Origin of the sequence: Pseudoalteromonas sp. Angola-7 (genome assembly GCF_028599255.1) — a bacterium.
In the GTDB taxonomy this organism is placed as follows: Bacteria; Pseudomonadota; Gammaproteobacteria; order Enterobacterales; family Alteromonadaceae; genus Pseudoalteromonas; species Pseudoalteromonas atlantica.
Genome location: NZ_JAQREL010000023.1, coordinates 1 through 44,847, shown reverse-complemented (window position 1 = coordinate 44,847; position 44,847 = coordinate 1). Strand labels below are relative to the sequence as shown.

Below are 44,847 nucleotides of genomic sequence, written 5' to 3'. Positions count from 1 at the left end.
GTTGCGATTAAAGCGTTAAACTTTATCTCGCTAGGGCTGCGCATCTTACGCTTTCCTATTTTTTTGTCAACACTTAATTTTGTTAAACTTGAAAGTTTTTAAAACTAAGTTTTACTCAACTCACTGATTGACTCTTGCCTCGCTAAGCGTTGCTGTCTGCCGTCTCAGTGGGGTCGCATTATAGGGAGATCCGAAAACAGATCAACCCTTTTTTGAAGAAAACTTGAAATAAATGACTGTTCGCTGATTATTTGAGCCAAATGCGCTAAAAACACAACATAACTAGCACTTTATTAACATTTTAGGTGTATTAATTGGTTTATATAGAGGGTTTACTGAAATAACTTTATATACAAACTAGCACCCCACACGATCGTAAGGATCATTAATGAGAGTGTTACCGCTGCAGATCCCATATCTTTCGCACGCCCCGATAATACATGGCGCTCTGTACTTACGCGATCAGTGAGCGCTTCTATTGCTGAATTAAGTAATTCCACAATCAATATGATCAGTAATGTACTTACTAACAATGCCCAATGTAATACCGATGAGGCTAGCCAAAAAGAAATGGGTAGCAAAATAATGCTAAGTAGCAACTCTTGCCTAAAAGCCGCTTCTTCTATAAAGGCCGCTTTAAAACCAAGGTACGAACAATACGTTGCTTTAAATATACGCTTTATACCAAGGCCGTTAGGTTTAAATACATCTCTCATTATTAGCTCTATTTACTGTGGTCAAAATAAAGCCCCGCAATTGCGAGGCTTTTTTTAGTTAGGCAATACCGTATTGATCTCGGTATGCTTTAACTGATGCTAAATGCTCGTCCATTGTACCTTGGCTCTCAAGGTAGCTAATAAGATCAGCTAATTTTACAATAGAGATCACTTTGGTATTAAAGTCGCGCTCAACCTCTTGAATAGCTGAAAGCTCAGCTTTGCCTTTTTCTTGGCGATCAAGTGCTATTAGTACACCACTTAGGTCTGCGCCGTTATCGGCAATGATTTCCATTGATTCACGAATCGCAGTGCCTGCAGTGATCACATCATCCACCAGCATAATTTTACCCGTTAATGCAGAACCTACTAATGTACCACCTTCACCATGTGCTTTTTTCTCTTTACGGTTAAAGCAATAAGGTACATCTTTATCATGGTGATCTGCCAGCGCTACTGCGGTAGTGGTTGCAATAGGAATGCCTTTATAAGCTGGGCCAAATAAAACGTCGTATTCTATTGCGGCGTCTTCAAGGGCTGATGCATAAAAACGACCCAAACGTGCTAAATCACGTCCTGTATTAAAAAGGCCAGCATTAAAAAAGTATGGGCTTGTACGACCTGATTTAAGGGTAAACTCGCCAAATTTTAACACCTGCTTTTCTAAAGCAAATTCAATAAACTCTTTTTGATAATCTTTCATTGAGGTACTCGCTTATGCTAACGCTTGTTTTTGAACGTCAATAATTTCACGGATTGAATGTTTAGCCAGTGTAAGTAGCTCATCTAATTCGTCGAACGAGAATGGTTCGCCCTCTGCGGTACCTTGTACTTCAATAATTTTACCTGTTTCAGTTAAAATTACGTTCATATCGGTTTCGGCTTCAGAATCTTCAAGGTACTCTAAATCACTAATTGGTTGGCCTTTATAAATACCTACCGAAATAGCAGCAATCATATGCTTAAGTGGGTTTGAGTTGATCATTCCTTTAGCGCGCATGTGAGTAAGTGCATCAACTAAAGCAACGCATGCACCACTGATAGATGCAGTACGTGTTCCGCCATCAGCTTGAATCACATCACAGTCAATTGTAATGGTGTTTTCGCCAAGCGCTTTTAAATCTACTGCAGCTCTTAATGCGCGAGCAATTAAACGTTGAATTTCCATAGTACGACCGCCTTGTTTACCACGTGCTGCTTCACGTGCGTTACGTGTATGCGTTGAGCGCGGTAGCATACCGTATTCAGCGTTGATCCAACCTTTACCTTGGCCTTTCATAAAACGTGGTACACCTGCTTCAACCGTAGCAGTACAAAGTACTTTGGTATTACCAAACTCAACAAGTACTGAGCCTTCAGCGTGTAATGTGTAATTACGTGTAAATGATACCGGTCTAATTTGGTTAGGTGTTCTTTCGCTTGGACGCATTGACGATCCCCTTAATTCTGAATTTGCGACATTATAAGTGCATGTGCAGGTAGATGCCATGCTGATTGTAAAATATTCAGCGTAATAAATTTTCTCTAGAGGTTAAGCAGTGTTACGGTATAATCATCGCAATATTGTATTAATAAATTTTAGGAACTTATCCATGATCCACAGTATGACTGCTTATGCGCGTCGCGAAATTAAAGGCGATTGGGGCACTGGCACCTGGGAAATTCGTTCAGTAAACCAGCGCTACCTTGAAACGTTTATTCGCGCACCAGAGCAATTTCGTGGCATGGAGCCGGTAATTCGTGAGCGTTTACGTAAAAATTTGCAACGCGGTAAAGTTGAAGTATTTTTAAAGTTTGTTGCAAATCCAGCACACGTGGGTGAGCTATCAATTAATGAGTCACTTGCTGAGCAACTAATAAATAGTGTTAAATGGGTGCAGCAACAAAGCAGTGGCGACATTAACCCAGTTGATATACTGCGCTGGCCTGGCGTAATGGAAGCACAGGAGCTCGATTTAGATACCGTTAATAAAGCACTTATAGCGGGCTTTGACCAAGTAGTTGAAGATTTTAAATCAGCCCGTGGCGATGAAGGCGCAAATTTAGAAGAAATGATTGCCACTCGCCTTGATGCCATACTTGAGCAAGTTACTGTAGTAGAAAGTCACTTACCAGAAATAGCAAAGTGGCAGCGTGAAAAGCTTAATCAAAAGCTTGAAGACTTAAAAACCGACATTGACGAATCTCGCCTTGAACAAGAGCTTATTTACCTTGCGCAAAAGCAAGATGTTGCCGAAGAACTCGACCGCTTAAAGTCGCACGTAAAAGAAACTAAAAAAATTCTTAATAAAGGTGGCGCATGTGGCCGCCGTTTAGATTTTATGATGCAAGAGTTTAACCGCGAAGCAAACACCCTAGCCTCTAAGTCTATTAATAGCGATATTACTAATGCAGCTGTGGAGCTAAAAGTGCTTATTGAGCAGATGAGAGAGCAAATTCAGAACATAGAATAATGTTTTAGCCTGTTTCAACTTGTATACAAACAATTAAAAAGCCTAGATTTTTCTAGGTTTTTTGTTTTTCATGGTTCATACTAGTTTCTTATTGTTTATGTCTAAGTGGTTACCAAATAGGTTACAATCCAATTTAGTAACCACATACAAAAAACTTCTAGTAGCCACTTTACGGTGAGAAAATGAACCAAAAAGAGTTAAAATCAGTTATCAAAGAAACAACATCTGCCAGAGTGCGTGTTGTTAAAGGGTTGTATATAAAACCTAACAAAGGAAGAACTGGTGGAGCATGGGAAGTTAGGTACACAATAAATAAAAGACGCTCATTTATGACGTTAACTGGAGGTCACTTTCCAGAGCTATCGCTGTCAGATGCCAAACTTATCGCAAACAATGTTTTCCAAATGGTCAAACAAGGCAAAGACCCTTTGCAAAAACGTATTGAAAGCAGTAAGAAAACTATTATCACTGTTAGTGATTTATTTGATAACTGGTTTGAAGGTGTTAGGAAAAGGCTAAAACATCCCAATGTAGCTTTAAGATATTTCACTAACGATATTAAACCTTCAATAGGCCGTCTTAAAGTTGAAGATGTAAAAGCTAAACACATACATGATCTAATTAATGATATATCCAATAGTGGACGTCCATCTATTGCCAATAAAGTCCTACTTCAATGCAAACAGCTTTTCAAACATGCCCAAAAGTTAGATTGCACTGATAAGAACCCAGCAGCTGCTTTCGATGCAAAAGATGCTGGTGGTGTAGGAAAAAGCCGCACCCGAATATTAAGTAGTGATGAAGTAAAAACTATATTTAGATCTTTTGAAGAGAATAGCCATATTTTTACTAAAGATAATTACATAGCATCAGTTTTACTACTTACTTTAGGGGTTCGAAAAGGTGAGCTCATAGCTGCAAAATGGAGTGAATTCGATTTTACAGAAAATTGTTGGTTTTTGCCCGAGTCAAGAAGTAAAACAAATGTAGCTATAAAAATACCTATAGCACCCGCATTAGTACCATTATTTGAAGAATTAAAAGTACGTTCTTGTGGATCTGATTACCTATTCCCGTCGAGGCGAACAAGTAAAAGAAGAGCATATATATCTGATGATACTCTTAATCATGCTTTAGCCAAAATGTTTGGCCGGAAAGTCGACAGCAAGAAAAAGCCATACCCAAATATTTTAGGTAGTGAAGGTATTGAATACTTTGTAATTCACGATCTAAGGCGGTCATGCCGTAGTCTTTTGGCGCAATTAGGAGTTCCTGATAATGTAGCCGAGCGCTGTTTGAATCATAAGATTAAAGGGGTTGAAGGGGTATATAACCGATACGATTACTTTGATGAGCGACAAAAAGCGCTAAATGAATTAGCAAACCTTGTTATACCTTTAATACAAGATAATTGAGCTTATTATGACTGCTTCAAAAACAGCTCCTATCACTGGCGTTACAAATAATGGTAAAAAGCAGCAGATTGAAAATCTAAAGAATATGGTTTTTCCTGAAATGCTTTTTAACCAGTTAAACAGTGACACCCTAAAACAAGATAATCATTTAAAAGTGGCCTTAGAATCTTTGTACTCAGGCATTGAGCTTCTTAAGTTAATCAAGTACCGAGTTGAAAAGCTAAAGACTAATAAAGAGCTATTACCTAAAGATGAGCACACAATGCTTAGAGAAGTTGATAACGAGCTGAAAAATATTTCTAATACTCTGAGTTCATCTTACAACTCTAGCGAACATCAGCTAAGTGATGCTTTAACCAGTGCGCTTCTTATCGGCTATCATGCTGGCGCTCATGATATGAGAGTTAATTTGGAAAAACATGCTGAGAGAGGTTTTCAAAAAGGTGTACTTGATACGCAAGCTGGTGGAATAAAAACAGCAGCAAAGACTGACTCACTCAAATCGCTTATATTGGAAATGGCTAATTACCTAGATTCAGTCGGAGATTACGGTAAACTATCTAAAAAGATTCTAGCTCAAGCGATACATCCTCTTATTTACGATTTCTATATTAAAAATAAGGAACTGGAGTGCTTTCATATATTCAAAAGATGTGAAGACACTGAAGCATATATCAAAAATCACTTACATAAGCCAAAGCTGATAAGTGCAAAGGGTAAGGCATATCCCATAAAGCTCAGCCAGTTGCTAAAGAAAAAATACAGCACTGCGGAAATTAGAAATAAATTAAAATAATTTATTCTTAAATTTCAGTTAATAACAGTAAAAAAAAGCCCTACCCACTTAGTGAGTAGGGCTTTCCTATCCCTATATTCTTTCATAATTCTCCCCATCAACAATGATGAACCGGAGAAACCAATTTGAACCAACTAACAACACCAACAACTCAATTTACTGACCGCCTAGTCAGAGAAGCAGAAAGAGCCAAAATAACGGCTGTCTCTCGAACCAGCGCTTGGGCTTTAGAAAAAAAAGGCCTCTTTCCGAAAAGAAGAAAGCTTCATGCCGATAGCGACAGAGTTTGTTGGTTATTAAGCGAGCTTTTAGACTTTGTAAAATCTCGCGAAGTTATAAATATGGAGCGACCTCAATGAGCGAGAAAAAGCTACCAGATCTTGCTATGTATATTGACGATGCTCGAATGATTAAAAAGCCTGAACTGCAAAAGCTTCTTAACATCAGTAGGTCAACACTTGGAAGATGGATAAAGGCTGGCCATTTCCCCCCACCAGCTCATGTAATAAATGGGCGGTCCATGTGGCATTTTCAAGATTATAAAAATTGGCTAGCTAATAAACACTCAAAAGCAGGTAAATAAACTGCTTTTTTTTGGCCTACTGATGACGCACTTTGAAACAAAATGATCAGTAAAAACACGCTATTCAACAAACTAAAAACATATCTTAGTTATTATTTTAAAAGGGCTTTTATCTGTAAAGCGCATATCCACTAATAGCGGATATTAAATAATATAAGAAAGATACCAATTAATAACTAAAGCAAATAGATAGAACAATGACCTTTAAAATATCAACAACTAACTCAGTAAACTTTATATACAAAGACCATAGCTACAGAGTATTCAAACCAAAGACAAAAGGCCAAGATCTAAAAGCATTAACTAAAGTGTTTAGGCATTGTGAATGTATGCTTTCTCACTACTCTAAAGTACTCGTAGCAAGAATAGACCTAAGTACTAAATCTTATTCTATTAATAATCAGGCGTTCTTAAAATTTATTAAAAAACAGCTGTCGATACTTACAAAACAATATAACTGCAAAGTAAGTTACATATGCGCTAGAGAGAGAAATACATCTTCAAATCATCATTATCATTTAGCTGTGTTGTTAAGCGGGCATAAAATAAATCATAGCAGTAAGTTAACCTACCAATTAAAGCATGCTTGGGAATCTGAAGGCCTAGGCTCAGCCTCACTGGTCAAGCACCCATACTACCTAATGCACAGGGGTAATAAATTCAGTATAGAACCAGCTCTATACCGCTTAAGTTATTTTACTAAACGTGCCACAAAAGAAGCTAGCATTAAGGCTCATAGCTACTTATTTAGTAAACTTGAATACTCAACAGAGCACGTTGATAAACGCTTTAACGATATGCTACTCGTAAATTCAGCTATTACATACCAGCAAAATAAAGAAGCGGCTCTAATAAACCTAGATAACTCAGAGGCTGGTGGTATCAAGTTACTAAAAAGGTTATCAGCTATAAGCAGTACACAGCTAATACAATCTAAACTTCATCGCTCATTGCAGTACAGCGATCACCTTAATCAAGTTAATAACGCTGAAGTACCTTTGCAGCACTCTAAGAACCGAAGTATACACATGCAAAGTGATCGATCACCTTACGTGCACAGACAACATAAAGCACTATTAAGTGTTCGCTTTACGCGGCATTAAAATATCATAACCCATTGATTTATATATTTACTCTATGATGGTAAGCATATAAACATTCGATTTTAAAAACTTTAAAGAAAATAGATTTTCAAAAAACAAACCCTATGAACCGAAAGTTCACCGAGCATGATCGATCATAAAAAGGCAAAAAATGAGTAAGTTTGATTTAGACAGTCTACCCAAGTGCGGGGCCAAAACACGTTCAGGTAATCCCTGCAAGCGCCTAGGCAACAAGCGAAATGGTCGATGTAAATTTCATGGAGGTCGCTCTACAGGTGCAAAAACAACCGAGGGTAAACTTGCTGTACGAACCAATCCTGTTAAAAATGGTTTTGGATGGAACCTAATGAAAGGCTATGACCCCGTATTAATAGAAGACTCACTTAAAGCATACATTCAATTGTGCGATATAGTTGGGCAGAAAAGTATTAACAACTCCGAGGTGAACAAGCTAGTATCACAATACAGGGTAGCGTTAGAATGCTTTAAATATCGTATTTGTGAATACTATGGCGCAGAGGCCTTTATTATTGTTCAATCAGCACTTGATGCATATTACAAAGATACAGATAGTCATCATCTTCACTTTCATATCCACACGAAGGTAGTAAAAGCACCGTACTTCCACCAGCATATGAGTGAAGCAAGAAAGCAATTTCTACTTATTAATAAAGCCAATGTAATTTAAGGGTTTATACAACTGTCACATAACTAGTTATTCAATAACTTTTTAATTAAAGCTGACTATTACAATAAATATAAGGAAAATGATAAGGAGTACAGCAATCAGATCAGATGTCTCATTTCTACTCTCTTTATCTGTATTAAAATAATCAGGGTATTTTTCTTTTACTTTTCTTAAAATTAACGAGCCTTGTGAATCACCTAAAACCCTTACCGCTTGGTTTAGCTCTACGGCTATCTCATTTCGGTTTTCGACAATAACTTGCCTTGCTAATGCTTGAACATGATTGTTCGTACCAAAATAAGTCCTTAAAAATTTATCCTCCATTTTAGAAGCAATACTATTAGCTTCATTAAATGACTTACACTCAAGCAGGTAAACTTTAAAAGTCATCCCTAAGTCATAGCTAAACTTATTTAACCTTTTTAATACTGCTTCTATTTCAGGGTAGTACTCTGTAGCTAATAACCAATCACTTTCAAATTCAAACGAAGTACATTGGCCCTCATTTTCTTGCGTGAAATCAAAACACCCTCTACTAGCCAACTCATCATCATAAGCCTTTCGTTTGGCTTTATTTGAAAGAGTGTCATACGCTAGATTTATTGCCTGCATTCTAACTTTGGACGCCTCAGAGGAGTCCACGTCAGGATGATATTTTTTTGATAGAACTCTAAATGCAGCTTTTATTACTTCAGGTTCCGCACTCGGGCTAATGTTCAAAATACTATAATAATTTTCCATTTATCGTACCAAGCTATCCTTTAAAAAGTTAACCTATATGATTATAAATCATGAATAAATTTTAGATACTTCAACCGTCAACCGTTGACGGCTTAAGCAAAATACCACTAGAACCCTTTAAAACCCTGTCATAAATGTATCTACAAAACGTTTAAATTTATCAGTAATGATGGGGAGTACTTTTTTGCGCTGTAATAAGCTGGGTTTGGTTTCGAGCACGTCAGCAAAGTCATCCCTTAGTGGCATTTCGTCACTTAGCTCATAACGGGTTACTAGCTTTTCTAGGCGTTCTTGGTTTAGCTTTTGCTCTTGGGCAAACTTCTCAAGCTCTAGGCGCTTTTCTTTTTCCCAATAAAGCTCAAACTCTTCATCAATGTCAGCACTGGCAGGTATGCCTTGTAAATGCTCGTCCATAAACTTATCTATAAGTGCCTTTTTACTTAATAAGGTTGGGTCTGTGGCTATTAGGTTTGCTATTACTTGGCGTTTACGGGCTTTTTCGTCAGTACTTTCTTCACCGTGTAACTCACGTAATAACTGCAAAATATAGGTTACGTTTACTATATCGCTGTGTAATAGCTCTAGTTCAAAATCAACGTCATCTAAAACCGATACTTTTTCCTTACTTGAGTTCTCACGTAGCTGCCTGCCAAGGTCGGCATACTTACTCGTATAATCCTGAAACTCTTGCTCGCCCATGGAGGTTGAGTCCATATCAAAGTCAGCAAAGTTGCTTAACATGTTCTTTAAGCGCATAAGCTCACGAAACTGCCTCACAAACAATGCCTGAGCCTCTTCGTCAGGTAAAGCATCAACAGAATCAACGGTAGGCGTAATTGCCATTAGCGCATCATAGGCGCTGTTAAAATCAGTAAGCAGTTCATTATACGAAGGGGTTTCTATAAACTCTTTAGGCTGCTTATTTGAGAATAAAGTAAAGGCAGTATCAGCGGCTTTTTTAAGGTTTCTGAAGCACACTACGTTACCGTGCGATTTAGTCTCACCCAATAAACGGTTGGTGCGCGAAAACGCTTGTACTAAACCATGGTACTTAAGGTTTTTATCAACGTATAAAGTATTGAGTTTAGGAGCATCAAAGCCTGTTAAAAACATATTCACCACCAGCAATATATCAATCTCTTTGGCTTTAACGCGCTTAGATATATTTTTGTAATAGTCTTCAAATAACTTACTGTCTTTGGTGGAGTAGCTTGTACCAAACATAGCATTATAGTCGTTAATAAATGAGTCTAACCTATCGCGGCTATGTAGTTTAACGGCTTGCCCTTCGTTTAAATATTTGGCTGATACTTCTTTAATTTGCGCATCATCATTACCTAGTTCGTACTCTTCCTCTTCATTAGCCTCATAACTAAATATGGTGGCAATTTTAAGGTTGTGTTTGTCTTGTGCTTTTTTACTCGCAAACAGCTCATAATACTGAATAAGCTCTGCAACGCTTGATACACAAAACATGGCGTTATATTCACGACTATGTGTTTTACGGTTATGCTGGGCAATAATATAATCAGTTATTTTATCTAAGCGCGCAGGCGAGGTTAAAAGCTCTTTAGTGTCGATGTCTTCAACTTCAATATCTAGATTGTTGTTAGAGCCATCTTTGTATTGATAGCGCCCAACGTACTCAATAGCAAACTTAAGCACGTTAGCGTCGCGTATTGCATCCACAATTACATAAGGGTGTAAGCATTCACCAAATAAATCTTTAGTGGTGCGTTTAACTGAGTTTTTAGCAACAGCATTGTCGGCAAATATAGGCGTACCCGTAAAACCAAACAACTGCGCGTTATTAAAAAATTCGGTAATGTTTTTATGCGTACCACCAAATTGGCTACGGTGGCACTCGTCAAATATAAACACAATGCGCTTATCTTGCAGGCTTTGCATTTCTTTTAAATAGCGCTGTTTAGTCACCACGTTATTAAGCTTTTGTAGTGTAGTTACCACCAGCTTAGTATTACGGCTTTGGTTGACCTTTTTACCCTTCATTGGCTTATCTAACAGCTGGTGGAACAACATACTAGTATTGTCGGTGCTGTCTACGGAGCCTTTTACAAACGCATTAAACTCAAGCGCTGTTTGGTAATCTAGATCTTTACGGTCTACCACAAATACTACTTTATCAACCTCACTCAGCGAGGTCATAATTTGCGCCGCTTTAAACGAGGTTAAAGTTTTACCTGATCCCGTTGTATGCCAAATGTAGCCGTTATCGGTTGTAGTTTTAACTTGCTCTACAATCGCTTCTACTGCATAAAACTGGTACGGCCTGAGCACCATCAAGTACTTACCTGTTTCATTAAGCACTATGTACTTGGTGAGCATATGCGTTAAGTGCGAAGGCGTTAAAAATGCTTCGGCAAAGTCGTGTAACTGGCTTATTTTATTATTTTTATTATCAGTCCAGTCAAAGGTTTGCTTAGCCGACATTTCACTATTGTTAGAAAAGTACTGGCTATTAACCCCATTCGACATTACAAACAGCTGCACATAGTTAAACAAACCATGGTTGGCATGAAACGAATGCTTTTGATAACGCTTAATCTGGTTAAACGCTTCTTTTAGTTCAATACCACGGCGTTTTAGCTCTATTTGTACCAGCGGCAAGCCATTAACCAATAGCGTTACATCGTATCGGTTAGTGTATGTGCCCTTTACTGTAATTTGTTGCGCCACCTGAAAGCTATTTAGCTGCGGCTCATCAAACAACAACGTTAAGTGTCTGCTGTCGCCGTTATCAAGTGTTACATCAAGCTGGTCGCGCAGTGTTTTGGCCTTTGCAAATATATTACCCTTACCAAGCTTACCCAATATTTGCGTAAACTCAGTATCGCTTAACGTGCAGCCATTCACTTTTTCAAGCTGCTGCTTAAGATTGACCTCAAGTGCTGCGTTATCCTTTAAAATAACGCGTGCAAAGCCTTGATCGCTAAGCTGTGCAATTAAGTTATCTTCTAATTGTTGTTCACTTTGATAATTCATTTATACCTACAATTCCTTGGTGCTAGCCTTGTGCAATACATTCACAGCTTTATTGCTAATCTTTGTGTAACTTATAACCCTGCTCTGGGTGATTCGGTATTGTTGGATATGCCAAAAACAATACCTGCTCTTTAACCATTTTACTTAAGTAGTTACGTCTTAGCGTGTCGGGCTTCATTCCTAGCAGCTGTGCTATATCACCCAACCTTAAACAGTGCGGCTGTGCTTCTTTACATAGGGCTATTATTGCTTGTTCTACCTCAGACTTCTGCTTTCTACTTGAGGCAGATCGTACTTGCTCACCTATAACCCATAGTGAACTCCATAACTCATTAGCTGCAGCTGTCTCAACTTCTGTATTGTCTTGGTCCGGAGTATTTAAAGCTAGGTCCGGACCTTCATTGCTTAACTCCGGACCTTCAGTATCTAGGTCCGGACCTTCGCTATTTAACTCCGGACCTTCAAACAATGAAAGCTGATCTAACTTGGGAGAGGCTACAAACGTAATACTCTTACCTGCATCATTATCAGGTGTAGGGATTTGTATCCCTTTTAAGTGATATATCTTGCCTCTGTGCTGGCCTGCCGACTCTAAGTACCCTGCATTAACTAACTGACTTAACGCAAGTGTCACTTCTCTTGTATGCTCTGAGGTCAACGAGCAAATACGCTCGTGGTTAAACCATGACTCAGTAATGGCGGTAATCAAAATAGTTCGCTTAAGCTCGCTCAGCTTTTTGTAGCCACTACCAAAGGTATCTGTAAGGCGCTTATCAAGCTCAGGCGACACAATATTAACCATGCGCAACTCTAAAAAGGTTTGATTCAGCTCATCCTTTTCATACATATGCGGTGGCTGCCAGTTTTGCGCTTTACAGTTACTGTATATTTTAGGAATACCCGACCCTGCTTTTTCGCTTAAACCAATATTTAAAAACATTTGATGAATAGCAGGGTTTCGGCACTGGCTGTTACCCCCCGCCTTAGCCTCATGCACAGGTATACGCATTAGCCCTGCGTTTCTAAAGCCAATGAAGTCAGGGTGCTTTTCAATTAAAATATTACTTTCGGTATTAAATTCTGCATGTGCGAGTGTATTAACAAGTGCTTCACGAATGGCCTCATGCGCGGGAGTGGTATCTTGCCGTTGGCCGTCATCGGTTAAGCTAAACCCTATTTTTAAATCTGCCGTGAGCTTACGATACACCTTACGATAAAAATCAAAAGCATTACCCGACCAAGAGCCGTCAGTATAAATTCGGTCTATCCAGCGGTGTGTGCTGTCATCTTTTTCTTGATAATCAAGTGCAAAACTAGGCAACGCATCTTGAATCGCATCCCACTTACCAAACATCACTAAGCCAGCAAGGGTTAAACCTGCTTTGCCTGTTGCGCGGTCTTGTTGCCAGCCACGTATTGAGCGCAAAAACTCTTGGTCGCTCAATTCTAAAAAAGGGTGTTGTGGTTTGGCGTCAACAAACATTTGCCTATAAATGCGAAGGCTTTCGGGGTCTATGTCGTCAAGGGTAAAGTGCTCTAAAATACGGTTGTCGCGCACTTCCTCTTGCTCTGCCAGCATTTTATTTACTGCCGGTGGCAAACACTTTTGATCGGCCTCGTAACGGCGCTGATAAGTCCCATTAAGTGGGTTCGCATTTATAAATACAGGGCGGCTTTCGCGCGGGGCGCGTGGTACAGTAATCGCAATAATCGATTTGCCTTCCAGTATTTCAATGCGCACGTCACTTTCGCTGAGTAAATTAACACTCACTTTATTCGGATTATTAACAATATCCCAAATATTCTTAATTAGCGGCGCTGGGTTTGTTATACCCTCAACTGTAAACGTGCCTTTTTTTTCTTTAATGCCCAATAAAATTAAGCCACCACGAGTATTGGCAAACGCGCTATAGGTTTCCCATATATCATTAGGCACTGCACCATGGCCGTCGCGGCCACCAGCCTGCTTGCACTCAACCTCTACGCTTTCTTGCAAAGTTTGAATATCAATAATGTTCGCTATTGGGTTGTCGTTAATTTTATTGGTCATTGTTTCTCACACAAACATTTGCTGTAGTAAGCCTTTTTTAAATAGCTTAGTATGTTCAATTTGCTCGTTAACAGCGTCTATTTTTTTATCGAGCGATTGTAAAAATTGCGCTATTTTTTGTTGTTCTTCTATACATGGGAAAGGAACTTTAACCTGATAAAAGTCTTTCTCACCAATATTTAATAGCCCATCCATACGAGCAGATGATGAAATTAATCTTCTTAGTTGTTTATCCAAATATTTCATCGTAAATAATTGAGCAAAAAAACCTTCTACACCTTTAGATAATTTAAAGCTTCTGTATACAAAAGGAATTAATGCCTCCTCCTCCTCTAACCTGTAAATACAGCCATAAGTGTAACTTTTAGAGTTGCCTCGATTATATGCAAACTCCCCTCGTTTTAAATGGATATATTTATTTAAGCTAGTACCAGCAATAACTTGGCTAAACCTATCATTTTGATGAAGAAACCCCTTACCCGCGGAGATAGTCATAACATTATCAATTACTCTATCTGCCTTACGTTTTATTGGTTCAGCAATATCAATCAATTTAAACATATCCCACTCAGGAAATGCCTTTCCATCATAGTCTTTAAAGCGGATTTTTTGGCTGAAAATTTGTTGTATTACGCCTTTTTTATAGTCTTTTAATAAACGGTATTTTTCAGTTAACTGGCTGATTTTAGTATCTACAGAAGTAAGAAAATCAGCTATTTTTTGCTGTTCAACAAGCTTAGGATATGCCAATTTTATTCTGTAAATGTCTTGGATGTTGATTCGCGTTACAGTAGTACCAATTGAAAGTTTTTTTACTTCAAACCTCGACTTAGGAGTTTGAAGCAAATGAGATAAGTAGACTCCACTCATTTTTCTTTCTTTGGGTTTTAGAAGTACCATTCTCTGCCCTAAACAAATCTTTTTACCTTTTGGGACCAAGCAACTCTCTCCAGCAGGAGCCTCTCTTGTAAAAAGAATATCCCCAAAAGTCGGAGTTGCTCTTTTTGTCCATTCGTGAAAACCTTCACTACTCGTATAGCGAATATCACCATATTTAATAAGCCCATCTCTCACATTATTAGTTCTGACTACTAAATACTCTGACGAATCCACGTAAGGTGCGGTTTTATGTTCGCAGTCTATAATTTGAGTGCGGGATTTTTTTAATGTCTCAACACTCCATTCATCGCTGAAACCCTTAAATCTAAGCTTTGGCGCATACTCATTCATTAATCACCTCAAACGGTGTATTAATACTTAATTGATAACAAAAGCTAGTGATCGTTTTATCTGTTTCTCGTATCGCTTTATCATTTTCCACCAGCTGTTTTACGACCTCACTTAAATCAACAATCTCTTCTTCCTCAAACGTATCTACGTAGCGAGGAATATTAAGGTTATAGTCGTTTTCAGCTAAATCAGCTTGCGTAGCAGTAAAGGCATATTTATTAATGAAACTGCGCTTACTTACTGCATCTAAAATGCGTTGTAAGTTTTTCTCACTCAATACGTTGTTATTAGTACCTTTTTCAAAATCATTACTGGCATCTATAAACAATACGTTGTCGTCGGTTTTACGGTGTTTGTTTAGTACCAATACACAGGTAGGTATAGACGTGCCAAAAAATATGTTAGCAGGTAGGCCTATTACCATATCAAGGTAGTTTTTTTCTTTAATAAGGTGCTTGCGTATATGCCCTTCGGCTGCACCACGAAACAACACGCCGTGCGGTAACACCACTGCCATTGTACCGTTGTCGTCAAGCTGGTGGATCATGTGTTGTACAAAAGCAAAGTCGGCCTTGCTTTTTGGTGCTAGCTTACCGTAGTCGGAAAAGCGCTCGTTATTCATGTGTAGCGGGTTGGCAGACCAATCAGCCGAAAATGGCGGGTTAGCGACTACGGCACTAAAGCGTTGCTCGATGTGTGCAGGAACCTCTAGCGTGTCGTCGTTTTGAATGTCGAACTTAGTGTAATGCACGTCGTGCATTATCATATTCATACGCGCTAGGTTATACGTACTTGGGTTTTGCTCTTGGCCGTAAAATTTTAAATCTGGGTTATTAGCTTCTTTTGCAACACGTAACAACAATGAACCCGAGCCACAGGTCGGGTCGTAAACCGATTTTATATGCGGATTATTTAAGGTGACTAATTTTGCCAGTAACTTTGACACCATTTGCGGCGTATAAAATTCGCCTGCTTTTTTACCCGCGCCGCTGGCAAACATGCCAATAAGATATTCGTAAGCATCGCCAAGTATGTCTATTTCGCTACTTTCTAGGTGAAAATCGATGTTACCAAGGTGCTCTAATACTTTGGCTATTAACTTGTTGCGCGCATCGGGTGTTTTACCTAACTTGTTAGAGGTTAAATCTAGCTCGTCAAACAAGCCGTTAAAGTCGTCGGCACTATCTGCGCCCATCGTGCTTTGTTCAATATGGTTAAGTACGTTGGTTACATCGTCTAAAATAAACTTATCGTTAGCGCCGCGCTCAGCCAATACATGAAACAGCTCTGCAGGCTTTAAAAAGTAGCCTAACTTATCAAGCGCCTCTTCTTTTACTGCTTCTAAGTACTCTTGACCTTCTGCTGTTGTTTCGTCAATTTTAGCAAATACAATACCGTCTTCACTTAGAAGCTGATCGGCATAAGTGTTAAGCTTATCTGACAGGTATTTATAAAAAATAAGCCCAAGTATGTAATCACGAAAGTCATCAGCCGACATATTGCCACGTAAGCTGTTAGCAATATTCCAAAGTTGTTTTTTTAATTCTTGTTGGTGTTGTTGAACCATTAATTTAATCTCTTTATTTTAACTCTGTTTCTAACCACTTAATATGGTCACTTATCCCATCAAGTCCAGGATATATAGAAGCCTTGTGAACGCCGAATTTATATAGTTGCTCCCTAAAGCTTTCTTTTAAGCGACTAGGGATAATAATCTTTTTAATTTGGCCTGAATAAAATGGTAAATTCAATTCATTATGTACAGTGAAAATGCCACTTTGAGAGATGATTCTTCCAGTCAAGTGTGGAGGAATATAACGTCTGACAGGTTCATCATTAGGGAGCTCCAATGGGTCGGAGTAATCTTTAGTGTCAAAGGGCTCTTTTCGATCTGTTAACACATAAATTGCAGCGTCTTTTGTTGGTTCTTTTTCTACAGCAAAGTAAGTAGAAACCAATGGGTTTTTGCTCCAATCTAGTAATCTAGTAGGTAGGCCGTGATGCTGTGCTAAGGCAAGCCACTCCCATTCATCCCTAGGAGTAAATTCAAGAAAGGGTATAGCTTGCTGCTTAAAACTCTCAAATATAGCTTTTTCTACTTTATATATTTCATCTTGTTTTACATTCATCCTGCTCGCAGTAGTGCGCAGCTCAAAACTTTTGTCAACAACTCCCCTAAAAAACGTAAACTTGGGATTATACTTCTCAAAAACACTTAATAATTCCGCAAAACTCTTCACTTCTGTCGTTGGGTATAATGTGACATATTTAGTAATACTCAAGTTAAAGTCATTGCTTTCAATTTCACCTAAACTGACAGCTTTGCTAAAAAGTGTAACGCTATTTCTAGCTGCATAAGTTTGGAGTGTATTTAAAATTGTACCCTCAGTAATTGAGTTATTAGCCTTCGTACTACGGTAGTCATTACTAGCATCGAGAAATAATATATCTTTTTTGTTTATACGGTTTTTCTTAAAAACTAAGATACAAGTTGGAATGGAAGTTCCATAGAATAAGTTTGAAGGTAGCCCTATAACAGCATCTAAATAGTTAAAGTCTTTAATTAACTGCTTTCTGATAATACCTTCAGCACCACCTCGAAAAAGGACACCGTGCGGCACCACTATAGCCATGGTCCCGTTATCGTCTAGCTGATAAAGCATATGTTGGATAAAGGCAAAATCAGCTTTAGTCCGAGGTGCTAATTGTTCGTAATTAATAAATCTTGGGTCGCTTTTAAATGATGTTTTACGTGACCATGAGACAGAAAATGGAGGCACTGCAACCACAGCATTAAAACGTTGTTCTAAATGTTTTGGCTCCTCTAGGGTATCTCCTTTTTTAATATCGAAGTTAGAATAGGGTATTCCATGCATAATCATATTCATTCGTGAGAGATTATGAGCATTTGAATTTTGCTCTTGTCCATAGAGCTTTATATTAGGGTTGTTAGCTTCTTTAGCTACACGTAACAATAGAGAGCCAGAGCCACACGTAGGATCATAGACCGAATTAATATCGGGTGTATTAAAAGTTACTAATTTTGCAAGTAACCTAGAGATCATCTTAGGAGTATAAAACTCCCCAGCTTTTTTTCCAGAGCTACTAGCAAACATAGCTATAAGGTTTTCATAAGCACTACCTTGTATATCTAATTCACTATCTTCCAAATGCAAATTAACATTATCAAGATGATCAAATACCTTAGTAATCTGCTTATTACGAGATTCAGATGTTTTACCTAACTTGTTAGATGTTAAATCTAACTCGTCGAATACACCATTAAAGTCATTAAAGCTATCAGTGCCGATAGTCCTCTGCTCTATGCTTTTAAATACACTAATAGTTTCATCAAGTATAAATTCACCTTTTCTACCGCGATTAGCCAAAGAATGAAATAACTCTGAAGGCTTTAAAAAGTAACCTAACTCATCTAGTGCTGCTTTTTGAACAATTTTTAAATACTTTTGACCTTCAACAGTAGTCTCATCTAATTCAGAAAATACAACGCTATTTTTGTCTAAGAGTTGTTCAGCATAAGTATTGAGTTTTTCCGATAGATATTTATAAAAGATAAAACCTAATATGTAATCACGAAAATCATCGGCAGACATGCTACCACGCAAACTATTCGCCATACTCCAAAGTTGCTTTTTTAATTCTTGTTGGTGCTGTTGAGGCATTAATATTTTCTCTACTTAATCATTTGTTTTGAATTAACATCTACTTTGTCAATGATTTGCTCGCTAAAAGCTCTCAGGGTTTTAGCCTACAGCACTTACAAGCCATTCAATTAATCCTGCATTTACTGATAAATCAGCAAGTTTTTCAGCGTCCCACACCTGAATTGAATTATTCTTATCCATTGTATTAATATGGTCGCTTAGCTTTTTATCTGGTGTGTGGGTCACGTAAAAAGCTCTATCATAACCCTCTATATTTAATCGCTCTTCATACTCTTTATATAAACATAGATTACTCTGTGATTTCACCTGAACAATGGCACGTTCTCCGGTAACTGGCGCCAAGAGTTCTATATCTAGCGTTTTTATTGTGTTACCTGCAGAGCCAACCCTTGACCACCCCGATGAACGAAATATCAAATCAACAAATACTTCAAAATCTTGCGGAGATAAAAGTTGGATAATCTTTTCAAGAGAGAGCTTAAGTGATACTAAATTCGCCTCTACATTTTTAACATCGGGATGTTGAGTATTATTGATTTTATTAAGCAGGTACTCTTTTTCTTTAACATCACAAATTGTACCTCTGAAGCCTTGTACTTTAGTTAACTTGCCACTTAGAGCTTGTATGAAAAGTGAATTATTCTGACTATCTACACTGCGCCAACCATCAACTGTTTTACGTGATTTTGTTCTACTGCTCTCATCAAGAAAAACTTCTTCTTCAGCAAAGCAGTACCACAATTTACAGTCGTAAAATGTAATCCACATTGTTGTTTTAGGCTCAGTGTAAAACTTTTTAATTTGATTTCGGTGGCTTGTTGTTGAAGCTTTGTTTGTATTGTATTCCTGAGCAACAATTTCACTAACTTTATCCCAGTTATTACCTAAACATAACTCATGAGGAATTTGCCTGTAATCTAACTTTATTGTACCTTCTTTTTCAATACACTCACTCTCGTAATCCCCTTTTGAACCAAGCTTTATAAATAATACAGCTTCAGCTTTAATCGTCATTTTAAAATCCTTTTATATTGGGTTTAATCTTCAATAAAGTAATCGCTATCAAGCGCTTTTACTTCAAATACCTGTTTGGTGCTAACGCCTAAATTATGGGTAAGCATTAGCTCTGTAAGTTGTTTACCATCTACCAGCACTATGCGCTTTTCAATTAAGCCTACATACTCCAGTGCATCCTTACTAAAGCCGCTGGTGGTGATGAATACGCCCTTTTTAGCACGGTGCATATCAAGTGCACCCGCAAAGGCTTGTATGTCTGGTCTACCCACTGTTTTATTGGTATAGCGCTTAGCCTGTAAATATATCATTTCGAGGCCGAGTTTATCTTCTTTTATTACGCCATCAATGCCGCCATCTTGAGTATATTGCGTAGCTTGACCTGCATCTTTACGTGATCCGCCGTAACCCATAGCTAGCATTAAATCGACTACAAGGTTTTCAAAAAATGCAGGTGAGGCCGAAAGCACTGCCTGTAGTATTTCGTCGCTCAAGTTAGTGTTGAGTGTATCTACTGCGGCTTCTATAAGCTCTTCTGGTGTTTTGTGTGAGTTGCTATTAACTAAGCTGGTGGTGTTTTCGTCTAGTGAGTCGCTAGTGTCTTTAGTGCGGGTTTTAAAGTCTAAAAACTCAGGATATTGGCTTAAATACTGATTATTAATTTGCTCGCCCGTTGCTAATGCTGATAAACCTTTTTGCGTAATTGTACAAAAGGCCCTCCTAGGCTGTTCAATTAAACCTGCTTTAACAAGATAAGTTTTAGCCCAACTTAAGCGGTGGTAGGCATAAGTTTGCTTGCCGCTAGGAATACGCAGCTTAAGCTGCTCAGCCGATAAGCTTAGGCTTTGATAAACGTTTGCTTCAATATCTTTAAGCTTTACAGTTTTGCCACTAGCTAAGCATTGCAGTAATGGGGTCATGAATGATTGGTAATCTGGTAACGACATACTATATCCCTGCCAGCCGTATTAGTTAGTAACTAAACAGCTAATCCATTGTTCTTATTAGTTGAGATAATATACAAATTAAGTTTATGGGGCAAAGGTTATGTAAGCAGCTTTACTGTGCTTTATAAATAATTAACCCCTCGCAGGGCGCTGATCTTACGGGTAGCGGGAGGGGCGCTGTTTTGTAAAGAGTCTAAAAGTATAGTATTCCCAATTAACGGCTCATTAGCTACTAAATATATTAGCCTTTGAGTTGAGCGATACTAAACAAACGGGTCTAATAAATCTTCGTCAAATACTAAACCTTTGAGATTGTTACTTTGGATAATATTTTTAAACTCATCAGTACAATAAACTTTTTGAGCGCCTTCCAGCTTAGACTTAAATAATAACTTATTTTGTACATCATCTTGCTCAAAGTTAAGTAACTCTAAACCGTCTTCAAAGCCATCTTCATACTTAGTCAAACACATGTCTTTTTGCTCTTGTCCGAAGGTAAGCAAATTAAACAACATCATGTTATTGCCCTCAGCTTTAACGGATAAAAACTCTCCAAAACTTGCTAAACGCACTTTCAATAACTCATATACTGGCATCTTCATTATTAAAAAATGACCTAAGCGCGATATGTCATAGTCTTGTTTTTTAGCTTTACCAAAATAATCAAAGTTTAACCCCTCGGGCCATAGGTGACTAAATTCGATATTATTTAGCGAGGATGACATAAACATCCTTAGTACAGTATCTGTATCAAGGTCGTTATTTTTTGAAATTGTTTCTGAGAGCTCAACAATATCAAGGTCGATCACGTCGTATGTGTAAGCTTCGTTTTTAATTTGATATACAGTCACTATAAAGCCTTCCAGTTTTCATCTTTTGGTGCAATTAAACCTGCAGGCACAGTACCTGTTTTTATTTTAACTTTAACCGTTTTCAGCCTATTCAAAAATAAAGCCTTAGGCGTAGCAGCATTACCAAAGTTAGTATTAATCCATGTCTCATAATTATATCTGTGTAGCTTTCTATGAGGCGGGGAAGCTGGGCTATCCCAGTTCTGGTCTGTATTTTTTTCAAAGTTAATTAACCATACACCGTTAATGGGATCGTTAATACCAACTCCATGCAGATGAAGGTTAAGCCGTGTTTGTAACATATTCGCTGACTGGTATCGCCCTGTACCACAAATAATATGGTGAGCCTCGTGCAGCTTAGTTGGTTTAGGCTCCCCTATTGCAGCCAAGTGACGGGCAAGCTTTTGTGTTGGATGATGCTTTTCTTGTTTTAATTGCGTGACTGTAGAGCTTGCACTTAGCTCTCGGTATTCTTTTAAATCTGTTTGTAAGCGAGCGTGAGCTGTAATTCTCTCTTTCTCTTTTTGCAAATGATTAAAGTCACGAGCCATCTTATTTTTAAGATCTTCACTCGCCTTCCCTTTTTGAGCTATTCGCTTGTTATGGAACTCTTTAGCTTTTAACTCATAGTTATAAATAGCCATTTCTAATGGTGAAGGATTTTGAGGTCTCTCGGGATGAGGGTATGCGTGCATAGGTTTCATAAAACACTCTTCCTTGATTATTTAATTATGTTTGGGTGTATAATACAAAAACTAAACAGTTTATCAATTTTTATGCATCTTATTCGGTACTGATTTTAGCTTATTTCCTCTTTAGTGAATAAACGCTATCTACCAGAAACCGACTCCAATCGGTTACCATAGCGGTTACCAAGCACAAACAAAGCACCCACCAAACACATTAAACCACTGATAATAATAAAATTTAAATTAATACCCTACATTCAAATTCAGAATATTGAATAACTATTAGTCCATATAAAAAAGCACCACAATACATGTTGGTAAAGTGGTGCTTAATACTTCATCGGAGGGTTAGTTTTTGTGAAGCCTTGTGATTGCTACCGCGTAATCTGCTCGTGTAATTAACTTATCACCATTAAACGATGCTGATAACGTGGGCTCTAAATCATAAGCATTTTGGCTAATATTGTAATAAGCATTCATTACCCCTAAGTCTAAAGCAAGTTGCACATAACCTTTTAGCTCACTTGGGATTGCCTCTTGGTCTGCTAAAGCTATTCGTTGCTCACCATAAACTACAGTTATATCACCTTCAAAGCTAAAAGCTTGACTCTCCAATGCCAAAGATTGCATTAATGAATACGCGAGCTCATTTCGGCTAACTGGCTCAAGAGGGCTAAATAAGCTTGCATCGGATTGCATAACTGCTGCTTGATCTTGCTCTGTATTTCTAAGTGCAGCCCCTTTTTGAGTCACACTATTAATAGCCGCAGTAAAGTCGTTTGATACATCATTGAACTGACTATTTTTAGCTAAGTTCGACTGTCTAATTCCTCCTCCTAACATAAGAAAGTCAGCTAACTCTTGGCGTAAAAGATAGTCATTCGGATGAAAACCTGTTCTTTTAGCATCAACTAGCTGCTCACTAACGGCATATTCAATAAATGACTTTGCAGGATGATCGCTAATATCTCTGAGGCCTTTATACCCATCGGTCTTAACTATTTTAATATTTGCAGTGATTTCACTAGGTAGCCCGTAACCATTTGTAAGGCCAGCGGGGTCTACATCAACACCAGACACTCCCCCAATACCATGCGCTTTTAAGGTCCAATTACCAAATTCAGCCGGAGCAGTAACTGCGATATTTTGTCCTAAAACGGGTAATGCAATACTTGAACTATACGTTTTACCTGAAGGACTAACGAGTGATAAGCCAACCGTATTATCGTCAACATTAGCGTTAACCATTACCATGGAAGCATTCACATTTACGGGAATTAAAATACCGTCGTTTTCACCCACTGGGCTAAAGGGTACTGATTCACTATAGTCTGCTTGTATTGATGTTAACGCGTAAGCATTAAATTCACGTTGTAGTTTAGTCGTTTCACCAAATGCAAGCTGTGTGTTTACAACCGACTGTACTGCTGCGTAAGCATTTACATAACCTGCGCCAACTTCCCACGCTTCTTTGCCAGGCATATTAGTTGCTGTTTTTTGCAAGATACTTTTAACTTCTCGCCAAGTTAAATTTGGATTAGCTTCAAGCATTAATGCAACAACACCTGAAATGTGCGGGGCAGACATCGAGGTACCACTCATAGATGTATAATACGGTACGTGACTGGCTTCCATCACTTCGCTATCATCTGTAATGCTCAGTGCACTTAAACTAGATAAAGAAGCACGTGTAGAAATAACATCAACGCCTGGTGCAGTAATTGTAGGGCGATCTTCCCAAGTAAACGTTTCGCCATCTACACTTACAACGCCTGATTTACCTTTAACGCCGCGAGAACTAAAATCGGCTAACTGCCCATCTTTATCTCCTGCAGCAACCGTTATAACCCAAGGTGCTTTTTTAAAATTACCAGTAATCGTCGATTCACCGCTACCTGAGTTCCCTGCAGAGAACACCACTATTACACCGTTATCTGAAAGCTGCTTTGTTGCCACATTGGTTGGGTGATCTGGGTTGAAGTCGGTGCCTGTATCACTAGTACTACCAAATGAATTAGAGATCACACGAATATTGTAATCGTATTGGTGAGTTAAAGCGTAATCAAAGCCCCCTATCGTATCAAGTATAAATAAACCAGCTCCTGAGCCATAACCAATAATTTTAGCTCCGGGCGCAACCCCTTGATACTTACCACTAGACATGGCGCCATTACCACCAATAATGCCAGCTACGTGCGAACCATGGCCACCAGCAATATCTGTATTTGCCGTGTTTTCTTGATAGGTAATAGGTAGTATTTCAGAAAGAGAGTGCAAATTGGTTTGCGCCAATACGTTTTGTATAACATGGTTTGGATATTTAATATCTGAGTGAGTGCCGTCTACACCTGAGTCGTTAACTACTACCCCAATACCACGGCCCGAAAAAGGCATGCCTTGGTTACGTAGTGATGAATCTTCACGAAGCCTATCTACACCTGTAATTTGTGTTGAGCCGTCATTTTCTAACGTAAGAGGTGAGTTATACCAAACTGAGCGGACCTTATCAGAGGCATAAATTGCATCAATTTGAGCCTTGGTCGCTTTTATTCCCATAATTGGTAGATTATTAAAGGTGATCCCTCCAAGTACACCCGCCGATTCGATAACATTGGTTAGATCGCTTGTTAGCTTTCCTTTACCTTCAAACGTTACGATTACTTCAAAAGCATCTTGATCTGTTGCACTTGTAAGTAGTTGTTGCAGCTGCGGCCCTAATGACTTTGCTGATACGTGCAAGGGCGCTAAGCACATACCCGCACTCATAAGTCCGATCAGTAATTTTTTAGTTTTTAGTGTTGTTTTAAACATGAGCTTACACCTTAATTGTTTTGACCCATTGAGAATGGCAAACAACTAACGTTTAAAACATACGGGAAAACCCCTAGGGTGTATTAGTTAAAACACCCGTTTTATAGCAATAGGTTATTTTTAGCTGCATAGCGTACAAGCTCTGCAGCATTAGCAACACTGAGCTTATCGAGCACCTTTCCTCGATGGTTTTCAGCCGTTTTAACGCTAATATCGAGTGAGCGCGCTATGTCTTTTGTTGTTTTACCTTCAATTATTAAATGAAAAACTTCTCTCTCTCTGCTGGTAAGGTTTTTATATGGGTCTTGCCATTGCTCAGCTGGCTTGCACGATAAAGAGGCTAAAACATTAGCTGCGTACTGGCTAAAATACGTTTTACCTTGTGAGAGTGCATTAACGGCATCTAATAATTCATCGCTGGCGCTATCTTTTAATAGGTAGCCTGATGCACCAGCACGAACCATATGAATTACATACTCTTGTTCTTCGTGCATGGTCAAAACTAATACTTTAGATTCAGGTAGTTGTTCGTGTAGCCTTTTCACTGCCTCCATGCCATTTAGTTCAGGCATGCTTATATCAATAACAATAACGCATGGCTTTAATGCTAGTGCCTTAGTAACAGCCTGCATACCATCAGCGGCTTCTGCCACTACACAAATATTCTCATCTTTACTAAGTAAGCTTACTAGCCCCTGGCGTAAAATTGTATGATCGTCTGCCACCAGAACGCTGATCATAAAACCTCCTTGCCTGTTACTAAAACTTTTATTTCGCTGCCTTCACCTGGGGCTGAATTTATAGTTAATTGCCCGCCATAAGCTGCAACCCTATCGTGCATAGCACCTAACCCAAAGCCCTCTTTGTAATTTTGCGGGCTCACCTTAATTCCTACACCATCATCTTTTATTTTTATCATTAATAAGCTTTCAGTAGCGATTAAATTAATTGTGATTAAAGAAGCATCTGCATGTTTTATCGCGTTGGTAAGCGCCTCTTGAACAACCCTAAAGGCTAAAGTTTGAATCTCATCTTTGAGCGGCGCATCAATTTTATGATGGAGCTTTACTAAAACCTCACAAGGCTCACCCATAACTCTTACCAACCACTCAAGAGCGGGCACTAATCCTAAGTCATCTAAAATACGAGGGCGCATTAACCGAGAAATCACACGTGTGTCTGACAATGCTTGACGAGCCAGCTCTATACTTTGCGTTAACTCATTAGTTGGTGAGTCATTTTGCACTTGTTGTAATTGGTTTATAAGTGCTGTTAATAACTGCCCTACGCCATCGTGTAGCTCTTGCGCTATTTGCTTACGTTCGTTTTCTTGAACACGCCATACCCGCTTTGCCAAACCACGCATTTGCTCATTATTTGTATTGAGCTGCTGGGTAATTAACTGCTGTTTTTGGTTTAATTGCTCAACAAAATAAGCAATATCCGTATCACTATCGTTAGTCATTCGCGCTAAGTTCTCCAAAGCCGTCATTTAATTCAAAATAACTTAAGGTTGATAAAAATGTGCGTTCAGCGTTTTTAGGTAAATTATTGAGCAGATCTACCACTTTTTTATCTACTTTAGCTGTATACGCCGAAGAGTCGGCCTCATTTGCTAATGCAAGTTGTGCATGCAGTCGGTCAAATTGAAAACTACGCCAATAGCCTCCCATGTTTCTTTGTAATAGCTCTGCCTCTCTAAGTGTTGCTTGAAGTGCTTGCCATTGCTTATTTAAAAACTGCTGTATGGCCAATAGCTCTAAATAGTCAATGTATTGGTACTTTTGTAATTCGTAATCTGCAGCTTTTAACTTGGCTAAATAAGCACTGATGTCCTTTTTACCGGTGCGTAGGTGTTCTCGGGCTGCATAAATAAGCTCACGTATATACACTGATTGATGAGCAAAATCAGGTGCAACTAGCGCTTGGCTTTGTAAGTTGTTTAAGTGAAGTTGATCATTAATATAGCGAGATAAAAAGGCGTGTTTATTGTGGTACTCAACATTACCGTTATTCGCGACAGCCAGTTCCACTTTTTCTAAATAGCTAATAGCGTGTTCTTTTAAGCCAAGTTGCATTGACCAATCCGCAAGCCATAAACCAAACTCGGCAATTGCTCTTACGTCATTAAGCGCTTCAGCTTGCTGATAAACACTTTCAAGCTCACTAAAACTCTGTTTAAAACCACCTTGTAAAAAGCCAAGCTTAGCTAAGTAGCTTTTAGCAACTATGGTTTCTTCTACACTATTTAACGCACTAGCATCTTTAAGCGTGTTATTAAAAAGGTGAAAAGCATTACGCCAATTTCCTTTTGATAATTCAATTTGCGCTAAGTTTTGTTGCACATGAATAATGCCTATTGGAAATTGAATACGTTGAAATAGCTGCTCAGCCTGCTGCCAATAAACTAAAGCATGTTCATGATTGAGTAACATGTAATACATAAAGCCAATGTTATTCATGCTCTCAGCCTGTAGCATTTGGTTACTAAGGTTTATTCTGATTGCTAGCGCATCTTGATAATGCTTTAACGCTTTTTGATAAAGTGCCTGTTCTTCAGCAAGTACACCTAGTTCATTATAAGAATTAGAAAGCCCTTGCTGATCGCCTAGCTGGGTATATATATCTAAGCTTTTTTCTAAATAGTCTTCAGCTTGTTTATACTGCGCCTCAGCAAGGTACAAAGAAGCTAAGTTTGTCATGGTTGTAGCTACACCTGCCGAGTCTCCCATGTTTTGACGTACTGTTAATGCTTGTAAGTAATAATCAAACGCCAGTTCGGTATTTCCTTGTTGACCGTAAACAACACCAAATGCATTTAATGCTTCCCCCTCTTTAAGTGGGTTCTTTAACTTTTTAGCTGTAACCAGTGCTTTTACAAAGTAATCATCCACTGCTTTATTTAAATCACCTTGTAAAAAAGCAGCGCGACCAAGCATAAACCAAGCATTAGGGTGGTATGGATCGAGCTTTACAACATCTAACAACAATTGCTCAGCCTTACTATGCTGCTCTATAAAAAAGTAAAACTCTGCTAAGGCAATTTTTAATTCAATATTGTAAGGGAATGCTTTTATGAGCTCTAAATAATCATTTTTAGCCAGCTCTACTTTACCTGCTAAATCATTAAGCCGCGCACTAGCAAATTTAGCGCTGTAAGTTAGAGGTTTCGCGTGCTGTAGCACTTTTGAATACGCCTGTTCTGCTTCTATTATCAAATTATTTTCTAACAAAAGCTCACCTAATACCAACCAACCTTGCGCTAAGCTAGGGTTTTGAGCCAATAACGATTGCAACTTAGTTTTTGCCACTTCTACATTACCCAATTCAATCTGCTTTTTTATATTAAACAATGCTTTTGATGGAGGGCTGCTAAGTAACAGTGATTTACCGGCTTGCTCTTTTAGGTTAAGGGCTTGTTTTAAATTTTTTACGGCCTGACTTGCAACGCTATTCCATTTTTTATCATCAAGCGGGGCGTTTAATAATAGAGATTCATTTGTATTGAAGCCATCGACCTTTATTAGTTTAATTTGAACATCTTGACTATTACCACCTGTGCGAATAACTGTAGGACTAATTAAAGCATCCACCTTAAGTAAGTCAGATAGTAGCTCTACTTTGGCTTTATCTAATGGCGGATTTAAACCTAATTGCTTTAGCAAATTTGTAACACGCGAAGTATCGATAACTCTTAAATTGCTCACATGCGACAATCTGTAATGTATAAAGTCAGTAAACGCATCATTTTCCGTTTCGCTATTCATGACTGTGGGTAAAATAGCAATAGACGAATAGTTTGCTTTATCTGTGTTTGCCGTATTTTCAACTGTTGCTAGCACCCAAATAAACCCAACAAATACAAAAGCGGCTGCAAATAGCATTACGGGGCGAGTATTACGCTTAGCATTTTTATTAATAAGTGACTCAAATAAGCGTGAGGCGAGGCTTACACTTTCAGGCCGAGACTGAGTATTTGCAGCAAGCATACTGAGCACTAAAGCTTTTAATGACTTTAATCTTGCCTGATAAGGGTTAAATTTAATATTTCCTGAAAGCTTACTATCAATGATTTTTTCAAGACTATTACCCTTAAAAGGCATTGAATGGCAGCAAAGCTGATAAATAATTACCCCGAGGGAGTACAAGTCAGTGCTTTTATTAACTTTACCTTGCAGTAGATACTCAGGTGCCGCGTAGTAAGGCGTGCCAATAATACTTTGGCTATTATCGTTATTTTTTAGAGCTGCTAAGCCAAAGTCGGCAATGTAAACCTTGCCTTCAGTATCAATTAAAATATTATCGGGCTTTAAATCTTTATGAACTATACCAACTTCACCTGCGCACGCTAACCCTGCAAAAAGCTGTTTAACAATATCAATTATTTCTTGAGAGGTGAGTTTTTTTTCTGCGATTTTATCTTCTAATGTAAGCCCCTCAATCCAATCCATTGTTATAAAGTGAAGTTGTTGATCAAAGTAATATTCATGCACACGGATTATGTTTGGGTGACTTAGTTGCCTGACTAAAAGTAGCTCGTTTTTAAATGAACTAATTGCCTGCTCACTGTTGTGAAGTGCGCTATTAAGCACCTTAATAGCAACGTAAGTTTGAAGTTGTGTATCAAGTGCTTTATATACACAACCATATTGCCCGCGCCCTTGGGCTGAGACAATTTCAAAACGCTCAACTAACAAACTTCCTGATTGTAAATCGCTTTGCGGCGATATAAGTTGTGTTTCGTTTAATGAACTTTGATTACGATCGTCGGAGTTGATATCGCGTTACTCTTTTAATGACATAATTTAAATAAATTATAGTCATTACCGTCAAAAGAAGAGGAATTTATAAGTTGCGACTGTAATAACTCTATAGACTGTTGAAGTAAAATAGCTTGTACTGTGGTCTCTATTTGCAAACTTATACTGGTTAATATTTCAAGATCTAACTCTGTAAGCACCTTTCCAGACATTTTGCTGTCGGTGTAAATAACCCCAATAATTAAACCTTCATAAGTCAGGGGGATACACGCTAAAGCCGATATTTTTTTAAGCTCAATACTTTGTCGACTACTTAAAAGTTGATGGTGCGTTATATCCATGGCAATAATAGGCTCACCTTTTGAGTAACATTGCGATATTGCACCAATGCTCCCTTCAAAATTATTAAGCTTAAAATCTTTGCTCGATAATCCCTGCATTATACACACACTTAGGCTTTGTAAAGTGTTGCCTAAAAACACCCCCCCTCGTTGCGTACCGGTAAGCATAATCAGGTTTTGTAATTGTGATAATAAGTTTTGCTTTAAATTATCTGTAATATTTTTTATGCCTGGCTTACTCGCAGATAACCGCCAATTATTGTGGCTCTGAATAGCTTGAATTTGCTGTGTAGATTTAGACTCAAATAAGCAATCTAATTTACCAATAGATATTATGGCATCATCTTCTAAGGTTGAGGTAGAAATAGCCAGCCCATTAACTCGAGTGCCGTTTCGACTTGATTCATCATTAAGCTGCCACACACGATTTAAGTTAACTACGGTCGCATGTTGGCGCGAAACGGTAGGATGCTCAAGTATTAGCTCACATTCTTTAGAGCGACCAATACGATAGTCGCTCTCCTCATATAAAAAACTTTCAACCGCTGGCTGGTTGGTATAACAAACCGTAATTCGCGCAGGCATAGTTTTACTCTTTAAATAGTCTTTTTGTTGACATTAATTAGCTAAACGTAGACTAAAGCGTAAGGTGTTCGCATAAGCCATGAGCTCCCCCGCCACATTGCTTATATCTCTGCTAGAGCGCCATACATTAGGTACTTTATCGCCACTGTTATCGCTTATTCTTCGATTAAAGGTATTAAGTTTGTTGCTTGCAGCACTGTAATTTTGCAGCAACATAAGCTGATTTACATCTGCTAAATCTTGTAATAAAGCTGAATAAACAGCGGGGTCAATATCTGCTGAAAAGTTGTTTAAAGCAGTTTGCAAATCATTATATTTAGAGTCTATAACCGTTACTTGAGGACGTAAGTCAGCAACAATTATAAATTGAGAGAAACGGCCGGTAGAGCCACGCGCTCTGTAGCTGCCAGCTCCCATGGTCATAGTAATATCTTTAAACTCACCGTTTAATGGCGCTTTGAAAAAGCGCAGCGGCGTGCCCGCGGTATACTCTAAGTTATGAGTATGTATATCAACGGTTGCCAAACCAGAAAAAGAAAAGCCACTCGTTAACTGCGGCTCTATTGTTATCATCATTGGAAAAGCAGCTGACGGTGCTATATCGGTAATGCTCGGTAATCGCTGTAACAACGCTTGAGAGGTAATATCAACTACTTCAGCACTGATACCTAAATTTTGTGCTGTTAACCCTACCGCATTTTCAAACTCTAAGGTTATATCCGCAGAAACTCCACCAGGTAGCTCAATAATAGCCTCAGCAGAATTACCATGTATATTAACAGATACTATATCCGTAGCTTCTACTTGCGAGCTCATAAACAGTAAACACCCTGTATATGAAGCAATTAGTAATTTTTTTATGTTTAGCATAGTGATCCCCAGAAAACACAACCAATGAACCAACTACAAAATGGTTACTATTTTTTCACCTGTAATTAAAAACTAGCATGATACATGCATTTATTGCAACAAATAAAAGCCAGACAAATATATGACTGGCTTTTGAGTTACTAGTAATTATTTACGTAAGTAATTGTTGAATAAACGAGAAATTATTACCGCATAGTCGCCACGCTTAACCTTGCTTTGAGGTTTAAAGTAAGCAACAACGGTTGGCGATGAATCATAGGGTCCTTGCTCAACTTGATAGGTAACGTTAATCAGTGACATATCAATAGCAGCTTGAACATAGCCTCTAAACTCAGGTGCAACTTGGTCTGTATCTAATACTGGAATACGCTCTGAGTTATATTCAATTGTGATATCACCTGTAAAGGCACGCACTTGCTCCTCTAAACCAAGTCCTTGAACCAGTGAATAGGCCAGCTCTTCTTTTGTTACATTACCTTGAGGTGAAAATGTCCCTTCGCTTGTGAGCATAACTGGTGCTTGGATTTGAGTGCGATCTTTTAACGCAGAACCAACCTCAGTCACAGCTTCAATGAAAGGTGTGTATTGGCCGTTTACATCTGAAAGGGGCATTTTTTCATTGTTTAAAATATCTCTATGCTGCCTAACAGACATACCCATAACAAGATACTTAGCAAGTTCTTTGCGTTTAAGGTTTGCATCTGGGCGATATAAAAGATTGTTTCTGCTATCAACTAAGCGCTCACTGACAGCAAACTCAATTGCATTTTGCGCTGGATGCCCCTCAATATCGTCTAGCCCTTCGTAGCCACCCGATTTTAAAATTGAAATTTCACCACTTATAAATTCAGGTACGCCTGGGCCGTTAGTTAATCCAGTAGGGTCTGCTTGTACGCCGGATAACGATGTCATTCCATATACAGATAATTTCCATTCGCCTTCTTGCGCAGGTGCAGAAACCCGCATAGTTGTATCAAGTACTGGCAGTGTTAAGTTACCCATATACACAGTGCCATCTGGCGCTTCTAACTTTAACTTAGTGGTTGTAGCAAAAACCTCAGAAGAAACATTTATCCAGCTATCCTCTGCATTTACGTTAAACCTGTGCACTTCAGGCTCCCCAACCGGTGAGTATAAGACTTCAAAAGGCTGCGGATCAGCGTCTGCCAATGTAATGGCGTTAGCATTAAAGTCACTTAAGTTGTTAACTGTTACGCTATTTTGATTATCGTAACCTAATGCACCTGCAACAGCTGCATATGCATTTATATGCCCTGCACCAACCTCCCATGCTTCATAGCCTGGCATATTGGTTGCCGTTTCTTGGATGATTTTTTTCACTTCTAAAGGTGTGAGTTCTGGGTTTGCTTCTAGCATAAGTGCAATCACACCAGCCACATGCGGCGTAGCCATTGATGTGCCCGAAATCATAGTGTAATAAGGAAGGTGCTCAGCAGGCATGGCATCAATATCATCTGCTCCGCCATTAGATACAACATTCGTTTTTGCTCTTGTAGAGATAATATCAACACCGGGGGCGACAATACTTACTTCATTTTTATAAGTCCATTCACTGCCGTCTGGCATAGTAAAGTCGCCTACTTCACCATTTTTGCCTCTCGATGAAAAATCAATCAACTCAGCTTGCTTAGTACTCGCGCCAACCGACATTCCCCACGGGATTTGAGCATACGGATTATGTGTATCTTCGCCCGAACCTGAGTTTCCAGCTGCAAAAACCGAGATCATGCCTAGCTTGTACGCCTTATAAGAAGCCAGTGAAATTGGTCCTAATGGGTCAAACTTACCACTTGAGCCCCATGAATTACTCATTACTCGAATTGGCGAATTGAAATCCCAAATATGACTAATCGCATAGTCATAACCACCCAACGCATCTAAAATCGACAAACCAGCTCCAGAGCCATAGCCAATTAAGTCAGCGCCTGGAGCCGCACCTTTATATTCACCATCAGAATGAGAGCCCCAACCCGCTACAGTGCCAGCACAATGAGTGCCGTGGCCTACATTTAAGTCTGTATTTGGTTGGCCCTCTATCCAAACACCATCTATTCCAGTAAGCGAAATTGCTTGTGCATGTGTAACCCCCTGTACGTTTTCAATAACCTTAGAGCCATACTCTAAGTCATCTAATGTGGCATCAATACCCGAGTCATTCACTATTACGGTCACACCCTTGCCCGTAAATTTGATTCCATTGTGGGCTTCAAAATCATCTGATTGAAGCTTATCTACACCCGTTAATTCGCGTGCTTCTTTATTAAAATAAGTAAGTGATCTATTTGCATAAACAGAACGAACACCTGGCACGTTTACTAACTGAGATATTTGTGAAGGTGTAGCCAACAAGCCTATAATTGGCAAAGACTTAAATTGCACACCTTCAACCAAGCCTAAGCTTAATAAGTTTTGTAATTGAGTATTACTTAGTGCGCCTAGTTGATCATAACTGACCACAACCATGGCACTTTCTGTTGCAGACATTGTTTGTAGTTTTTGTTCTAGTTGATTACCTATAACAGCTGCGGCTGCAGCGTTAAGGCTAAATCCTGCAAGAGAAAGACCAGCCAGTATATTCTTAATTGATGACTTCATAATTTACCCACCTACTTAAAAGAATGTTTGCTTAACATTGTTTGGTTAATATTTTGTTTACAAGTACATTTAATAAGCAAAGCGCTTTCTTGCATATCAGGATCACTCCCTATAAGTCATAGGGGAAAACCCCTACATACAAGCAGAGGGGGTGTTAATAAGAGATGGTTGAGTAAAAAGTGTTAAATAAAGTACAATAGCGCAATTAAAGGCTTGGATTATTGATTTAGTCCAAGCCTGTTTATTTTAAGTAGAGAAAAACATGGCTCAAACTCGCGGAAACTTATTTATTTTATCGGCGCCTTCTGGTGCGGGTAAATCTAGCTTAATCACAGCGTTATTAAAAAAACATGCAGATATGAAAGTATCGGTCTCGCATACCACCCGAAGCCCTCGCCCTGGTGAAGAAAACGCGGTGCATTATCACTTTGTAAGCGCCGATGAATTTAAAGCATTAATTGCCAAAGATGATTTTTTTGAATGGGCGCAAGTATTCGATAATTACTACGGTACTTCAAAGCAGGCTATTGAGTCGCAGCTGAATGCCGGTATTGATGTATTTTTAGATATTGACTGGCAAGGTGCGCAGCAAGTGCGCGAAATTATGCCAAGCGTGCAAACAATTTTTATTTTGCCTCCTTCAAAAGCAGAGCTAGAGCAACGCTTAAATAACCGAGGCCAAGATTCTGCCGAGGTCATCGCTGGGCGTATGGCTAAAGCGCAATCAGAAACATCGCACTACAATGAATATGATTATGTTGTGGTTAACGATGATTTTGAAACCGCCCTTAGCAATATTGAAACTATCGTATTAGCGCAGCGCTTAACGTTAAAAGCACAAGCTAGTCGTCATCACGATTTAATTACAAACTTACTTAAATAAGCCATTTATGCCCTTTACAGGGAAAACTGGTAAAAATTAACCACTGGCTATTGGCGAAACAAGCTGCTTGCAGTAAACTACGCCTTTGCTTTTAAATTATTTTGGAGTGCTGAGATGGCTCGCGTAACAGTTGAAGATGCAGTAGATGCAATTGGTAATCGTTTTGACTTAATTTTAGTTGCGGCTCGTCGTGCCCGCCAAATTGCTGTTGGTGGTAAAGACCCACTAGTAGACGCTGAAAATGACAAACCAACCGTTATCGCTCTACGTGAAATCGAAAAAGGTTTAGTTGATAGTTCATCAATGGACGTTATTGACCGTGAAGAACAACAACACCAAGAAGCAGCTGAATTAGCTGCGGTTGCTGCTATTGTTGGCGGTAATCAATAATCAACCACCCGGTTTGATTTAGTCAACGGCTCAGTATTTCTACTCTAGCCGTTGGCAATCCCCTCTTTTCATCGTATATTCTATTACTTACCGTTACTTATTGCTTCACGAGAACATTGGAGTGTGAATGTATCTTTTTGAAGGTCTTAAAAAGAAAATATCTGAATACTTGCCTGCTGCTGAAGTAGAGCTAGTGCAAAAAGCCTACGTGGTAGCCCGTGAGGCTCACGAGGGGCAAACTCGCTCAAGCGGCGAGCCGTACATTACTCACCCTGTTGAAGTAACCCAAATTCTTGCTGGCATGCACCTTGACCATGAAACACTTATGGCCGCGCTAATGCATGACGTTATTGAAGATACCGATTTTAGCCAACAGGACTTAGCCGAAATATTTGGCGATACGGTTGCCGAACTTGTTGAAGGGGTAAGTAAGCTCGATAAGCTCAGCTTTAAAGACAAAAAAGAATTCCAAGCTGAAAACTACCGAAAAATGATCATGGCTATGACCCAAGACATTCGGGTTATTTTAATTAAACTGGCCGATCGTACTCACAATATGCGTACATTAGGTGCTCTACGCCCTGATAAGCGCCGTCGTATTGCCCGTGAAACACTTGAAATTTACGCACCTATTGCAAACCGTTTAGGTATTCACGATATTAAAAATGAGCTAGAAGATTTAGGTTTTCAGGCTTTATACCCTATGCGTCATCGCGCACTTAAATCTGAAGTGGCAAAAGCGCGAGGCAATCGCAAAGAAGTTATTTCTAACATTCAAACCGAAATAGAAGCACGTCTTGAAGAGTCTGGTATTAAGGCTACGGTTTCTGGGCGCGAAAAACACCTCTATAGCATTTATAAAAAAATGCTTAATAAAGAGCTGCTTTTTAATGAGGTAATGGATATTTACGCCTTTAGAATAAACGTAGATGCAATGGATACCTGTTATCGCGTGTTAGGTGTTGCACATAACCTGTATAAACCTATCGAAACGCGTTTTAAAGATTATATAGCCGTACCTAAAACAAATGGTTATCAGTCTTTGCATACGTCATTAGTAGGCCCACACGGTATTCCGGTAGAAATACAAGTGCGTACGCATGACATGGATCACATGGCCGATAAAGGGGTTGCTGCGCACTGGATGTATAAAAAAGCCGGTGATGGCGCGGGTAACACAGCTCAACAGCGTGCGCGTCAATGGATGCAAAGTTTGCTGGAGCTTCAACAAAGTGCCGGCTCATCATTCGAATTTGTCGAGAACGTTAAAACCGAGCTGTTCCCAGAAGAAATATACGTATTTACCCCCGATGGCCGCATAGTAGAGTTGCCAATGGGCGCCACCGCGGTTGATTTTGCTTACGCGGTGCATACTGATGTAGGTAACACTTGTGTAGGTGCAAGGGTAAACCGTAAACCTTACCCGCTAAGCAAAGCCTTAGATACTGGGCAAAGTGTTGAAATTATTACCAGCTCGGGTGCACACCCTAATGCAACGTGGTTAAACTTTATAGTTACAGGTAAAGCCCGTTTAGGGATAAGAAACTACCTTAAGAGCCAGCACCAAGAAGAAGCATTGTTATTAGGCCGACGCTTACTCGATTCTGCCTTAGGTGAAAATAAGCTCGACAGCATTGCCGATGAAAACATAGCCCGCGTACTCGAAGAGCACGAACTATCTACAGTATTAGAATTACTAGTAGAAATAGGCGCAGGTAACTTAATGAGCGTGTTAATCGCTAAACGCTTATTGCAAGAAGAAAGCGACGACTTGTCAGATATTAGCAAACAAGCCAAAGCAACCATTATTGGTACCGAAGGCATGTTGGTTAATTATTCTAAGTGTTGCCGACCTGTACCAGGGGATGCCATCACTGCACATATTAGCCAAGGTAAAGGGCTTACCGTTCACCGCCAAGAATGTAAAAATATTCGCGGCTGGGAAAACGAACGCTCAAAATACCTGGTTGTAAAATGGGATGACAATCCAGAAAAAGAATATATAGCTGCGCTACGGGTGGAAATAATTAATCACCAAGGGGCTTTGGCTAAACTCACAAATGTTGTTGCTACAACCCAAGCCAACATTGTTGAGATCACTACCGACGAAAAAGAAAGTAATTTATATGTGATAGACTTGGGCGTTACCGTTAAAAACCGTGTCCATGTTGCTAATATTATGCGCCGCATTCGCGTGATGCCTGATGTGCAAAGAGTCTATCGTAAAAAGTAAAATAGGAAACTCATGAATAAAGCATTTATTTCTACCGAAAAAGCACCTGCTGCCATCGGCACTTATAGCCAAGCGGTTAAAGTAGGTACTGCCGTTTATTTATCTGGACAAATTCCACTTGTCCCAGAAACAATGGAAATGGTTTCAGAAGACTTTAGCGAGCAGACACATCAAGTATTTAAAAACATTACAGCGGTGTGCGAAGAAGCAGGCGGTAAAATCCAAGATCTTGTTAAAATTAATATCTACCTAACAGACTTATCAAACTTTGCCACTGTTAATGAAGTAATGAGCCAATATTTCAAGCAGCCTTATCCTGCCCGTGCAGCACTAGGTGTACGTGCTTTACCAAAAGGCGCACAAGTTGAAATTGACGGCATCATGGAACTTCCTTCAACTAATTAATAAATACAGAGCTATAAACCCCCTTTATAGCTCTATTTTTTTACTGCTAGCCTTTGTTTATCGCCCTTTCTTGACTCACATGTAAATATCTAGCACTCTGTAATCATGCAATAAAATCAATCTTAACTTAAGTAGTAGAAAAGGATTAACTAGTGTTTAAGCTTGCCAATAATGGGAACGTATTACTTGATGTAAGTAAGCACGCTCCACCTAGCGCCGCTTTTATAATTGATGCACTCGAGAAGTCGACGTTTTGCGAATGCAAAATTGACCACGAGGCTATTGATAATTTTTTTAAAGCGCAAAATAATGAGCCAACCTTGGTTGTAGCAAGTAAGCACGATGCATCGCTTGTGGTAACGTTAAGTGAAGATAAAATGCAAGCCATAGGTGAGCTAACCTTAGCTTATGGTGGTAAAGTACTTTCGTTAGAAGAGGGCAAAAAACAACTCATAAAAGCAGGGGTTGTACGTGGTTACAAACAAGCTTTTTTAGAGCAGCTTTTAGATAAACAATTTAACTTACCCCCAGGTACAGTGGCAAAAGGGATTCTAGCCAAAGGCCGCCTACCAGCAGAAGGCACAGCAACAAAATTTGTAGCTATGGTAGAAACCCTCAAAGATCGCCTAAAAGCACCAAAAATGAAGGAAGATGGCAGTGTTGATATGCGCGACTTTGGTAAACTGGCAAGCGTAGAGCCCGGCACTGTACTGATCCGCCAACAACCTGCAACTCCCGGTAAAGAAGGATTCACTGTAGTAGGTGACATACTACCGGCTAAACCCGGTGAGAATAAAAAGTTAGTGGCAGGCGAAGGCGCCGAAATATCAAAAACAAATCCGCTCGAGCTTGTTTCTACAACAGCGGGAGTCCCCGTAGAAATACCTAACGGTATGCGAGTTGATGATATTTTTACCATCTCTGATGTAGATGTTAAAAGCGGCCATATTGATTTTGAAGGCAGTGTTATTGTGACTAAAAACATTGACCCAGGAATGCGAGTCACGGCAAAAGGCGACATTACTGTTTTTGGCACGGTCGAATCTGGCGAATTATCAGCCGGCGGAAACATCACTGTAAAGCAAGGCATTATTGGCCATCAAAAGCTCGAAGATAAAACTTTGTCTTGCTCTATTAAAAGTGAAGGTGATGTTCATGTATCTCACGCACAATACTGTTATATGCAAGGCAAAAACATTTTTATAGACCGCCAAGCTAGCCATTGTGCGATTAAAGCAAAACACTTATTACAAGTTGGCCAAACAGAGTTACCCAAAGGGAAAATTTTTGGTGGAGAGATTCTTGATGCAACCGTGTTAATAGCTGGCGAAATAGGCAATGAATCAGGCGCAAAAATGGCTATCAATTTAGCCGCATCCGGCGCTGAAATAACGGCCGACACAGATAACTGCTTTAAAGATTTAGCAAAAACCGATGAGCAGCTTGATACCCTTCAAGCAGCACTAGAAAAAGCAGATAAAGTAAAAGATATAGAAAAAAAGAATCTGCTCATTAAAAAAATTGGCGCAACACAGCAGCATTATTGCCAACAAGCAGAGCAGCTAGAGAAAAAGTTATCTAGCCTAGATCATGAACTCCACGACCTACTAAGCGATGCAAATCTCGTCGTTAATACATCATTACACTCAGGGGTAGAGATCCATATTTTTGATAAAGTATTAAAAACTACCCGCAACTACCCACCTTGCAATATAAACCTACAAAACAATAAAGTAGAAATAAACTTTAAAACACATTAGGGCGCATTTAGCGCCCTTTATAATTTACAGTAAGCCACTTACCGTATCGTGCGTTTGCTTTGGCCATACACCTACTTGCACTTGTCCAATATGCTGCTTTTGCAGTAATAACATTGCTAAGCGCGATTGCCCTATTCCGCCACCAATTGTTTGTGGGAAAGCCTCTTCTAGTAATGCTTTATGCCAATCGAATGCTAGGCGTTCTTCATCGCCTGTTATGCTCAATTGCGCTTTTAATACATCAGGGCTTACACGAATACCCATAGATGATATTTCAAAGGCATCTTCTAACACAGGGTTCCACACTAAAATATCGCCATTTAATCCTGTGTATCCGTCAATCGTTTGGGTAGACCAATCGTCGTAATCTGGAGCGCGTACATCATGAATTTTGCCATCACCTAATGCCCCCCCAATACCAATTAAAAACACCGCACCGTACTCTTGTGCAATGGCTTTTTCGCGTTGCTTTGCGCTAAATTCAGGGTACATTTTGCGTAATTGCTCACTGTGTATAAACGTGATTTCACTAGGTAAGAATGGGGCTATACCAAAGCTTTCACTTACAAACTGCTCTGTTTGCTTAATACCAGTATAAATAGCTTTAACAGTGTCTTGTAATGTAGAGAGCGTTCGTTCAGTACGTTGGCAAATTACCTTTTCCCAATCCCATTGATCAACATAAACAGAATGTATTGGGCTTAATGAGTCTTCATCTGGGCGCAACGCTTTCATTTGTGTATAAATACCTTCACCTACAGAAAAGCCGTAAGTCGCTAGCGTTTTACGTTTCCATTTAGCAAGCGAATGAACAACTTCATAGCTGCTATCGGTAATTGCTTTTACGTTAACAGCAACTGCATTCTCGTGGCCGCTCAGGTTATCTTGTGTGCCATCACCTACTTTGGCCAAAATAGGAGCCTGAACTTCAACTAACCCTAGTTGCTGCTCTAATTGCTGTGAAAAAAACTGCTTAACTTTACTTATTTGCTGCTGTTGCTGCACATAGTGTGAACTCATAATAATTGGCCTCATTCCCAGTTATTGTTACTTGCTTATTAATGAGAAAACACCCTGTAGGCGCCTTCAATGAAATTACTGTAACGATTTAAACTTTTAATTCAATAACCCACAATAAAAATAGCTTTAATATGTAAAATCGATTAATTTACATGGTATAAAAATGTAGATTCACTAATTTAAGTAAGCAAAAATAATGGAAAATTATCAAATCGATAATCTCGATAAACAGATACTTCACGCTCTAATGGCCAATGCCCGTACAGCCTACGCAGAATTAGCTAAACGGTTTGCTGTAAGTGCCGGCACAATTCACGTACGCGTAGAAAAAATGAAACAAGCGGGCATCATTACCGGCACCCAATTAAGCATTAGTACAAAGCAACTAGGTTACGATGTATGTTGCTTTATTGGTATTAACTTAAACAACGCTCGCGACTACCCAGAAACACTAATTAAACTAGAAGCATTAGAAGAGGTAGTTGAAGCTTATTACACCACGGGTAACTACAGCATTTTTATAAAGGTAATGGCCAAGTCTATCGACCATCTGCAAGACGTGCTCATTAATAAAATACAAGCTATAGAGGCGATTCAATCAACCGAGACCCTAATCTCTTTGCAAAATCCAATTAGCCGCACAGTAATGCCTTAATAGATAAAATTACGTATAATTATCAAAAAAGAGGATCACCATGCAGCAAAATCGCTACCAACGAATAAAAGACGTGCTCTCACGTCGCCAAACAGACTTAACGGTCTGCCTAGAAGACGTACATAAACATCATAATCTCTCAGCTATTGTAAGAAGTGCTGATGCAGTAGGTTGCCATCATGTGCATGCTGTATGGCCAGAAAACCAAAAATGGCTGACCAATAATACTTCTGGCGGTAGTAAAAACTGGCTAGAAACACACCTGCATAAAAATATTGATGATGCTGCTGCGATGATGCGAAAGCACAACCCAGATGTACAAATACTAGCAACACACTTGAGCGAAGATGCTGTAGATTTTAGAGAAATCGATTACACAAAACCCACAGCTATAATCGTTGGCCAAGAAAAAACGGGAATTTCTGAGCGCGCGCTAAAACACGCCGATCAAAACATTATTATTCCTATGCAAGGCATGGTGCAGTCACTTAATGTATCAGTAGCTGCTGCGCTTATTTTATTTGAAGCACAACAGCAACGAGAAAAAGCAGGGCTATATAAGCGCGATATGCTAAGTGAAGAGATTAAACACCCTATGTATTTTGAAGGGTATCACCCAGTTATTGCTAAACAATGTAGATTAAAAAACCTACCTTACCCACCACTCGATGAAGAAGGTGAAATAGTCGCTAACGAGCAGTTTTGGCAAGCTTTAAAACATGCTTGATGCTTAGCAAACCTGTGAGTACACTTAACTCATTCACAAATAAACAGATTTGAGCCTACATTGTCTAAACCTAGCTTAAGCCAATACCCTATCACAGAACTTAAAGGGGTAGGCCCAAAAATGGCCGAACGCCTACAAAAGCTAGGTATAGCTACCGTGCAAGATATGCTCTTTCATTTGCCTTTACGCTATGAAGATCGTACACGTATTTATGCTATTAACGATGTTACTTTGCACAGCCACTGCACTGTTGAGGCAACAATAGAAACAAGCCAAGTGACCTTTGGTAAACGGCGTATGTTAGTGGTGCAAATAAACGATGGTACAGGTAGGCTTACTTTACGGTTTTTTAATTTTACAGCAGCGCAAAAAAACGCATTTAGCAGTGGCAAAATAATCCGTTGCTTTGGTGAAGTAAGACGCGGGCGCGTTGGTTTTGAAATGAGCCACCCAGAATACAGCATTAGCGATACCCCAAACGAGCAACCAACCGCCGCAACACTAACCCCCGTGTATTCAACCACCGAAGGCTTAAAACAATTATCAATTAGAGCGTTAAGTGAACAAGCCATCGATTTATTACATAAGTATTCTGTTGAAGAGCTTATCCCTGAAAAATGGCAACCCTCACATATGCAATTAAGTGACGCTTTATTGCTACTTCATCGCCCTGCGAATGATGTTGACATTATTTCGCTTGAACAAGGCATGCATCCGGCACAACAACGCTTAGTATTTGAAGAGCTACTTGCCCAAAACTTAAGCTTATTAAAAGTACGCGAGCAAGGGCAGCAAGTAAGTGCAGTTTCCCTAAGTCCTACAAATACATTAGAGAGCCAATTTTTAGCGCAACTCCCTTTTGCACCGACTAATGCACAAAATAGAGTTGTAGCCGAAATAAAAGGGGATTTACAGCATGCCTACCCCATGATGCGATTAGTACAAGGTGATGTAGGCTCAGGTAAAACACTGGTCGCAGCATTAAGTGCATTAACAGCAATAGCACAAGGTTTTCAAGTTGCCCTGATGGCACCTACAGAAATCCTTTCTGAACAACACGGAATAAATTTCAAGCAATGGTTTGAAAGTCTTGGGATTAACGTTGCCTGGCTAGGCGGTAAAACTAAAGGAAAAGAGCGTACTAATACACTTGAAAAAATCGCCTCAGGGGAAGCGCAAATGATAGTAGGAACGCACGCCCTATTTCAAGACGAGGTAAAATTTAATAACTTAGTATTGATTATCATAGATGAGCAACATCGCTTTGGTGTTCATCAACGCCTCTCACTGCGTGAGAAAGGCAAGTTTGGTAATTGTTACCCTCATCAGTTAGTCATGACCGCAACCCCCATTCCGCGTACATTGGCTATGACGGCCTATGCCGATTTAGAAACCTCAGTGATAGATGAGTTACCACCTGGGCGCACACCTATAACCACCGTTGCTATTCCTGATACACGCCGAGACGATATAATAAACCGTGTTAAGCTTGCCTGTAATGAACAAGGCAGACAGGTTTATTGGGTATGTACCCTCATTGACGAATCAGAAGCCCTACAATGCCAAGCAGCTGAAGACAGCGCATTACAATTAAAAGAGGCGTTGCCAGAGCTTAATGTCGGGCTCGTTCATGGCCGTATGAAAGCCGCTGAAAAACAAGCGATCATGAGCGACTTTAAAGCAGGCAATATTCACGTACTTGTTGCAACAACAGTAATAGAAGTAGGTGTAGACGTACCTAATGCCAGTTTAATTATCATAGAAAATCCTGAGCGCTTAGGATTAGCACAATTACATCAATTACGCGGGCGCGTAGGACGAGGAGCCACCGCTTCGCATTGCGTACTGTTATATCACGCCCCTCTTTCTCACACAGCTCAAAAACGTTTAGGTGTATTAAGAGACAGTAACGATGGCTTTGTCATCGCAGAGCGAGATTTAGAAATACGTGGGCCAGGTGAAGTGCTCGGCACTAAACAAACTGGCTTAGCAGAATTTAAAATAGCGGATCTTACTCGAGATAAACACACGCTAAATCAAGTCAGGCCCATTGCACAACAAATGCTAAAGCAAAACCCCGACCTTATAGACCCTTTAATTCATCGCTGGCTAGGTAATAAATCTAACTACGCACAAGCATAATTACGCTAAAGTACTCGTAAAGCTCACTGCTGAAACGCTATATTTACCATACAAAGATGTGCGGCGAGCCTTATCCGCGGGTTTCGTGATACTCAACCCACGCTAGGAGGTGGTGATATTACGTAAAGACATGTATTTCACTTTTCAACGGACGTAAAAAAGCCCGGCTCTTTGGAGTCGGGCTTTCTTGTATTTGGAGCCTGGCAATGTCGTCGTGCCCACAGCGGTAGAGAGTCACATAGCAAATGGGACACTATCGTTGTGTCAGGAGTCGCTACGCTCGCCCGACCTACATTCTAGAAGTAGATGAGTGTGCATTAATTGTCCGCATTTCACCTTTCTGCAGACGTAAAAAAGCCCGGCTCTTTCGAGTCGGGCTTTCTTGTATTCGGAGCCTGGCAATGTCCTACTTTCACATAGCAAATGCTACACTATCATCGGCGCTGTTTCGTTTCACTACTGAGTTCGGCATGGGGTCAGGTGGGTCCAAAACGCTATGCTTACCAAGCAAATTAGGTGTCAGTCCGTTTTCACGTACCAACTAAATTTGGAAAATATCTGATAATATTTTTTAAGTCTAAGTATTTATCTACTTTAGCTATTAACTTCTGTCGCTTGTTTCTGTCACAAAACGCGTTTGGCGTTGTATGGTTAAGCCTCACGGGTAATTAGTACAAGTTAGCT

General features: G+C 39.4%; 36 protein-coding genes and 1 rRNA gene. 15 read left to right on the top strand and 22 right to left on the bottom strand.

The genetic code is table 11. The annotated features are described in order from the left end of the window. Positions 1–332: 332 nt before the first annotated feature. Genes PSH50_RS20420 through rph form a run of 3 tightly spaced genes read right to left on the bottom strand, consistent with a single transcriptional unit; the run spans position 333 to position 2,145 of the window. Positions 333–716, bottom strand: a complete 384-nt coding sequence (locus tag PSH50_RS20420) for a diacylglycerol kinase (RefSeq protein ID WP_273588090.1) — start codon at positions 714–716, stop codon at positions 333–335. Between the two features lie 58 nt (positions 717–774). After that, the gene (gene pyrE, locus PSH50_RS20415) at positions 775–1,419 is read right to left on the bottom strand and encodes an orotate phosphoribosyltransferase (protein ID WP_004588247.1); all 645 of its coding nucleotides are present in this window, start codon (positions 1,417–1,419) and stop codon (positions 775–777) included. 12 nt (positions 1,420–1,431) lie between these two features. Further along, positions 1,432–2,145 carry a ribonuclease PH gene (gene rph, locus PSH50_RS20410; RefSeq protein WP_004588248.1) on the bottom strand — a complete coding sequence of 238 codons (714 nt, stop codon included), beginning with the start codon at positions 2,143–2,145 and terminating at the stop codon, positions 1,432–1,434. Between the two features lie 163 nt (positions 2,146–2,308). Between rph and PSH50_RS20405 the strand changes: the two genes are divergently transcribed. From PSH50_RS20405 to PSH50_RS20375, 7 genes are all read left to right on the top strand, one after another. Beyond that, on the top strand, positions 2,309–3,169 hold the full coding sequence (locus tag PSH50_RS20405) for a YicC/YloC family endoribonuclease (protein WP_273588091.1): 861 nt from the start codon (positions 2,309–2,311) through the stop codon (positions 3,167–3,169). A gap of 182 nt (positions 3,170–3,351) precedes the next feature. Continuing rightward, complete coding sequence (locus PSH50_RS20400) at positions 3,352–4,584, top strand: site-specific integrase (RefSeq protein ID WP_273610022.1); 1,233 nt, start codon at positions 3,352–3,354, stop codon at positions 4,582–4,584. A 7-nt stretch (positions 4,585–4,591) separates the two neighbouring features. Next, on the top strand, positions 4,592–5,380 hold the full coding sequence (locus tag PSH50_RS20395) for a hypothetical protein (protein ID WP_273610021.1): 789 nt from the start codon (positions 4,592–4,594) through the stop codon (positions 5,378–5,380). A gap of 125 nt (positions 5,381–5,505) precedes the next feature. Beyond that, positions 5,506–5,739: an AlpA family transcriptional regulator gene (locus tag PSH50_RS20390; protein WP_273610020.1), complete on the top strand. Its 234-nt coding sequence runs from the start codon at positions 5,506–5,508 to the stop codon at positions 5,737–5,739. Then, on the top strand, positions 5,736–5,963 hold the full coding sequence (locus PSH50_RS20385; RefSeq protein ID WP_273610019.1) for an AlpA family transcriptional regulator: 228 nt from the start codon (positions 5,736–5,738) through the stop codon (positions 5,961–5,963). Before PSH50_RS20390 ends, PSH50_RS20385 begins: the two co-directional genes overlap by 4 nt. 197 nt (positions 5,964–6,160) lie before the next feature. Continuing rightward, entirely contained in the window at positions 6,161–7,066 is a 906-nt protein-coding gene (locus tag PSH50_RS20380) for an inovirus-type Gp2 protein (RefSeq protein ID WP_273610018.1), read from the top strand. A 151-nt stretch (positions 7,067–7,217) separates the two neighbouring features. After that, positions 7,218–7,754: an HGGxSTG domain-containing protein gene (locus PSH50_RS20375; RefSeq protein WP_273610017.1), complete on the top strand. Its 537-nt coding sequence runs from the start codon at positions 7,218–7,220 to the stop codon at positions 7,752–7,754. 42 nt (positions 7,755–7,796) lie between these two features. Here PSH50_RS20375 and PSH50_RS20370 read toward each other — a convergent pair whose 3' ends face one another. From PSH50_RS20370 to PSH50_RS20290, 17 genes are all read right to left on the bottom strand, one after another. Beyond that, positions 7,797–8,495, bottom strand: a complete 699-nt coding sequence (locus PSH50_RS20370) for a J domain-containing protein (RefSeq protein ID WP_273610016.1) — start codon at positions 8,493–8,495, stop codon at positions 7,797–7,799. A gap of 117 nt (positions 8,496–8,612) precedes the next feature. After that, a complete protein-coding gene (locus PSH50_RS20365; RefSeq protein ID WP_273610015.1) occupies positions 8,613–11,498 on the bottom strand; it encodes a type I restriction endonuclease subunit R in 2,886 nt (961 codons plus the stop codon). A gap of 55 nt (positions 11,499–11,553) precedes the next feature. Further along, complete coding sequence (locus PSH50_RS20360; protein WP_273610014.1) at positions 11,554–13,548, bottom strand: RNA-binding domain-containing protein; 1,995 nt, start codon at positions 13,546–13,548, stop codon at positions 11,554–11,556. Between the two features lie 6 nt (positions 13,549–13,554). Beyond that, positions 13,555–14,778, bottom strand: coding sequence for a restriction endonuclease subunit S (locus PSH50_RS20355; protein WP_273610013.1), 1,224 nt, complete (start codon positions 14,776–14,778; stop codon positions 13,555–13,557). Beyond that, positions 14,771–16,345 (bottom strand): type I restriction-modification system subunit M, encoded by a 1,575-nt coding sequence (locus PSH50_RS20350; protein ID WP_273610012.1) that lies wholly within the window; start codon positions 16,343–16,345, stop codon positions 14,771–14,773. The genes PSH50_RS20355 and PSH50_RS20350 overlap by 8 nt, the downstream gene beginning before the upstream one ends. 13 nt (positions 16,346–16,358) lie before the next feature. Next, positions 16,359–18,461 carry a type I restriction-modification system subunit M gene (locus PSH50_RS20345; RefSeq protein ID WP_273610011.1) on the bottom strand — a complete coding sequence of 701 codons (2,103 nt, stop codon included), beginning with the start codon at positions 18,459–18,461 and terminating at the stop codon, positions 16,359–16,361. 81 nt (positions 18,462–18,542) lie between these two features. Further along, a complete protein-coding gene (locus tag PSH50_RS20340) occupies positions 18,543–19,478 on the bottom strand; it encodes a hypothetical protein (RefSeq protein ID WP_273610010.1) in 936 nt (311 codons plus the stop codon). Positions 19,479–19,501: 23 nt separating this feature from the next. Further along, on the bottom strand, positions 19,502–20,425 hold the full coding sequence (locus PSH50_RS20335; protein ID WP_273610009.1) for a restriction endonuclease: 924 nt from the start codon (positions 20,423–20,425) through the stop codon (positions 19,502–19,504). A gap of 263 nt (positions 20,426–20,688) precedes the next feature. Next, positions 20,689–21,276, bottom strand: coding sequence for a hypothetical protein (locus PSH50_RS20330; protein ID WP_273610008.1), 588 nt, complete (start codon positions 21,274–21,276; stop codon positions 20,689–20,691). Next, the gene (locus tag PSH50_RS20325; protein WP_273606950.1) at positions 21,276–21,980 is read right to left on the bottom strand and encodes an AHH domain-containing protein; all 705 of its coding nucleotides are present in this window, start codon (positions 21,978–21,980) and stop codon (positions 21,276–21,278) included. Before PSH50_RS20325 ends, PSH50_RS20330 begins: the two co-directional genes overlap by 1 nt. Before the next feature lie 333 nt (positions 21,981–22,313). Then, entirely contained in the window at positions 22,314–24,776 is a 2,463-nt protein-coding gene (locus PSH50_RS20320; RefSeq protein ID WP_273588092.1) for a S8 family serine peptidase, read from the bottom strand. 101 nt (positions 24,777–24,877) lie between these two features. Next, the gene (locus PSH50_RS20315; RefSeq protein ID WP_024032425.1) at positions 24,878–25,516 is read right to left on the bottom strand and encodes a response regulator transcription factor; all 639 of its coding nucleotides are present in this window, start codon (positions 25,514–25,516) and stop codon (positions 24,878–24,880) included. Further along, positions 25,513–26,241: a sensor histidine kinase gene (locus PSH50_RS20310; RefSeq protein ID WP_029773155.1), complete on the bottom strand. Its 729-nt coding sequence runs from the start codon at positions 26,239–26,241 to the stop codon at positions 25,513–25,515. Before PSH50_RS20310 ends, PSH50_RS20315 begins: the two co-directional genes overlap by 4 nt. Beyond that, positions 26,234–29,473 (bottom strand): serine/threonine-protein kinase, encoded by a 3,240-nt coding sequence (locus PSH50_RS20305; protein ID WP_273588093.1) that lies wholly within the window; start codon positions 29,471–29,473, stop codon positions 26,234–26,236. The genes PSH50_RS20310 and PSH50_RS20305 overlap by 8 nt, the downstream gene beginning before the upstream one ends. 95 nt (positions 29,474–29,568) lie before the next feature. Beyond that, complete coding sequence (locus tag PSH50_RS20300) at positions 29,569–30,462, bottom strand: FHA domain-containing protein (protein WP_273588094.1); 894 nt, start codon at positions 30,460–30,462, stop codon at positions 29,569–29,571. Between the two features lie 33 nt (positions 30,463–30,495). Then, positions 30,496–31,332: a DUF6689 family protein gene (locus PSH50_RS20295; protein WP_054983948.1), complete on the bottom strand. Its 837-nt coding sequence runs from the start codon at positions 31,330–31,332 to the stop codon at positions 30,496–30,498. Positions 31,333–31,479: 147 nt separating this feature from the next. Continuing rightward, a complete protein-coding gene (locus PSH50_RS20290; protein ID WP_273588097.1) occupies positions 31,480–33,948 on the bottom strand; it encodes a S8 family serine peptidase in 2,469 nt (822 codons plus the stop codon). A gap of 262 nt (positions 33,949–34,210) precedes the next feature. Here PSH50_RS20290 and gmk point away from each other — a divergent pair, with 262 nt between their 5' ends. From gmk to PSH50_RS20265, 5 genes are all read left to right on the top strand, one after another. Next, entirely contained in the window at positions 34,211–34,831 is a 621-nt protein-coding gene (gene gmk / locus PSH50_RS20285; RefSeq protein WP_064384893.1) for a guanylate kinase, read from the top strand. Between the two features lie 114 nt (positions 34,832–34,945). Then, positions 34,946–35,221, top strand: a complete 276-nt coding sequence (rpoZ, locus tag PSH50_RS20280; RefSeq protein ID WP_004588253.1) for a DNA-directed RNA polymerase subunit omega — start codon at positions 34,946–34,948, stop codon at positions 35,219–35,221. Between the two features lie 127 nt (positions 35,222–35,348). Then, positions 35,349–37,454 carry a bifunctional GTP diphosphokinase/guanosine-3',5'-bis pyrophosphate 3'-pyrophosphohydrolase gene (spoT, locus tag PSH50_RS20275; RefSeq protein WP_004588254.1) on the top strand — a complete coding sequence of 702 codons (2,106 nt, stop codon included), beginning with the start codon at positions 35,349–35,351 and terminating at the stop codon, positions 37,452–37,454. Positions 37,455–37,466: 12 nt separating this feature from the next. Further along, the gene (locus PSH50_RS20270; RefSeq protein WP_004588255.1) at positions 37,467–37,859 is read left to right on the top strand and encodes a RidA family protein; all 393 of its coding nucleotides are present in this window, start codon (positions 37,467–37,469) and stop codon (positions 37,857–37,859) included. A 152-nt stretch (positions 37,860–38,011) separates the two neighbouring features. Then, the gene (locus PSH50_RS20265) at positions 38,012–39,619 is read left to right on the top strand and encodes a DUF342 domain-containing protein (protein WP_054983951.1); all 1,608 of its coding nucleotides are present in this window, start codon (positions 38,012–38,014) and stop codon (positions 39,617–39,619) included. Positions 39,620–39,643: 24 nt separating this feature from the next. On the opposite strand, the gene asnA is transcribed toward PSH50_RS20265, so the two are convergent. Then, entirely contained in the window at positions 39,644–40,639 is a 996-nt protein-coding gene (asnA, locus tag PSH50_RS20260) for an aspartate--ammonia ligase (RefSeq protein WP_029773162.1), read from the bottom strand. Positions 40,640–40,835: 196 nt separating this feature from the next. On the opposite strand from asnA, the gene asnC reads away from it, so the two are divergent. The 3 genes from asnC to recG are packed head-to-tail and all read left to right on the top strand — an operon-like array spanning position 40,836 to position 44,163. Then, positions 40,836–41,294, top strand: coding sequence for a transcriptional regulator AsnC (gene asnC / locus PSH50_RS20255; protein ID WP_004588258.1), 459 nt, complete (start codon positions 40,836–40,838; stop codon positions 41,292–41,294). Between the two features lie 40 nt (positions 41,295–41,334). Next, on the top strand, positions 41,335–42,021 hold the full coding sequence (gene trmH, locus PSH50_RS20250; RefSeq protein WP_024032415.1) for a tRNA (guanosine(18)-2'-O)-methyltransferase TrmH: 687 nt from the start codon (positions 41,335–41,337) through the stop codon (positions 42,019–42,021). A 60-nt stretch (positions 42,022–42,081) separates the two neighbouring features. Continuing rightward, positions 42,082–44,163, top strand: a complete 2,082-nt coding sequence (recG, locus tag PSH50_RS20245) for an ATP-dependent DNA helicase RecG (RefSeq protein ID WP_096740252.1) — start codon at positions 42,082–42,084, stop codon at positions 44,161–44,163. Positions 44,164–44,556: 393 nt separating this feature from the next. On the opposite strand, the gene rrf is transcribed toward recG, so the two are convergent. Next, positions 44,557–44,671 (bottom strand): 5S ribosomal RNA (gene rrf / locus PSH50_RS20240). Positions 44,672–44,847: the final 176 nt, after the last annotated feature.

Excerpts from the sequence above, each read along its gene's own strand:
- PSH50_RS20370 (WP_273610016.1), bottom strand. The coding sequence starts at position 8,495 with ATGGAAAATTATTATAGTATTTTGAACATTAGCCCGAGTGCGGAACCT.
- spoT (WP_004588254.1), top strand. The coding sequence starts at position 35,349 with ATGTATCTTTTTGAAGGTCTTAAAAAGAAAATATCTGAATACTTGCCT.
- asnC (WP_004588258.1), top strand. The coding sequence starts at position 40,836 with ATGGAAAATTATCAAATCGATAATCTCGATAAACAGATACTTCACGCT.
- PSH50_RS20335 (WP_273610009.1), bottom strand. The coding sequence starts at position 20,425 with ATGTCGTTACCAGATTACCAATCATTCATGACCCCATTACTGCAATGC.
- trmH (WP_024032415.1), top strand. The coding sequence starts at position 41,335 with ATGCAGCAAAATCGCTACCAACGAATAAAAGACGTGCTCTCACGTCGC.
- PSH50_RS20355 (WP_273610013.1), bottom strand. The coding sequence starts at position 14,778 with ATGAATGAGTATGCGCCAAAGCTTAGATTTAAGGGTTTCAGCGATGAA.
- PSH50_RS20310 (WP_029773155.1), bottom strand. The coding sequence starts at position 26,241 with ATGACTAACGATAGTGATACGGATATTGCTTATTTTGTTGAGCAATTA.
- pyrE (WP_004588247.1), bottom strand. The coding sequence starts at position 1,419 with ATGAAAGATTATCAAAAAGAGTTTATTGAATTTGCTTTAGAAAAGCAG.
- PSH50_RS20375 (WP_273610017.1), top strand. The coding sequence starts at position 7,218 with ATGAGTAAGTTTGATTTAGACAGTCTACCCAAGTGCGGGGCCAAAACA.
- PSH50_RS20395 (WP_273610021.1), top strand. The coding sequence starts at position 4,592 with ATGACTGCTTCAAAAACAGCTCCTATCACTGGCGTTACAAATAATGGT.
- PSH50_RS20315 (WP_024032425.1), bottom strand. The coding sequence starts at position 25,516 with ATGATCAGCGTTCTGGTGGCAGACGATCATACAATTTTACGCCAGGGG.
- PSH50_RS20380 (WP_273610018.1), top strand. The coding sequence starts at position 6,161 with ATGACCTTTAAAATATCAACAACTAACTCAGTAAACTTTATATACAAA.
- PSH50_RS20400 (WP_273610022.1), top strand. The coding sequence starts at position 3,352 with ATGAACCAAAAAGAGTTAAAATCAGTTATCAAAGAAACAACATCTGCC.
- PSH50_RS20365 (WP_273610015.1), bottom strand. The coding sequence starts at position 11,498 with ATGAATTATCAAAGTGAACAACAATTAGAAGATAACTTAATTGCACAG.
- PSH50_RS20385 (WP_273610019.1), top strand. The coding sequence starts at position 5,736 with ATGAGCGAGAAAAAGCTACCAGATCTTGCTATGTATATTGACGATGCT.
- PSH50_RS20350 (WP_273610012.1), bottom strand. The coding sequence starts at position 16,345 with ATGGTTCAACAACACCAACAAGAATTAAAAAAACAACTTTGGAATATT.
- rpoZ (WP_004588253.1), top strand. The coding sequence starts at position 34,946 with ATGGCTCGCGTAACAGTTGAAGATGCAGTAGATGCAATTGGTAATCGT.
- PSH50_RS20340 (WP_273610010.1), bottom strand. The coding sequence starts at position 19,478 with ATGACGATTAAAGCTGAAGCTGTATTATTTATAAAGCTTGGTTCAAAA.
- PSH50_RS20295 (WP_054983948.1), bottom strand. The coding sequence starts at position 31,332 with ATGCTAAACATAAAAAAATTACTAATTGCTTCATATACAGGGTGTTTA.
- PSH50_RS20325 (WP_273606950.1), bottom strand. The coding sequence starts at position 21,980 with ATGAAACCTATGCACGCATACCCTCATCCCGAGAGACCTCAAAATCCT.
- PSH50_RS20360 (WP_273610014.1), bottom strand. The coding sequence starts at position 13,548 with ATGACCAATAAAATTAACGACAACCCAATAGCGAACATTATTGATATT.
- PSH50_RS20290 (WP_273588097.1), bottom strand. The coding sequence starts at position 33,948 with ATGAAGTCATCAATTAAGAATATACTGGCTGGTCTTTCTCTTGCAGGA.
- PSH50_RS20405 (WP_273588091.1), top strand. The coding sequence starts at position 2,309 with ATGATCCACAGTATGACTGCTTATGCGCGTCGCGAAATTAAAGGCGAT.
- PSH50_RS20345 (WP_273610011.1), bottom strand. The coding sequence starts at position 18,461 with ATGCCTCAACAGCACCAACAAGAATTAAAAAAGCAACTTTGGAGTATG.
- PSH50_RS20300 (WP_273588094.1), bottom strand. The coding sequence starts at position 30,462 with ATGCCTGCGCGAATTACGGTTTGTTATACCAACCAGCCAGCGGTTGAA.
- asnA (WP_029773162.1), bottom strand. The coding sequence starts at position 40,639 with ATGAGTTCACACTATGTGCAGCAACAGCAGCAAATAAGTAAAGTTAAG.
- PSH50_RS20270 (WP_004588255.1), top strand. The coding sequence starts at position 37,467 with ATGAATAAAGCATTTATTTCTACCGAAAAAGCACCTGCTGCCATCGGC.
- gmk (WP_064384893.1), top strand. The coding sequence starts at position 34,211 with ATGGCTCAAACTCGCGGAAACTTATTTATTTTATCGGCGCCTTCTGGT.
- PSH50_RS20420 (WP_273588090.1), bottom strand. The coding sequence starts at position 716 with ATGAGAGATGTATTTAAACCTAACGGCCTTGGTATAAAGCGTATATTT.
- rph (WP_004588248.1), bottom strand. The coding sequence starts at position 2,145 with ATGCGTCCAAGCGAAAGAACACCTAACCAAATTAGACCGGTATCATTT.
- PSH50_RS20320 (WP_273588092.1), bottom strand. The coding sequence starts at position 24,776 with ATGTTTAAAACAACACTAAAAACTAAAAAATTACTGATCGGACTTATG.